Raw genomic sequence first — 57,671 nt, 5'->3', positions numbered from 1 at the left:
CTATTGCTTCCTCTGTACCTACAGCTTTTAAGATGAAATTTTTCTTTGGATGCGTCAATGCTTCCTCTTCACTAATTTCTCCATTTTCAACCAGTACATTCACATAAGAATGATCTTTTGTGATTTGTTGTGCACCATCTTCAAAGAAATAATACACACGACTATCTCCAACATGTGCAATGAAACAATGATGTCCTTCTATTAACACTGCAATAAACGTCGTGCCCATTCCTTTACAGTCTTCGTGTGATAAAGAATAGTCATAAATATTTTTATTCAATTGCTTTACTGTTTGTAATAACCATTCTTTCTTTGATGTTGTTGATACAAAATGATGTGCGTCTGCCTGTAAAAAAAAGGTCTCCATCTGTTTTATTGCCATATCACTTGCCACATCTCCAGCATTATGACCACCCATGCCGTCCGCCACAAGTGCTAGAGCAAGCCCGTCAGGACGTTTAAATAATGCAGCACGGTCTTCATTAATTGATCGTTTTAAACCAATATCACTTTCGACTGTGTATTCCAACACTGGTCACCTCGTTTCTTCAGATCTCTCTTGCGCACGTAATTGACCACACGCAGCCGCAATATCAGAACCCTGCTCTCGGCGGATCGTTACGTTTATCCCATTTTTCTTTAATGTTTTTTCAAACGCAAAAATTTGGCTACGAGACGTACGAACATAATCACGTTCTGGTACGTAGTTAACAGGAATTAAGTTAACGTGACATTTAATTCCTTTAATTAAAGCAGAAAGCTCTTCTGCAATTTCTACTGAATCATTTTCACCAGACATTAATCCATATTCAAAACTTACACGTCTGCCAGTCTTTTTAGTATAGTAACGAACGGCTTCCATTAACTCTTCTAATTTATAGGCACGCGCAATTGGCATAAGCTTTTGACGAGCCTCTTGATTTGGTGCATGTAAAGATACAGCAAAGTTAATTTGTAGTTGTTCATCAGCGAATTGATAAATTTTTGGAACGATACCTGATGTGGATACAGTAATGTGACGCGCTCCAATGTTTAATCCCTTTTCATGATTAATCACTTTTAAGAAGTTCATCATTGCATCATAATTATCGAAAGGTTCTCCAATACCCATAATAACAATATGTGATACTCGCTCACTTACTTCATCTAAAGTTTGCTGCACTTTTACAACTTGTTCTACAATTTCCCCAGCCAATAAATGTCGTTTCAAGCCACCTAAGGTTGAGGCACAAAATGTACATCCAATGCGGCAGCCCACCTGTGTTGTCACACAGACAGAGTTTCCATATTCATGGCGCATTAATACCGTTTCTATAGAGTAACCATCTTGCAATTGGAATAAAAACTTAATGGTACCGTCTTTAGACTCTTGCTTGATAATTGTTGATAAGGTAGATAAGGCAAAATTTGCAGCTAGCTTGTCCCGTAATCCCTTTGAAAGGTTTGACATTTCTTCAAACGTCTTAACACGTTTATTATATAACCAATCAAAAATCTGTGCTGCACGGAAAGGCTTTTCTCCGTTTTCCTTTAACCATTCTTCTAATTGATGTGGCTGGAATGAATAAATCGATTCCTTTAAATTTGGTTTTTCCTTTTTCACACGTCGAACTGGCTTTTCTTCTGCCTCTTCAACTAAATCGTTGATACGTTCATTAAATTCCTTTTGATCCAGCATTAGTTGGATTCTCCTTTTTTACGAAAGGCGGCAACGAAGAAACCGTCACTGCCAAAGTCTTGTGGAAAGACTTGAAGCATGCCATTAGCTTGCTTTTCCGCTAATTTTGTTGGTAAAGATTCTAGTTGTATCGCTTCCATTTCTGGATGCGTTGCTAAAAAGGCTTTTACTGTGCCTTCATTTTCTTGTTTATCGACGGTACAAGTACTATACACAAGCTTACCCTCTATCTTCAATACTTTTGTCGCTGCATCTAATAATGCTAGTTGGATTGTTTGAAGATTTTCTAAATCTTCTTCTCGCTTCGTATATTTAATATCTGGCTTACGTCGCATAACTCCTAGTCCACTACATGGTGCATCCACTAAAACGGCATCATAAGACTCTGCTTGTAAAAATTCAGGTGCTTTACGACCGTCAATTGGGGCTGTTTCAATAATATCTAGCCCTAGACGTTCTGTATTATGGTCGATTAAATCTAATTTATGTGGATGAAGATCTGTTGCTAAAATAGAACCTTCATTTTTCATGATTTCAGCTAAATGCGTTGTTTTACCACCTGGTGCTGCACACATATCCAAGACACGCATACCAGGAGATGGGTTTAGAACATTGGCTGGTATCATTGAACTCTCGTCTTGAATAGTAATATGCCCCTCTTTAAATGCATGAGTACGAGCGGGTTGACCATTTGTTAAGTGTAGACATTCTGGGATGACCTCACTTTGCTTCGCTGTTAAACCTTCCGCTTCGAGTTCCGCTATCGCTTGCTCAACAGTTACCTTCGTTGTGTTGACACGAACAGTTTGCATAGGTGGTACATTATTTTCATGTAACATTCCTGTAGCTACTTCTAGACCGTAATTATCAACAAAACGTTGTACTAGCCAAATCGGATGACTTGTTTCAATAGCAAGACGCTCTATTGGATTTTCAATATCAGTTATAGCAGGTACACCTTGACGCAAGACAGATCTTAAAATACCATTGACCGTCGAAGCAATACCACGATGCCCTCGGCGCTTCGCAATTTCTACTGCCTCATTAACGGCTGCATGCGCTGGGATACGCGTTAAATACTGCATTTGATACAAAGATATACGCAATAACCAACGAACCCAATGATCTATAGAGCCACGGATAAAAGGCTCTAAATAATAATCAAGGGTCATTTTATGTTGCAATGTGCCATAGGTTAATTCTGTTAATAAAGCACGGTCCTTCGCCTCTATTTTATGTCGTTTAATGGTTTCATTGAGAAGTAAATTGCTATAGGCTTGATTTTTATCAACTGCTAACAGAATAGACAATGCGGCGTCTCGCACATTTCCATCCCAAATTACTACACTTTTTTTACTCATTTAAATTGGTCCCCAATCTGTAATTTAGAACCTGTACCACGTAAATATTCCTCAGCTGTCATGCGCTTTTTACCTGCAGGTTGTACATCAAATAATGCTAAGGTTGTCCCATTGCCTGCCGCTACTTCAAAATGATCTTTTGCAATCGCTACTACAGTACCAGGAATCGTATCATGCTTGCTATTGCCAATAATTGCCCACCATACTTTAAAATTCCCATCCTCAAAAGTTGTATATGCTACAGGCCACGGATGAAGTCCGCGTACTTGATTGTAAAGAGTTGTGGCATCCTTTGTCCAATCAATACGTTCCTGTTCTCTCGAAATATTGCTCGCAAAAGTAACTTGCGTTTCATCTTGAACTGTACGGCTATTTGTTCCATTAATAATAGATGGAAGTGTGTCCTTTAATAAATCACGACCAACTATACTTAGCTTATCAAAAAATCCACCTGTATGATCATCTTGTTCAATTGGAATAGCTCTTTGAGAAATAATATCACCTGCATCAAGTTTTTCTGCCATATACATAATTGTGACGCCAGTTTCCTTTTCACCATCCATAATAGCTTGGTGAATAGGGGCGCCTCCACGATATTTTGGTAATAACGAGGCATGGACATTAATACAGCCGAGTGCAGGAGCATCCAATAGTTCTTTCGGTAATATTTGTCCAAATGCAGCGGTAATGACTATATCTGGTTGTAACGCAAGAATCTGTTGTAGCTCATTTGATCCACGTAGCTTTTCTGGTTGGATAATAGGTAATCCTAGCTCTAATGCTGCTGCCTTGACAGGTGGTGGTGTCAATACACGTTTACGGCCTACTGGTCGATCAGGTTGTGTCACTACTGCTTTAATATCGTACCCTTCTTCATGTAGCATACGCAAAATGGGTGCAGAGAAGTCAGGTGTCCCCATAAAAATAATCGAAGTCATTTTATTCCTCCTCGTTTGCATACATTTCTTCAAGTTCTTCTGCAGTTATAACACGTTTAATTTTTGAATCAAATAGCACGCCATCTAAATGATCAATTTCATGTAAAATTGCTCTAGCATCAAAGCCCCCTGCTTCTAATTCATAAACACGTCCTTCACGGTCACATGCTTCAATTTTTACATAGCTAGGGCGTTCTACCTCACCATATAATCCTGGGAAACTCAAACAACCTTCAATATCTATTTCCGCCCCATCCGTTTCAATAACAGTTGGATTAACCATTTCTAAAATATCGCGTTCTTCACCTAGTTCTACAATCGCTACTCGTAACCCTATATCAATTTGTGGGGCTGCAATGCCAACACCATCATATTCCACCATTGTGTCATATAAATCATCCAGTAATGTAATGAGTTCGTCGTTAATTTCTGTTACTTCAGCACATGGTGTTGAAAGTACTTGTGCTGGGTGTTCGATTACTTTTTTTATTGCCATTTTTATTTCCTCATTTCCGCTTTTAGCTTGAGCCATACCACTTTATTTATTTTTATGGTCTTATGCTCGTAAAACTGTGTTTATACTCTCTTATATAGTAGACGGATCTAAATCTACCGTCATTAATATTCCTTGTTTGATCCAATCTGCTCGATACATAGCGAGCAGACGCTGTAATACTGGAATAAGATTTGGTTCAATTTTATATTTTATCAAACATTGATAACGATATCTATTTTGGAGTCGAGCAATACTTGCCGTCGTTGGGCCAATAATAGCTACTTGATTCGATAAATTTCCACGGAGCCAATCTGCCATACGTCCTGCATATTCAGCAGCCATCATAACATCCTCATGAGAAATCTGAACAAGCGCCACATAGTAATATGGAGGGTAACTGGAACGACGGCGTAAAAACATCTCTCGTTCATAAAATGGCTCATAATCCTGCGTTTTAGCTAATTCAATAGCATAATGCTCAGGTGTATAGGTCTGAATAATTACCTCTCCGGGTTTATCATGTCTTCCTGCCCTCCCACTTACCTGTGTTAAAAGCTGAAATGTACGTTCTGCTGCACGATAATCTGGTAAATGTAAGGAGGTGTCGGCGCTCAGTACACCTACAAGTGTAATATTTGGAAAGTCAAGCCCTTTTGCAATCATCTGCGTGCCCAATAAAATATCTGCTTGCCCTTCACCAAAAGCAGCTAATATTTCTTCATGTGCACCTTTATGCTTTGTCGTATCTACATCCATACGTAATACCCTTGCTTCTGGGAACAGCTTATATATTTCTTCCTCCACCTTTTGTGTACCAGTACCAAAATAACGAATATGATCACTTTGACATTGTGGACATATTTGAGGAACATGTTCCTCATAACCACAGTAATGACATTTCAATTTTTCAGTTGTACGATGATAGGTTAATGAAATATCACAGTTGGGACATTGTACAACGGTCCCACAATCCCGACAGAGCACAAAAGACGAGTAGCCACGTCGATTTAAAAACAACACCATTTGCTCTTTTTTCTCTAATCTAACACGGATTGCTTCTATAAGGGATTGCGAAAACATGGATCGATTTCCTTGTCGAAGCTCCTCACGCATATCTGAAATAAAAACGGTTGGTAATGACTGATGTAAGGCTCTCAGCTTTAATGAAAGTAAGGTATAAACACCCTTTTTGGCTCTTGCAAAAGATTCTAAACCTGGTGTAGCACTACCCAAAATAACAGGGCAATTATAATATTCACTACGCCAGATAGCTACATCTCTTGTATGGTAACGTGGTGAATCTTCTTGCTTATATGTTGACTCATGCTCTTCATCCAAAATAATAAGACCTATATTTGTAAAGGGGGCAAATATTGCTGAACGAGCACCAACGACTACTCTTACTTTCCCTTGCTGGATTTTACGCCATTCATCATACTTCTCGCCCACAGACAATCCGCTATGCATAACTGCAACCATCTCTCCAAAACGACTACGAAATCGCTCCGTCATTTGAGGTGTTAAAGAGATTTCAGGTACAAGCATAATAGCTTCTTTGCCTTCGTTCAACACTTTTTGTATCGCCTGCAAATAGACCTCTGTCTTACCACTCCCTGTTACACCATGCAATAAAAATGTTTGCGCTTGTTGCTTCTCCATAGCCACGGTAATGGCTTGTAAAGCAATTTGCTGCTCATCTGTTAATTGTAAGGCTTGCGTACGTGAAACTTCTTTCGTAAACGGGTCTCGGTATACTTCTTCTTGAATAAATTGCGCCGCACCTTTGTCAATAACGCTCTCTAAAACTGAAGAAGAGACTCCTGCTTCCTCACAAATTTGCTGAGGTGACAAAACTTCTCCTAAATGCTGCCTTATCCATTCTAGTAATAGACGTTGCTTCACAGCTCTAGCTGATTGCTCAATCGCTTTTTCAATAATGCTTGGCTTTTCTATAATTTTCACCATTCGTATTTCTTTTACATGACCCTGTTGTTTCACAACATGATCAATAGTCACCATATTTTGGGCAACTAATTGCTTTAATAAAGGCAGTAAACCTGCACGTTCAAATTCTTTAAAATTAGCCTTTTGTCGTTTACCAAAAATCACTTGTACTTCACTCGGGATATTTGGATCTTCATGTAGCTTTACAATTTTTTCATATTTTGCACGTAATGCTGAAGGTAACATTACTTGTAAAGCATCTATTTCATAGCAAATCGTTTGATTCTTCAACCACTTTGCCATTTGTAGCATTTCATCAGTTAGTACCGGCTCCATATCTAAAATTTGAGCAATTGATTTTAATTTATTGAGGGGCACGTCTGTTTCAGTTTTTATGCCCACGACAAAGCCTAAAACATTTCTAGGACCAAATGGCACTTTTACACGACAGCCCATTTCTATTACATTTACCCATTCAGGTGGTACTTGATAATCGAAGGGACGATCCACATGGTAGGTCGAGACATCTACAATGACTTCCGCTATTAAAAAGCTCATTGCTCCTCACCCTTTAGTATTTGAGCCCATAACGTTCGGGCAAAGTGCTGTGGATTAGTTGTAGCAATAATCTGCCCATTTATTTGAGCTTCCTCACTGAAGTCAATCCAACGCTCCGATTGAATGCTTAGCAGAGGTTCGCCAAGCACTTCTTGTCCAAATGTGACAGCCTTGATACCCTCTACTGAAATAAGTGGTGTTTTCTCTATTGTCGGTACATTAGCTGCATGTATGAAGAGAACCTCTGGGTCCTGATTTTTATAGTTTTCCAGCTGTTGCATCAAATCATTCAAACTACTATCTTCTATTTGAATCACATGTGCTCCTAAGGTCCTGGCTTCATTAGCCAAAGCCTGTCCAATGACACCATTCGCTGGTGGTTTAATCATATGCTTTTCATCGAACGGTACATACAAAGCACCAGCTGTCACTACTACCGTTTTATTAGTAAGTGGTTTTGGTGTAGCCGTCGCTGAAAAAAAATCCTGTACAATAGTTGTTATTTTTTCAGGTTCCTCTAAGCGCCCCTTCCCAACATAGCCACATGCTAAAAATCCTTCTGAAGGCTCGATAAATTGGTAGCCATCTGCTGCTAACCTATCTAAGTTACGCTTTACTGCTGGATGGTCATACATATGTACATTCATAGCTGGAGCTATCCACACAGGCGCAGTAGTAGCAAGTAAGGTTGTTGATACCATATCATCTGCAATTCCATTGGCCAATTTCCCAATTATATTGGCAGTTGCCGGCGCAACTAAAATCAAATCAGCCCAATCCGCTAAATCAATATGGGCAATCACATTTGAATCTTTTTCATCAAATGTGTCAAAATAAACATCATTTTTGGACATCACTTGAAAGCTTAATGGATTCACAAACTGTCTAGCTGAGGCAGTCATTATCACTTTTACGTTCGCCCCTGCTTGTGATAGCTTGCTAACTAGAGCAACAGCTTTATATACGGCAATCCCGCCTGAAACACAAAGTAAAATATTTTTATTCATGCTAGGTGTCTTCCCTTCAAATGATAAGCTCCCAAAGGAGGATTCCCTGGGAGCTCTCGGCATTCTGTATAATCAAATCAACTGCTGACTAACTTGAAGTTAAATTTCGTCTTCGTACACAGTTGACTCATCCTGTGATACTTTCGTAAGTACACCTGCCGCTACTTCTTCAAGTGCTTTTCCTACGTATTTATGAGATACGTACTTGTGTAAACGTTCTGTATTTTGCTCTTCCTGCATTTGACGAGCACGTTTTGAAGCAAGGCTCACTAGTGAATATTTTGAATCGATTTCTTTTTTTAAAGCATCTACTGATGGGTATAACATTGTTTATTCTCCTCTCAACATTGACAAATATCTTTTTTCAACACGTTCTCTACGGCAATGCTCTGCTTTAATAATCGCATTAATACGATCACAGGCATTTGTCACTTCATCATTCTCTACAACATAATCGTATAAGCTCATCATTTCAAGCTCTTCACTTGCTGTAGCAATACGTTTTGCTATGATGTCCTCTGTTTCCGTCCCACGTCCAACTAAACGATCTTTTAATTCAGTTAAACTTGGAGGGGCTAAGAAAATAAATAAGGCATCTGGTGCTTTTTTACGAATCTGCGCTGCACCCTGCACTTCTATTTCTAAAAACACATCGCGACCTGCATCCAGTGTTTCATTCACGTAGGCTAATGGTGTACCATAGTAGTTTCCTACAAATTCAGCATGCTCTAATAAGCCACCCTGTTCAATTAACGTTTCAAAGTCTTCACGTTTCTTGAAAAAATAGTCTACACCATCGATTTCACCTTCGCGAGGATTTCGTGTCGTCATCGAGATGGAATACTCATAATTCGTATTCGGCTGAGAAAATAATTCTTTTCGCACTGTCCCTTTACCTACACCAGATGGGCCAGACAGAACAATTAATAATCCACGTTCTTTTATCATTTATTCTCTATATCTCCCTTAATTTATAACAGACACGTGCAAGTTATTCGATATTTTGAACTTGCTCACGCATCTTTTCTAAAATTGTTTTCGCCTGAACAACAGCAACCGCTGCTTCTGTAGATTGATTTTTCGAGCCAATCGTATTGATTTCACGATGAATCTCCTGCATTAAAAAGTCTAATTTTCGTCCAACTGAAATCGTTTCATGTAACGTTTCTTCCAATTGATTAAAATGACTATCCAATCTGTCTAATTCCTCAGAAATGTCAACGCGTTCTGCAAAAATCGCTACTTCTGCTAGTAAACGGTCATCTAACAAAGTTCCATCTGCAACCTCTGCAATCCGTTCTACTAATCGTGTACGATATTTTTCAACAGCAAGAGATGAACATGAACGTATTTGGTTCACTTGTTCTTTTAACTGTTCCTTATATTGTACAACAACTTCCTGCAATTCTTGCCCCTCACGCTCACGCATAAGTACGAGCTGCTTTATCGCTTGTGAAATCGCATGTTCAACAGCACTAAGTAAATCCTCAGGTGTTAATTGTGGTTTTTGCTGTACGAGTGCTTGCTCTAACGATAAAAGCTCCTGCATCGTCCATTTTTCCTCTAGTGGTACTTTACTTGCTAATTGCTCTTTTGCCTTACGATACGCTTCAATTAATGACCAATTAATCTCTATAGATTGCTCTACATTTTCTAAGTCCTTCACATATACCATCACATCAATTTTGCCGCGTGACAAAGCTTGAGAAATAAATTTCTTTGCAAAAATTTCAGCTTCAAGCCATTCTTTCGGAAATTTAGCGTTAATTTCTAAAAAGCGATGGTTGACCGAGCGCATTTCTACGGTTAATTGAAAGTCTCTAGTTGTTGTGACACCTCTGCCAAAACCAGTCATACTACGCACCAAGGTTCGTCACACCTTTCTTTGCATACTGGGAATATTATAACATAAGCTCTATCGAATATGACGAATCTCCAAAAAAAATTGGATCGAATAAGAGCTAATTCTACCACAATTGAAGCTATATTTTAATATTCGCCTAAAAAATGCTATGATAAACATACAATTAGTGCTCTGCTGAAGCTTGGAAATAGCGAAAGCAAGTGCAAAAAGAAAAAATACGAAAGTACCAAGATGCTTGCTATCATTGGAAAGAGGAATTCATATGGCATTTGACGGCTTATTTACTTATTCAATAACAGCCGACCTACAACAGCTTGTGACAGGTCGAATTACTAAAATACATCAACCTAACGCTCAAGAGGTTATTTTACATGTTCGTGCAAACGGGAAAAATCATAAATTGCTTTTTTCTATTCATTCTTCTTATGCACGAGTGCATCTTACGGAACAATCGATTGAAAATCCAGCAGAACCACCTATGTTTTGTATGCTGCTGCGCAAGCATTTAGAGGGTGGTTTTATTTCCTCCGTTAAACAGCTTGGATTTGACCGTATTATAATAGTAGAAATCGAAAGTAAAAATGAAATTGGCGACCCTATTGTTAGACAACTACATGCTGAAATTATGGGTAGACATAGTAATCTACTTTTAATTGATAAAGAGCAAAATAAAATTGTTGATAGTTTAAAGCACTTACCTCCATCTGTAAACAGTTTTCGTACCGTATTACCTGGCCAGCCTTACTTGGCTCCACCAACACAAAATAAATGGAATCCTCTATTAGTTACAGAGGAAGAGCTAGCAACATTTTTTGTGGAAACTAAAAATGCCAAAGATGTTGTGACACAATTTACTGGCTTTTCACCTCTTCATGCTGAGGAATTATTGTACCGCATGACATCAGCATCCAATCGAGTACAATGCTTTAAGGAATTTATAGCCAGCTTTGCTAATGGTGGAACGAGCCCTATGTATGTATTGGCTGATCATAAAACTTACTTCTCACCAATTGAATTAACTCACTTACATGGAGATATGACAGCATATCCGAATGTTCACGAGCTTCTTGATCGAGTATTCTTTGCACGTGCGGAGCGGGACCGTGTCAAGCAGCAAGCGGGTGATTTAGAAAGATGGCTACAAAATGAAATTGATAAACTGGCTTTAAAAACGAAAAAGCTAACAAAGGACTATGTGCGTGCCTCAAAGCTCGATCAATTTCAGTTATATGGTGAACTGTTAATGGCTAATATTTACTCCTTTGAAAAGGGTGTCAAGGAAGTAACGGTCATTAATTACTACAGTGAAAATAGCGAGGAGATTACGATCCCCGTCAGTGAGCGTAAAACACCTATAGAAAATGCTCAAGGCTATTATACAAAATATACTAAGGCCAAAAATGCATTAATCATGGTGCAACAACAACTTGAAAAAACAAAAGAAGAAATTGCTTACTTTGAAATGCTGGCACAACAAGTGCAGCAAGCATCACCAGGAGATATTGAAGAAATTCGTGAAGAACTAGCCGAACAGGGCTACTTAAAGCTACGTCATTCTAAGAAAAAGAAAAAGCCTGTGAAACCTGAACCCGAGCGCTATATTTCTTCCACAGGTATAGCCATCTCTGTCGGCAAGAACAACAAGCAAAATGATATGTTGACATTTAAAATTGCAAAACGCACAGATATATGGTTACACACGAAGGATATTCCAGGCTCTCATGTTGTCATTCATTCTAGTGAACCCGATGAAACAACTCTACGGGAAGCAGCCACATTAGCTGCTTATTTTTCAAAGGCAAGAGAGTCTTCTTCTGTTCCAGTCGATTACACTGACATTCGTCAGGTCAAAAAACCAAATGGGGCTAAACCCGGTTTTGTGATTTACTTCGAACAAAAAACTTTGTATATCGATCCAGATGAGGCACTCATATTACAATTAAAAAAGCAGTCGTAAAGATAGAGACCGAGATAAATTTTCTCGGTTTTTTCTTTTTTTCAATTTATAGCACGTAATCCGTACTATAAATCAATGAAAACAGCCACACCTTGATTGATTCTTACAGACAATCTTCCTTATTATAATAACAATAAAAAAACATATGAATCATCTGAACTGTTTCTTACAACAGTTATTGACTTCTACCTTTTAGCAAAGCAAAATCAAAATATAAAAGATTGAATAGCATTTCGGAAAGGGCGTATCAATATGTCTGTAGGCAAAAAATTAAGTTTCGGTTTCTTTACCATTATTCTCACGTTAATCATTTCATTAATGATTATGTTCATGCTATTTTCAAACATAGAAAAAAAGATTGAAAATGCATTAGAAGTTCACGTAGCCCTTGTGGAATTAGCAGATGATATTCAATTTGAAATGGCCATGCAAGGTCTGTTTATCCGCGCCATTATTATCGAAGACAATCCTGCGAATAAAGAAAGTTTTACAGAACATGCAAATTTACTCGATCAGCTAGTAGCTGAAATCAACGAAAAATCAAATTCCTCTGAAATGCATACATATGCAAACGAATTAAATACGTTTAATGATGCTTTTAATAAATCAGCTACTGAGGCACTCGCACTTTTTGAAGCAGGCGACCTAGAAGGAGCTTTACAAAAGGTTAATGGTGAAGTGCAGCAAGCTAATAAAGGCATCCAAGATATATCCAATAAAATTGCGAACTATCAAAAGGGACAACTCGAAACGGTTACACAAGAATCTAAACAAGCTGTGTTCAACTCTCAAATCATTTCAATTATTGCCATCATTATTGGTGTTGTCCTTGGCATTATTCTGATGGTTTATATACAGCGAACTATTTCTCGCCCTTTAAAATCGGTAGTCCATTCAGCAAACCAAATTGCAAACGGAGAATTATTCCATCAAGATGTCACTCACCATTCTAAAGATGAAATCGGTCAACTTTCAACGGCCTTTAATTCAATGAAAGGCAATCTGAAAAATTTATTAACCCATATTCAAGACAATGCTGAGCATTTAACAGCATCAGTAGAAGAACTTTCTGCTTCTACCGAGGAAATTACTTCCTCAGCTGATGAAATAACGGTGCGTATTAATGAAACAGCCAATGTTGCTAAAGCAGCCACAGTTGCTGCCAATGAAAGTGCTCATGCAATGGATGAAACAGCCGTAGGTGTTCAACGTATAGCAGAAGCAACGCAACAACTTCATCACAGTGCTGTAACAACGAATGAATTAGCTACAAACGGGAACAGTACCGTAGAGAATGCTCAACAACAAATGAATGTAATCAATGATTCAACACAAATAATAAATAATCTTGTTCAAAAATTAAGTAAACAATCAGAAGAGATTAGCCAAATCACTACAGTTATTACAGCCATTACCGATCAAACTAATTTATTAGCACTCAACGCTGCCATTGAAGCAGCCCGTGCTGGGGAGCATGGAAAAGGATTCGCGGTTGTCGCTGATGAGGTTCGTAAGTTAGCTGAGGAATCTAAACAATCGGCTAATCAAATTGTTGCCTTAACGCAGGAGATTCAAGAAGATACGCAAAATGTAGAGAAAGCTGTTTTAGATGGCCTCCATTCGGTTACAGATGGAGTCAAAATTATTGGACATGCAGGACAAGCATTTGAGGCAATCGTGAAAGCCATCAATGTAATGACAGATCAAATAGAAGATATATCAGCAACTTCTGAGGAAATTTCAGCTAGCGCAGAACAGGTAGCTGCTTCTGTCGCAGAAATTGCTCACGGCGCTTCAACTAGCTCAGATAGTACACAAATAGTGGCCGCTGCTAGCAAAGAACAAACAATCACGATGCAACAAATCAATCAAGTTGCCGCACATCTAAGTGAAAAGTCCTTAGATTTACAGCATCAAATTAATCAGTTTAAACTTTAATGAAGCAAATGGTGCATTCTTTATATTGGAATGCACTATTTTTTATTCATTATGTTATGTAAATCTTCTGAAGGACAAAGCACAATACCTCAAACAGGAGATTTGGCAAAGAACTTGAACGTTAAAAAAATCAGATTTTTAGTAATTATTTGCATAATCAATCCTCGCCAGTAAGACAAATGACAGCCTCAAAAAAACACTACAAATAAAATGGATTAAATTAGCAAAGGGCGTACAGAATTCAAGGTATTTATATACTTCATCTTTAATGAATAAAACTTAACCTGATTGCATATATACATAGCTAACCTCATTCCAAGGAAATTATTTCAATAGAATATATTTAACTTAATCAATCTTTCATTAAATCCATTTTTTTCTTAGTATGGGTACATTTTTTCATAGATTAACTCTATTATTTCTTTTCACACTTCATAATTGGATAATCCTAGAAAATTACAAAATAAGTTTCTTATATATCATTAATAGATAGAAATATTCATATTTCGAGATCATAAATTACAAGAAATTACCTACAAATGAATGTAATTCACTTAGTTTTGCTTAGATTTTCTACAAATCTATACAATATCCTCAAAGTATTACATCTATGACTTTTGTATCATTTTTCAAATATTGATATTATTATCGAAAAAATAGGAATTTTCTATATAGTAAATCATTTTTTTATTTTTATTCTATTTTTGATATTCAGAATAGGTAAATATCAAATTTTTATTACATAAGCACTCTATTTCATTAGCGTGGTAAATCGGAAAAATTTATTATTCTCTTAACTGTCAGATAATACTATATAAATTTGAATCTTTTTTATTTTGTGCACAATGATTTTTTTGGTATATTAAATAGGAGCTTCACAAAAGGCTTAAAAATTGTATAAGGGGGATTCACATGAATAAAAACAAAAAGTTTTTATTACTAACAGTTCTTGCAGTATTTTCTTTAGTACTTGCTGCATGTGGCTTCGGTGGAGATTCGTCTGAAAAATCAAAAGACGATGGAAAAGATTCTGGTTCATCAGAAACAGCTTCTTCAGGCGGCGAATTAAATGTAGTAGTAGCTTCTGAACCACCATCACTTCATCCTGCATTAGCAACAGATACAACTTCTGGAGTTATTCTTACAAATACTTTTGAAGGATTAACAACGCTTGATGCAGACGCTCGTCCAGTTGCAGCTGCGGCTGAAAGCTGGGAAGTTAGCGAAGATCTAAAAACATACACGTTCAAATTACGTGATGCGAAATGGTCAAACGGAGATCCAGTAGTTGCTGGTGACTTCGAATATGCTTGGAAATGGGCATTAAACCCAGACAATCTTTCTGAATATGCTTCAATCCTTTACTCTATTAAAGGTGCTGCAGCATACAACAATGGTGAAGGTTCTGCTGATGACGTAGGCGTTAAAGCTGAAGATGACAAAACATTAGTAGTAACTTTAGAAAACCCAACACCTTACTTCTTAGAATTAACAGCATTCAAAACATACGCACCATTAAACCAAAAAGTAGTTGAAGGTAATGATGAGTGGTACACAGATGCTGGTGAAAACTTTGTAACAAACGGTCCATTCACATTAGGTGAGTGGAGACACAACGATACAATCGTATTAAAGAAAAACCCAGAATACTGGGATGCTGATAAAGTGGCTTTAGATACTGTTAATATCGGTATGGTTGAATCTGAAGCAACAGCAGTAACAATGTTCAAAGGTGGCGAAATTGATTACCTTGGAGCACCTTTCCAATCTGTAGCACTTGATGCTATCGATGGATTTAAAGCTGACAAATCTTTAAATATCAATGACCAAGCTTCTGTATACTGGTACAAGCTAAATACAAAAGATAAAATCACTGGAAACGCTAACATCCGTAAAGCGTTAGCATTAGCAGTTGATCGACAAGGATTAATTGATAATGTTACTAAAGGTGAACAAAAACCTGCATTAGGTATGGTTCCTACTGCGGTTCATGGCTTTGAGGAAGACCGTGGTTACTACAAAGATAATGATATCGAAGGTGCAAAAGCTGCACTTGAAGCTGGTATGAAAGAACTTGGTATTACAAACCCAGCAGATGTAAAAATTAACCTTTCTTACAACACAAGTGAAGCACACGCTGCTATCGCACAATTCGTTCAAGAGAACTGGACTAAAAACCTTGGTATCACTGTAGGTCTTGATAACTCTGAATGGCAAGTTTATTTAGAAAAGCTTAACCAATTAGACTACCAAGTTGGCCGTATGGGCTGGGTTGGTGACTACAATGATGCTTATACTTTCTTAGAAATGTATGACACTGCTGCAAACGGTAACAATGATACAGGTTGGGAAAATGCAGAATACAAAAAATTATTAGATCAATCTAATACTGAAGCAGATCCAGCGAAACGTCTTGAGCTTTTAAAACAAGCTGAAGCAATTGCTGTTTCTGAGTTCCCAGTTGTTCCAATTTACTACTACACGAACCTTTCTGTAGTACAAGATTATGTGAAAGACATGAAGGCAGACATCCTTGGTAACATCTCTCTTAAAGAGGTTAAAGTAGAGAAATAATCAACAACATTTCGCTTATTTAGCTCTACAGCGAAGAGCTGCCTCGTAGCCCCTACGGCGCGAGTCAGCTCTTTTTAAAATACGAAGGCATATATTTGTCAGACAATTGACAAATAGAAGGAGGAGTTTTATGTGATTAAATATATTTTGAAAAGGCTGATGTATATACTTCTCGCGCTTTTCGTCATCGTAACTGTTACGTTTTTCTTAATGCGTCTCGCTCCTGGTAGTCCTTTTGCGAGTGAACGTAATTTCCCACCTCAAATCGAGGAGAAGTTAAACGAAACGTATGGATTAAATAACCCTTGGTATATACAATATAAAGATTATTTAATCGATACGGCCACTTTCAATTTCGGTGAGTCAATGAAATATAAAGCGCGTTCTACAAATGATATGATTTCTGAAAGTTTCCCTGTTTCTTTAACATTAGGGATTGAGGCTATGCTATTAGCAATTGGATTCGGTGTTTTAATTGGCGTAGTTTCCGCGCTATATCATAATAAGTTCCCGGATTATTTGGCAACGTCCTTTGCGGTGCTCGGTATATCAGTACCTTCATTTATCTTAGCAGGTTTAATGCAGTATTTCTTAGCCTTTAAGCTAGGTTGGTTCCCAATCAGTGGGTGGAAAGGCTTTGTTTATAGTATATTGCCAGCCCTTGCAATCGCTTTCTCACACATGGGCTTTATTGCAAAGTTAACTCGTTCAAGTATGCTAGAACAAAACAATAGTGAATATGTAAAAATGGCTCGTGCGAAAGGTATTGGTAAATGGACAATCGTATTCCGCCATACATTACGAAATGCCCTATTACCAGTTGTAACGTACATTGGTCCTTTAACAGCTGGGGTTGTTACAGGTAGTTTCATTGTAGAGCAAATTTTCGCTATTCCTGGACTTGGTAAACACTTCGTTCAAAGTATTACAAACCGTGACTATACGGTAATTATGGGTACGACAGTGTTCTATTCCATCATCCTTTTATTTGCGGTATTAATCGTTGATATTCTATATAGCGTAATTGATCCGCGTATCAAGCTGAAAGGAGCGAAAAAATAATGACACAGCAACAAATTGAAAAAGATAAGTTTAAAATTGTTGGTGGCAATCATGAAGCAACGGAAAAATTAGCTGATAAATCAGTCTCCTTTTGGAAAGAAGTATTTCTCCGTTTCTCTCATAATAAATTGGCCATTATCGGTATAATTATTTTAATCGTTGTCATTTTAATGGCAATTTTTGTACCAATTTTATCTCAATATAAAGCAAGTGATCAGCTTGGTGTATACAATGCACCACCATCTGCACAATTTTGGTTTGGAACAGATGATCTAGGTCGTGACATTTTCGTTCGTATTTGGGAAGGAGCTCGTATTTCCCTATTTATCGGAATTGCTGCGGCGGTTATTGACTTAATTATCGGTGTTATTTGGGGAAGTATTTCAGGTTTATCAGGCGGTCGCGTTGATAATATTATGATGCGTATTGCTGACGTTTTAACAGCTGTACCCTACCTTTTAGTAGTAATCGTACTTTTAGTTGTTATGCAACCAGGTTTATTCCCTATGATTATTGCCTTATCTATCACTGGATGGATTAATATGGCACGTATCGTTCGTGGTGAAGTATTATCTATTAAAAATCAAGAATACGTTCTTGCTGCCCGTACATTAGGTGCAAGTACAGGACATTTAATTATTAAACACTTAGTTCCGAATGCTCTTGGTGCCATTTTAGTAACGATGACTTTAACAATCCCATCGGCTATCTTCACTGAGTCATTCTTAAGTTATCTTGGTCTTGGGGTTCCTGCTCCAACTGCTTCATGGGGTACAATGGCTTCTGACGGTAATAAGGCTATAGCTAATGCACCATGGCGCTTGATTTTCCCAGCAGTATTTATCTCACTAACAATCTTTGCGTTTAACGCAGTTGGTGACGGCTTACGTGATGCTCTAGATCCAAAACTACGTAAATAAGGAGGTGGCCGAAATGAGTAAAACAATTCTTGAAGTAAAAGATTTAAAAATTAACTTTAAAACTTATGCTGGGCTTGTTCATGCTGTACGTGGTGTTAACTTTGATTTAAAGGAAGGTGAAACACTAGCTATAGTTGGTGAATCAGGTTCGGGTAAGAGTGTTACGAGTAATGCATTAATGAAACTAATTCCGCAGCCACCTGGTATTTATGAGTCAGGACAAATTTTATTTAATGGCCGTGATTTAGTTCCGTTAACTGATAAAGAAATGTCTAAAGTACGCGGAAATGAAATTGCGATGATTTTCCAAGATCCAATGACAAGTTTGAATCCAACTATGAAGGTCGGACGTCAAATAACTGAAGTAATTTTGCAACATAGAAAAGTTTCTAAATTAGATGCAAAAAACCGTGCCATCGAGCTTTTAACACAGGTAGGTATCCCCTTCCCTGAGAAACGCTATAATCAATATCCACATGAGTTTTCAGGTGGTATGCGTCAACGTGTGGTTATTGCGATCGCCCTGGCGGCTGATCCTAAGCTATTGATTGCCGATGAGCCAACAACAGCTCTAGATGTTACCATTCAAGCACAAATTTTAGAGCTAATGAAGGAAATTCAAAAGAACTCGAAAACATCTATCATTTTCATTACACACGATTTAGGTGTTGTGGCGAACATTGCAGATCGTGTAGCCGTAATGTACGCTGGACAAATCGTGGAGTATGGTACTGTTAATGATATTTTCTATAATCCAAAGCACCCATACACATGGGGTCTACTAGGTTCTATGCCTGATCTAGATAATGATACGGATGAGTTATTGCGCACGATCCCTGGTTCACCACCAGACCTTACGAACCCACCTAAAGGGGATGCATTTGCAGCACGTAACGAGTTCGCAATGGCCATTGATTATGAACAAGAACCACCAATGTTCCAAGTGAGTGAAACGCATTTTGCAAAAACGTGGTTATTGCATCCTGATGCACCAAAGATTCCTCTTCCTGAAGCAGTTGCTAAACGTATTGAAGGGTATTTAGCAAAGGAGGCACAAGAAAATGACTAAAACTGGTGCTAAAAAAATTCTTGAAATTAAAAACTTAAAGCAGCATTTTGGATCACCAAGTAATCCAATCAAAGCCGTAGATGGTATTAGCTTCGATGTTTATGAAGGTGAAACACTTGGTCTTGTAGGCGAATCAGGTTGCGGAAAGTCAACAACGGGTCGTTCAATCATTCGTTTATATGATATTACAGGTGGCGAGATTATTTTCGATGGGGAAAATGTTCATGGAAAAAAATCTAAAAATGAGTTAAAGAATTTTAACCGCCAAATGCAAATGATTTTCCAAGATCCTTACGCTTCTTTAAATCCTCGTATGACAGCTGGTGAAATCATTGGTGAAGCCTTTGATATCCATGGCCTTTACAAGGAGAAAAATGAACGTCGTGCAAAAATTCAAGAGCTACTTGAAGCTGTTGGTTTAAACAAAGAGCACGCGAATCGTTACGCACATGAATTCTCTGGTGGTCAACGCCAACGTATTGGGATTGCACGTGCGCTAAGCTTAGATCCTAAATTTATCATTGCCGATGAGCCAATTTCTGCGCTTGACGTATCGATCCAGGCTCAGGTTGTTAACTTACTAAAACAACTTCAAAAAGAACGTGGCTTAACATATCTTTTCATTGCCCATGACCTTTCGATGGTAAAATACATCAGTGACCGTATTGCTGTTATGTACCGCGGTAAAATCATGGAAATAGGTAAAGCAGATGATATTTACAATCATCCTGTTCACCCGTATACAAAATCTTTATTATCAGCAATCCCACTTCCCGACCCAATGTCAGAGAAACGTCGTCAACGTATTCCGTACAAGCATACTGAAGTTGACGAAACTGCATCGTATCATGAAGTAGGCGACCAACACTATGTATATGGCACTGCTGATTTAGTTAAAACTTGGGTTAATAATCGATAAAACTAACTGTATATCCATCCATTGGTGATTTCCAATGGATGGATTTTTAATTGGGATATTAATGCCTTTTCCCCTTTTAACTTATTTTAAGCCAGATACACTTCTTTTTTTGAAAAAAACAGCCTTTCTTCTATCAAGAAAGACTGCTTCTTCGATACCAATTATTTTATTGGAGCATCTGCTGTTAATTCAATATCTTGCAGTTCTGTAGAATTTCCATATTCCACATTATAGTTTTTCACGCGTTTATTAACAGGTATAACTTCTGTACGGAAGAAAGTCGGCACTACCATTGCTTTTTCGCTCATATATTCTTGCCATGCTCTAAATGCTTTTGTACGTGTATCTTGATCCATAGCCTCTTCTGAGTCAATGGCGTCTAATAATTTTGTTAATTCAGGAGATACATAACGGCTAAAGTTAAATTCAGCACCTTCACCATATAATCCTTTTGGAGATGGATTTGTTCCAGTTCCCCATGCAGCTTGATACATATCGATTTCAGGATCATCTGCTTGAACTTTATCATAGAATGCGTTGAACTCGATAAGACGACCAGTAGTTAATTGTACGTCTAATCCTACTTCTTTCCAGTTTTGACGGAAATATTCAACAATTGCTTCATCTGTTTCTGAACCAGCCATTGAAGCTAAGCGAATAGAGAATTTCTTCCCATCTTTATCTTCACGAATGCCATCACCGTCAACATCTTTAAAGCCAGCTTTATCTAATAATTCTTTGGCTTTTTCAGGATCATAATTATAGCCTTCTAATGTTGCATCGTAGAATGATGTAAATACTGGTGGGATTAAAGAATTTCCACGCTCACGTAAGCCTTGATAGAATTTTTCTGCAACACCTTCAACATCCATTGCAAACGCAACAGCCTGACGTAATTCAATACTATTCATTTTTGATTTTTCATCAAATACGTTTACTTTATTTGTTGTATCATATTTTCCTAATTTAAACCCGATATAAGAATATGATAATTCTGGTCGACCTAATAACGCTAAGTTTTGTAGATCCTTAATACTATCGTACTGATTAGTTGGATATGATGTTGCAAGATCATATTTCCCTGTTCTTAGTGCTTCACCAATTGAAGTTGGTGGAACAACCTCAAGTACTACTTTATCAACTTTCGGTTTACCTTTAAAATAATGTTCGTTTGCTACAAACTGTACAGACTCACCATTTACGACTTTATCAATTTTAAATGCACCAAGTGTTACTGGATTTTTACGCACTGCATCTGATGCAAGTAAGTCTTTCACTGGAATAGATTCTAATTGATGTTTAGGTTCTGCATACGCCCATAAACCGTCACCAATGGAGTAAATAGCTGGTGACACTTTTTTAAGTTGGATTTTAATACTCTTGTCATCAACTTTTGTAATACCAGAAATTGTATCTGCTTTACCACTATGGTATTCTTCTGCACCTACAATGTTTTTAAAATCATCATCATAACGAACACCTGTATAATCTGGATGACCAATTAGCTCATATGGGAAAATTAGATCATCAGCTGTTAAAGGTGTACCATCTGACCATTTATAATCACCTTGAATTGTAACAGTTGCTGTTTTTGCATCAGCATCAACGTCTAATTTTGCAATACCTTTGTCTGTAACAAGGAAGTTCCCATCTTGTTCAAAAAGCACATTTGAAGCAAATGCTAAAATTTCTGAATCATAAGCATCCTCATATAGCTCCCAGTTAAAAATACCTTGGAATGGAGAGCTTGTTACAAGTCCTACGCGTAATGTACCACCTTGGATTGCGTCTCCTTCATTTGTTACCTCCATTGGTAATAATGAATCTTTCGTTTCTTCTGATTCGCCTGCTTTTTCTGTTTCACCTGATTTTTCTGTGTTATCAGTTTCCGTGCCTTTTTCAGACCCATTGCCTCCACCACTGCAGGCTGCTAAAACTAGCATGAATGCAAATAGAATGGACAAAAATAACCAATTCTTCTTCATGTGTAAATCCTCCCCTTTATCCTAATCGTTGTTTTGCGTCAGCTGCACGTCTTAACGCTTGACCGACATAATTTATACCAAGCATCAAAACTAGAATTAATAATGATGCGGGCAACCAAATCCACCATTTTGAAGATAATACTATCGGGTTTGTTGCATAGCTTACTAGCGTCCCTAAGCTAGGTGTAGATGGCGGTAAACCAAAGCCTAAGAATGATAGACCCGTTTCAATGCCCACATTTCCTGCAAAGTTTAACGTTAATTCTACTATTAGCAACGAACTTAAATTTGGTAGTATCCCTTTAAACATAATGGCAAAATCACTAGTCCCCATTGTTTTCGAGGCACTAACATAATCTCTACGCCCTTCAGATAAAGCTTTACTTCTGACGAGACGTGCAGTCCCTATCCATTGAAAGGCACTTAAAATCAAAATCAACTCAAAAACACCATATTTCGGAATAATTGTAACTAACACAATGATAATCATTAATGTCGGTAAGGTCATAAGGAAATCAATGATACGCATAAATAAATTATCGATAAAGCCGCCATAATAGCCCATTATAATGCCAAGGGCGATCCCTAAGGCATTCGCAATAAGGGTAATAGCAACTGCAATTAATATAGAATTTTTCGCACCGATAATTAGCTGTCCATACATATCACGACCAGCCTCATCAGCCCCAAGGATATATCCATTAACACCAGGCTCTGTAAAACGCTCTAATAATTTAATCCGTAATATTTCATCCTGATTCATAAAGGCGGACATAATCAATATTACAATTATAAGCAATGTTATTCCAATAAATGAAAATAACGCTAATTTATCTTTTCTGAATTCACGGATCACGACTTGAATTCCTGTTGGTGGCATACTTTCAACTTTCACTACATCATTTTTTTGCTCCATTTTATTCACCTCTCCTTATGCGTTCAATGTAACTGTTAGTCTATGCGGATACGTGGATCAACAATGCTCATAATGATATCTGACAATAGACTACCTAATAACGCTAAGAAGCCATAAAGCATAACAAGAGCTGTAATAACACTATAATCGCGACTTGTTACGGAATGGATGAATAATTGACCCATGCCCGGGAAGCCAAAAATTGTCTCTATGAAAATCGAGCCGCCTAATAAACCTGTAATTGTAAAGCCAAGGAAGGCCGCAATTGGTAATAAAGAGTTACGGAAAATATGTCTTCTATAGATTTTTTTCATCGGTACGCCTTTACTACGAGCTGTCTTAACATAATCCTGTGTTTTGGCATCAATAATCTCTGAACGTAAGTATTGAATAATCGTCGTTGTCGCTAAAATGGCATACGTCATTGCAGGTAGTATTAAATGATACAAGCGATTCCAATAATACTCGAGCGTTCCAGGCTCTACACCTACATCGACTGTTCCACTCGTCGGAAACCACATTAAACGATAGCCAAAAATATATAAGAAAATTAAGCCCAATACAAAGGTTGGTATTGCATAGCTTATAAAGCTATACAGAGTAATCGACTTATCATACAAAGTATCCTGCTTACGTCCTGCTATCATTCCTAATGGGATAGCTATTAAATAAACAAGGATGGTACTAAGTAGGGCAAGCCAAAATGTGTTTAATGCACGCTCGCCAATCAATGAGGACACTGCAAGTTTATATGTATAGCTTTGTCCAAAATCACCCTGAAAGGCATTGATCACCCAATGATAATATTGTACATACCATGGATCATAATAACCCGCTTGAATTCTAAGTTCTTCTATACGTGCAGGATCTGTTTCTGGTGTAATTAACCCTGTAAAAGGATCACCTGGCATTTGTTTTGCTAAAATAAAAATAATTAAGCTTAAGACAAACATTTGAGGAATCATTAAAATTACTCTTCTAGCTATTGTTTTCCACATTTCACATTCCTCCTGACATTGCAACCATATGTGTGTCTGAAATGGATTTCAGTGGATAGACTTTTCCATGCTCATCATAATATTTATGTTGCTCTTGTTGATAATTTCCTTCTACTTGTTGTCGAACTAATTTACGTTCATTCCTAGTCTCTGGTTCGATATTTGGAATGGCTGATAAAAGTCGGTTCGTGTATATATGCTGCGGATTTTTATAAATATCATGTCTTGTGCCAGTTTCCACAAAGCGTCCTTTATACATAATAGAAATGTGATCGCACATATGTTTAACAACGCCTAAATCATGGGAAATGAATAAGTACGTTAGACCATACTCATTTTGAATATCTTTCATAAAATTCAACACTTGTGCCTGTACAGATAAATCAAGCGCTGAAACAGGTTCATCCGCAATAATCATTTTAGGGTTACAAGCAACCGCTCGCGCAATGCCCAGGCGTTGCTTTTGACCACCTGAAAATTCATGGGGATACTTTAGTAAAACATCTTCTGACATCCCAACAATAGCAAGCAACTCTTTAATGCGCTTGCGTTCCTCTTGGTCACTAAGCTTCATAAAATTACGAATAGGCTCGGCTAGTATATCGAGAACGCGTTTTCTAGGGTTCATACTGGAATGAGAGTCTTGGAAAATCATTTGAATGTCTCTGTTATAAGCAGAATCCCTTTTTCTCTGCTGATTTGTCACATTTTCACCCTCATAAAAAATTTGACCTGAGGTGATTTTTTCTAAGCCAATGATCGCTTTTCCTGTTGTTGATTTACCTGATCCTGATTCTCCGACTAACCCATATGTCTTGCCCTTTTCGAACTCCATTGTTACGCCATCCACTGCATATACTCGATCAACAACGGTATTAAAAAATCCACCACGTATTGGATAGTGAACACTTAAATCTTTAATTTGCATAAAGCTCATACAGTCCCGCCCCCTTCTTCACCTTCAAAATGAAAGTGTTTCCAGCAGGTACATCTCACAAAATGTCCTGGTGCAATTTCATGTAATTGTGGTTTTGCTTCGTGTGAAGATGTATCAATCCACGGAATACGTCCTGAAAAACGACAACCTTCTCGAGGTAAATTAATTAAGGATGGTACCATCCCTTGAATAACCTCGAGTCTTTCATTTTCGCTATGTGTTTGTGGAATTGAATTTAATAGTGAACGAGTGTAAGGGTGCCTTGGATTATTGAATAACTCCTGAACGGGCGCCTCTTCTACGACTTCACCTGCGTACATAACTACAACTCGGTCAGCCATCTCTGCTACAACACCTAAATCATGTGTAATGAGAATAATGCCTGTCTCAGTCTCAGTCTGTAATGCTTTTAACAGGTCCAGAATTTGGGCCTGTATTGTAACATCTAAAGCTGTTGTTGGTTCATCAGCAATTAAAATAGCAGGCTTACATGATAAGGCGATTGCAATCATGACACGCTGACGCATCCCCCCCGATAGCTGATGAGGAAATTGTCTAGCTACACGTTCTGGGTTTGCAATCCCAACTTGATTTAGTAATTCTAATACTCTTTCACTTCGCTGTTGTTTTGAAAGCTTTGTATGATAGATTAACCCCTCTTCAATTTGTTCGCTAATTCTCATTAAAGGGTTAAGTGCTGAAAGTGGGTCCTGAAAAATAAATCCTATATCATTACCACGTAAGTTATTAAATTGTTGGTCATTCAATTTAGCTAGATTTTGATTATTATAAAAAATATCACCAGTAACCTTTGTATTTACTTCGTTGTGCAAGCCTACAATTGTAGTCGCTAACGTACTTTTACCACAACCGGATTCTCCAACTATTGCTAATACCTCATTTTTTTGAAGCGAAAGTGAGACATCATCTACAGCAGCGTGGTATGTATCTTTTATGCGAAAACTTGTAGTCAAATTTGTTATTGTTAGTAATTCTTTTGCTGTATTCAAACAATCTCTCCTCTATAATTCAATATTCTGAAAATACAAACGGTACTTTATATCAGAATTATATATAGTTTTTCTCTCTTCTCCTCTCCTTTTTATCTTGGCAAGCGTGATTTTAATAATTTTTTTGCCTTCCACTTGTCATCCACTGATAGAATTATCTGAAAATTAAACCGTGCTATTATTTTAGCTAGAAAACATGTATAAACGCAAGTCCCTTTTTCAAATTTTTTCAATCCGGCATATAAATTTCCACCATACATCTCCCTTTTAAAAATAGTTTTTTTATATTTTGGTTGTAAGAAATATTTTACTTCTTCTTTACAAAGTTACAATTTCCACAAATAAAAATTATTTTAATATAACAAAAATAATCATGTCATATATTTATATTCACAAATAAAATGCTATTAATCTTAAAGAAACAAGTAATTCATAGCAAAAAATTAAAAGTTAACTTTTAGGGTAAAGTTATATTTCACACATTTTTACTTTCAATGAATAATTTCGGGCGTTGAAGTGCTAATATTTCAAATTACTTTGAGAAAACAATTTAAAGCTTTTAATTTTTGGCTATCTACCATACTTCTTAATTATTCCGAATTGACGAATTTTTATATAATATTCAATATAAAAATACTATTTAGAATATTTTTAAAGGAAATTACATGTTTTTATGTTAAAATTTCCAATGACAAAGTTTTATTATATTATTTTTTAATTTCAGCATATGGAAAGGTTGTCTGTGATGGCAAAAATTAATGATGAATGGTTTACAGTAGAAGAAATCAATAATGAAACGTATGCTATAAGTGAATATGGTCATTGGGAAAAAGTACATTCTTTTTTATTAATTGGGGAAAAACGCGCTGTTCTCATTGATACAGGTCTTGGGATCGATAATATTCAAAGGATTAGTAAACAATTAACATCTCTCCCCATTACTGTGATTACAACACATGTCCATTGGGATCATATTGGTAGTCATGGGGCGTTTCATGATATTTATGTTCATAAAGAGGAAGTTGATTGGCTAATCCATGGTATCCCTAAATTATCTATCGAACAGATTAGAACGGATGTTGGCCGTAATATTACGTTACCCACACCCAAAACGTTTAATCCATCGCACTACAAGCCTTTTCAGGGACAGCCTTCAGGTGTATTAGAAGATGGAGATGTTATAAATATAGGGAACCGAAAATTATCTATTCTCCACACGCCAGGGCACTCTCCTGGCCATATTGCGCTTTTGGACTATAAATATGGTTATTTGTTTACAGGGGACTTACTATATGATCAAGCTCCTATTTATGCATTCTTTCCAACTACTAGCCCTGAGGATTTAGTCCAATCTTTAGAGAAGATAGCTAACTTACCTTCTCTTACTAAAATTTTTGGTTCACATCATACATTAGGTCTTGACCCTTCTATCTTATTAGAGGTAAAAAAGGCAGTTATTACACTTCGAGAGAATAATCTAGTACATTTTGGGACAGGTATACATCGTTTTAATGGTTTTAGTATTCAATTTTAAATACCCTCTCCCTATTTAAATAGGAAGAAAAAAGCTGTTCTACAGGTCAAATAACCTATAGAACAGCTTTTCATTATAGCTCTCCTGCCTTTAATTTTGCATGCCACTCTTTTAAGAATGGAATATCATCTTCTTTAATCGCACCTGATTCATTTGCTGCTTCAATCAGATAATCGAAGTTAGTTAATGAGACATATTGGATGCCTGCTTCATCAAATGCTTGTTCAGCTCGTGGGAGATTATATGTGTAGACACAAACAACTCCTAGTACTTCACAACCTGCTGCACGTAATGCTTCAACTGCCGTGATCGAAGAACCACCTGTTGAGACGATATCCTCTACTACAACTACTTTTTGACCCGCTGCGTATTTTCCTTCAATTTGATTGCCACGGCCATGTTCTTTCGCTTTAGAGCGTACATAAACCATTGGTAATTCTAAAATATCACTTACCCATGCTGCATGTGGAATACCTGCTGTTGCTGTACCTGCTACTATTTCCGTCGCACCAAAATTTTCTTTAATTACAGCTGCTAAGCCATTTGCAAGTTGTTTACGAATAATAGGGTCCGAGATTGTTAAACGTGTATCACAGTATATAGGTGATTTAATACCAGATGCCCATGTAAATAATTCAGTTGGATTTAATTCTACAGCACCCACCTTTAGCATAGCGTGTGCAATTTCATTTTGTAATGTCATTATTTATGCCTCCCATAATTCACTTACGATTTTATATGCCGCTACTGGATCCTGTGCACCTGTTACAGCACGTCCAACAACAATGAGTGAAGAACCATCACGCTTTGCCCCATCCGGTGTGGCAATACGTTTTTGATCGTGTGCAGCGCCACCTGCTAAACGAATCCCAGGTGTTACACGAAGAAAATCATCACCACACACTTCAGCTATTGCCTTCGCCTCGTGTACTGAACAAACGACACCTTGTAAGCCAGCTTGTTTTGTGAGACGTGCATAATGTAGAACAGACTCCTGTAAGGATAAAGTAATTCTTTGCTCTGCCTGCATTTGCTCCTCTGTTGTGGAAGTTAATTGTGTTACGGCAATTAATGCTGGACGTTCCTTGCCAGCAGATGTTCCGGCTTCTAGACCTTCTAGGGCAGCCTCCATCATTGGACGACCACCTGCCGCATGGACATTCACTAAATTTACTCCTAGTTTTGCTAAGCCCTTCATAGCAGAGCCTACTGTATTCGGGATATCATGCAGTTTTAAATCAAGAAAAATATCATGACCTAATTCTTTTACTTTGCGAACAATATCAGGTCCTTCTTGCATATATATTTCCATACCAATTTTCACGAAAAGAGGCTCATGGAAGTGCTTTAAGAAATCGAATACTTCTTTTTCTCCTGGAAAATCTAATGCTAGTATAGGTTTAGTATTCATTAACGATGGCTCCTTCCAATAATATCTGTTATATGTTCTACTCCAAGTGCGTCAAGTTTTGCTGGTAATTCATCAATAATATTTGGGCAAACGAAGTGGTCTACAAAATTTGCTGTGCCTACTGCTACAGCCGAAGCACCTGCGGACATAAAATCAATGACATCCTGTGCTTCTGTCACACCTCCCATGCCAATAATCGGAATATTGACAGCCTTGTATACTTCATAAACCATTCGGATGGCTACGGGCTTTACAGCAGGGCCCGATAGGCCACCTGTGCCATTCGCGATGACTGGTTTCCCTGTCCGCTCATCTAAACGCATACCTACTAATGTGTTAATCATTGTTATACCATCTGCGCCACCCGCTTCCACAGCCAAAGCAATGTCTACGATATTCGTTACATTCGGTGATAGCTTCACATAAACAGGAACAGTGGATACAGCTTTAACCGCTTTAACAAGCTCTCGCGCTGTGGTAGGGTCAGTCCCAAATTGAATGCCACCACACTTAACATTTGGACAAGAAATATTCAGCTCTAGAGCTTGGACATTAGGTGCTGCCGAAATACGTCTTGCTACTTCTACATAATCCTCAGTCTCCGTTCCGGCCACATTGGCAATGATTGGCACATCATAGCCCTCTAAAAATTTTAATTCCTCATTCATCACTTTTTCAATGCCTGGATTTTGTAGGCCAATTGCATTTAACATCCCTGCTGCTGTTTCAGCTACACGCGGCGTTGGATTACCTGCACGAGTTTCAACTGTTGTTGCTTTAATCATGATTGCCCCTAGCTTAGATAGATCGTAAAGCTGTGCATATTCACGTCCAAAGCCAAAGCAGCCGGAAGCTGGCATAATAGGGTTTTTTAATTCTAAACCTGGTAATTGAATGTTTAAACGACTCATAATGCCACCGTACCTTTCGGGAAAACTGGACCATCAGAGCATACTTTGACATAATCTTTTGCTACTTGATCGGTTGTTTTGCAGACACATGCAAAACAAGCACCAATACCGCAGCCCATACGCTCTTCAAATGATAAAAATCCTTCTTTTTCTGGATAGAAGCCTTCAAGCGCTTTTAACATTGGTAGAGGACCACAAGAATAAAAGATATCGAATTCAGGTGCTCGGGACTCTAACACATTTGTCACAAAGCCTTTTGTCCCTTTAGAACCGTCAACCGTTACATAGTGCGTTTCTCCAAGGGCACTGAATTCTTCCTCGTAGAAGCATACATCTTCCGTTTGAAAGCCGAGCACATGTATTGTTTTAACACCACGTGCGTTTAATTGCTTGGAAAGCTCGTGTAGTGGAGGCACTCCGATTCCTCCACCAACTAGCAGGGCTGTTCCTCCCTCTTTTACTGCGTCTACTGGGAAACCATTGCCAATTGGACCAAGGACGTTGACCTGTTGACCTTCACGATTTGTCGCTAACACTTTGGTACCACGACCCTCAGCACGGTAGATCATTGTAAATTCATTGTTGTCTTTATCTATATTTGCAATACTAATCGGTCGACGTAAAAGCGGCTCCAATGAATCCGACACCTTTACATGGACAAACTGGCCAGGAGTCATATCCTGAACCAGTTGACCATGAAGTGTCAGTTCGAAAATGTTTGTCGCAATTTGCTTTTGAGAGACGACCGTCATTTTCTCTTGACGTATCATATTAGTGTACTACCTCCGCTTTTGGCATTTCCTCTGCTGTAAATGTCATAGATTCGATGACACGTACCATTGCTTCTGCTGTATCTAATGATGTGAGACAAGGTACGCCATTTTCTACAGACTCACGACGGATTCGGAAACCATCTCGAGCTGGTTGCTTACCTTTTGTTAATGTATTAACAACAAGCTGAGCTTCACCATTTTGGATCAGATCGATCAGTGTTTGTCCTTTCGCACCAATCTTGCCAACGACATCTGTGCGCACTCCAGCTTCTTCAAATGCTTTTGCTGTTCCTTCAGTCGCTACAATGCGATAGCCTACTGTTGAGAAACGTTTCGCTAATGCGATTGCTTCTTCTTTATCCTTATCAGATACTGTAAACAATACTGTTCCTTCTGTGCGAATTTCCATTCCAGCTGCAACTAAACCTTTATAAAGTGCTTTTTCTAAAGTTGCATCTTTGCCCATTACTTCCCCAGTAGATTTCATTTCAGGGCCTAATGTTATATCTACACGGCGTAATTTGGCAAATGAGAACACCGGAACTTTCACAAATACACCTTTTTGTTCAGGCGCTAACCCTGTTGGATAGCCCTGCTCGACAATTGATTTCCCTAAAATAGCTTTCGTTGCAATATTAGCCATAGGGATATTTGTAATTTTACTTAAGAATGGTACTGTACGTGATGAACGTGGATTCACCTCGATGACAAATACCTCACCTTGGGAAATTACATATTGAATGTTCATTAAGCCAACGATTCCAAGACCTTTTGCAAGACGTGTTGTATAGTCTACTAATGTATCCTTTTGATGCTGTGTTAATTTCTGTGGGGGGTAAACTGATATAGAGTCACCAGAGTGTACCCCTGCGCGCTCAATATGTTCCATAATACCTGGGATTAATACATTTTCTCCATCACAGATAGCATCTACTTCAATTTCCTGACCTGTTAGATAACGGTCCACTAAAACCGGATGATCTGGAGATGCTTCCACTGCGTTCTCCATGTAGTGCTTTAACTCTTCTTGATTGTAAACAATTTCCATCGCGCGTCCACCTAGCACATAGGAAGGACGAACAAGTACTGGGAAGCCTAGACGCTCACCAATGGCAAGTGCTTCCACTGTAGAAACCGCTGTTTCACCCTGTGGCTGTGGAATATCTAAGTCTCGTAAAGCTTGTTCGAATTTATCGCGGTTTTCTGCACGGTCGATATCCTCTAGAGAAGTTCCTAAGATTTTCACACCATTTGCAGCTAACTTATCAGCAAGATTAATCGCTGTTTGACCACCGAATTGAACAACAACTCCGATTGGCTGTTCTAAGTCGATAATATGCATAACATCCTCGATTGTTAATGGCTCGAAGTATAATTTATCAGAAATTGAGAAGTCCGTAGACACTGTTTCTGGATTTGAGTTAATAATGATTGCTTCATAGCCTGCCTCTTGAATGGCCCATACTGAATGGACAGTAGCATAGTCGAATTCTACCCCTTGCCCGATGCGAATCGGTCCTGAACCTAGTACTACTACAGACGGTTTTTCTGACTTAATCGATTCGTTTTCTTCCTCGTATGTGCCGTAGAAGTAAGGTGTTTCAGATTCAAACTCTGCTGCACATGTATCAACCATTTTATAGACAGGAATAATTCCATGCTCTTTACGATATGCGTAGATTGCTTCTTCTGTCGTGTTCCAAAGCTCAGCAATTTTCTTATCGGCAAAGCCTAAGCGTTTTGCCGTACGTAGCACTTCTTGATCATCTTTATGGTCAACTAGTGTTTGTTCCATATCTACAATGTTTTTAAATTTATTTAAGAAGAATAAGTCAATGGCTGACCATTCATGGATTTGTTCAATTGTCACACCACGGCGTAATGCTTCCCCGATGAAGAATAAACGCTCATCCCCAGCCTTGCGGATACGTTTTTCGATCCAAGAATCAGAGTTGTCTTCAGGATGCTTTAGCTCTAAGTGAACTTGACCTGTTTCAAGTGAACGAACCGCTTTTAACATCGCTTCCTCGAATGTACGGCCTAGCGCCATCACTTCACCAGTAGCCTTCATTTGCGTGCCAAGATTACGCTTAGCTGATTCGAATTTATCGAATGGCCAGCGTGGGATTTTAGCGACAATATAGTCTAGAGCAGGCTCAAAGCAAGCATATGTTGATCCTGTTACAGGGTTTTTAATTTCATCTAATGTTAAACCAACTGCAATTTTTGCTGCTAGCTTGGCAATTGGATAGCCTGTTGCTTTAGAGGCTAAAGCAGAAGAACGTGATACACGTGGATTTACTTCAATTACATAGTAGTTGAAGCTATATGGATCTAGTGCTAACTGTACGTTACAGCCACCTTCGATTTTTAACGCTCGGATAATATCTAATGAAATATTACGTAGCATTTGATTTTCACGATCTGATAGTGTTTGAGTCGGTGCTACTACAATCGAATCACCTGTGTGAATTCCTACTGGGTCAACATTTTCCATATTACATACCACAATGGCATTATCGACTGCATCGCGCATTACTTCATATTCGATCTCTTTATAGCCTGCAATTGATTTTTCTAGTAAGCATTGTGTTACGGGTGAATATTTAAGGCCTGATGTTACGATTTCCTCTAAATCCTGATCATTGTAGCAAATACCGCCTCCTGTACCACCTAGCGTAAAGGCTGGACGAACAATAACAGGGTAACCAATTTTGACTACAAACTTTTTCGCTTCGTCTAAGGAATGGATAATATCAGACTCAGGTACTGGAGCACCCAATTCGTACATTAAGTTACGGAATAAATCTCGGTCCTCTGCTTTATGAATAGCATCTAATTTTGTTCCAAGAATTTCTATACCAAGCTCATCTAAGATGCCTGATTGATCTAATTCAATCGCCATATTCAGACCAGTTTGACCACCAAGCGTTGGCAAAATAGCATCTGGGCGTTCTTTACGTAAAATGCGAGAGACAAAATCAAGAGAAATCGGTTCGATATAAACTTTATCCGCAATTTCTGTATCAGTCATAATTGTGGCAGGGTTTGAGTTGATTAAGATAACACGGTAGCCCTCTTCTTTTAATGACAAACAAGCTTGTGTTCCTGCGTAGTCAAATTCTGCTGCTTGTCCGATGACGATAGGGCCTGAGCCGATTACTAAAATTGTTTCAATATCTGTACGTTTAGGCATGTTGTTTCCCCTTCCCTGCTTCTACTTCCATCATTTCGATAAATTCATCAAATAAGTGGTTTGAATCTTCTGGTCCTGGTGATGCTTCTGGGTGGTATTGTACTGTGAAAATTGGATATTTTTTATGACGTACACCCTCACATGTACCGTCATTTAAGGCGATATGCGTTAATTCTAAATCAGTATCTTGTAATGATTCGATATCGATAGCGTAGCCGTGATTTTGAGATGTTAAATCTGTACGACCTGTGCGTAAATCTTTTACTGGATGATTGCCACCACGGTGTCCAAATGGTAGTTTAAAGGCTTTCGCTCCACTCGCTAACGAAAAGATTTGATGACCTAAGCAAATACCGAACATTGGCACTTTTCCGATTAAGTTACGTACTGTTTCGATACCTTCTTGGACATCTTCTGGATTTCCTGGTCCGTTTGATAGCATGATGCCATCTGGATGCCAAGCTAAAATTTCTTCAGCTGACGTATTGTAAGGAACGACTAGTACATCACAATCACGTTTATTTAATTCACGAAGAATGCCGTGTTTCATGCCGTAGTCAATTAAGACCACTCGTTTACCTCGTCCAGGTGATGGATAGGCAGCTTTTGGCGATACTTCACGTACATGGTGTGTTATAGCTGGTGTCGTTTGCAATTGCGCGATAACCTCACTCACATTTACTTCTTCATCGGCTGCTGTCAAAATCGCCTTTACTGATCCTTTACTACGAATAATACGTGTTAATTTACGCGTATCAATTCCCTCAATACCAGGAATATCTTTCGATGTTAAATAGTCATCTAATGTTAAATCGCAACGGAAGTTAGAAGGCGTTTTAGCTAGTTCGCGTACCACAAATCCACGTATAGCTGGCGTGATGGACTCAAAATCATCTCGGTTAATGCCGTAGTTTCCTACCATTGGATACGTCAATGTAACAATTTGACCGTAGAATGAAGGGTCTGAAATTGTTTCTTGATACCCTGTCATACCTGTCGTAAATACAACCTCACCCTGTGAAGCACGATCACTCCCAAATGCTGTACCTGTAAATACTGTGCCATCCTCTAAAACTAGTAAACGTTTTTTCATTACTCTGCCTCCTGATATACGATATTTCCTTCAAAAATGGTTAGTACCGGCCAACCTTTTGCAACCCAACCGTTAAATGGTGTATTACGTCCTTTTGATACAAAGCCTTCCGCATCAATTGTTTGTTCTTTTTGAATATCTATTAAAATCATATCCGCTGAAGCACCAACTGCTAATGTGCCATATGGTAGATCAAAAATTTCAGCTGCTTTCACGGACATCCAGTCGATTAATTGTTTTAAAGTCCATTTTCCTATTTCAACAAATTGTGTATAGAGTAGTGGAAAGGCTGTTTCGAAACCTACAATGCCAAATGGTGCGCCCACCATACCACAGCATTTTTCTTCCACTGTATGTGGCGCATGATCTGTCGCGATACAATCGATAGTCCCATCAAGTAGTGCGGCATGTAGCGAATCTTTGTCATCAGCCCCACGCAACGGTGGATTCATTTTCCAGTTCGCATCATCAGATGGAATATCCATTTCTTCAAGTAATAAATGATGCGGACAAACCTCAGCTGTTACACGAATTCCGGCTGCCTTTGCATCTCTTACCGCACGAACAGATTCTTTTGTTGATACGTGACAAACATGGTAGCGTGCACCTGCAGCCTCAGCAAGCAGTACATCTCGTGCAATTTGAACGGATTCGCAAATGGAAGGAATCCCTGGAAGATCAAGCTCCTTATTCCGCTTTCCTTCATGCATAACCCCATCATAAATTAATGAATTGTCCTCGCAATGCGCTACAACTACCATATCGTGCTGGGCAGCATCCTTCATTTGCTCATACATGGTTGAAGCAAGCTGAATTCCTACGCCATCATCTGAGAACGCTACAGCTCCATGCGCCTTTAACTCCTCCACATTTGTTCGAACTTCCCCAGAAATATCCTTTGTTAGCGAACCGTATGGGAGTACTCGAATAACAGCACTTTCTTTGATCAGCCCATTAATAAGCTGCATGTTTTCCACTGAATCTGGTACCGGCTTTGTATTTGGCATGGCGCAAATTGTCGTAAAGCCACCTTTTGCTGCTGAGGCAGACCCTGTTGCGATTGTTTCTTTATGTTCAAAGCCTGGCTCTCGTAAATGTGTATGCACATCGACAAAGCCTGGCGCTACAATAAAGCCTTTACCCTCAATAACCTCCGCACCTACTACCGTTACATCTTGGCCAATTGCTGTAATTATTCCTTCTGCCATGGCGATATTGACTGTTTGCAGCTCACCTTGTTCATTTAACATTTGCACATTTTGAAGTACTTTCGTCATGTTATTCTCTCCCCCTTAAAATGGTTTCCACAATGGCCATCCGTGTGTAGACTCCATTTCGTACCTGCTCGAAAATTCGAGAACGTCCACACTCTACAAGCTCAGTAGCAATTTCTACATCACGATTCACTGGTGCTGGATGCATAATAATAGCTGATTCTTTCATTTGCTTTTCTCGTTCAATTGTTAAGCCGTATTCTTGATGGTAGCCTTCTTTCGAAAAGCTTTTATTTACTTTATGACGTTCATGTTGCACACGTAATAGCATAATGACATCGCTATTCTCGATTAAATCATCCCAAGAATGATGAGCTTCAAATCCTCCTGACCATTCTTCTGGACAAAGGAAGTGAACATTTGCCCCTAAACGTTGTAATGCATGGGCATTTGATTTTGCTACTCGACTATGTGAGATATCCCCAACAATCGTAATATTCAGCCCTTCAAAATAACCAAACTCTTTTTTTATCGTATATAGATCCAATAATGATTGGGATGGATGCTGCCCTGCGCCGTCTCCTGCATTGATGATAGCTACATTAATACCATTTAGTAGCTCATTATAATATTCATCTTCTGATGCTCGAATAATGACTGCATCTAAACCAATCATTTCTAAAGTTTTGACCGTATCGTACAATGTTTCCCCTTTAGTCACACTCGAAAATCCAGCGTCGAAAGGGATGATATGACAGCCAATTTTATGCTCAGCCATTTCGAAGCTTGATTTTGTCCGTGTACTTGGTTCGAAAAATAAGTTGGCAACGTTGTATATCCGAGATAACGATGATGTTTCACCATTTTCAAACGCTTGCGCAAGATCTAGGATGTGGTTAATCTCTTCTGTTGTTAAATGTTCCATCGATAATAAGTTCTTCATCATGTGACCCCCCATAAGGTTGTATGTCATGAACGTCTATGTATGACGTTCTTTTCATAAAGTAAAAGCCCCGTTGATGTCATCAACGAGGCATAAGGAGGCGTGACAAACTACAGCAGGAAATCATCCTTACTTTAGTCTATCCACAACTTCCCTTTTTTTGCCTCTCTGGACAATTCATTAAAAGGTACTACTATGAATTTTTATTTTGATTGTATGGTACAGGTTTTTCGGCTTCTTTCTTACCTGGTAATATGGCATTCAATAGCACCCCGATGATAGCGGCTAGTGCCATTCCTTCAATACTTAATGATTCTGAAATGACGAACTTCGCTCCGCCAATCCCGATGACTAAAATCACTGAAGCAATTACTAGATTACGACTATTCCCGAAATCAATATGATTATCTACTAGCATACGTAAACCACTAGCTGCAATAATACCGAAGAGCAAGATGGACACCCCACCTAGTACTGCGGTTGGAATAGTTGCAATCACTGCCATTGCTTTCCCGAAGAATGATAGTAAGATGGCTACTATTGCAGCACCTGCGATAACGTACACACTATAAACACGAGTAATTGCTAGAACTCCAATATTTTCACCGTAAGTTGTTTTAGGTGGACCACCGATTAGCGCACTTACGAATGTGCCAAGTCCATCACCTAGTAGGGAGCGGTGTAAACCAGGTTCCTTAATGTAATCACGGTTAACTACTTTCCCTAATACAAGCTGATGACCAATATGTTCAGAAATCGTTACAATCACGATTGGTACCATGACAAGTAGAATTTTTGTTGTGATTTCAAATTCATAATGCACACCGGGTAGCAAGAAGTCTGGCATAGCAAAGAATTTTGCGTTGGCAATCGGTGTATAATCTACAATGTCGACAATCATGGAGTAAACATAGCCAACGATTAAGCCCATCAAAATTGGCATTGTACTTAAAATTCCTTTAAAGAAAATCGTGAAGATAATCGCTGTAAACACTGTGACTAAAGCTGCTGAGAAGTGTAAAAAGCTATACTCCCCATTGACATTCATCGCCATATTCACAGCCGTACCCGATAGGCCTAATCCAATAACCATGATTACTGGTCCAACTACAATCGGTGGTAAAATTTTCATGATCCACTTATAACCACTTTTCCAAATGATTAAGGATACGATTCCGTAGGTGATTCCGACAGCCATTGCGCCAATCATGGCATTTCCTGGGTTTACACTGGAGCCATCCTCGTTCAAACCGCCTGCCGCCAATAATATGGGAGCAATAAAGGCAAAGGAGGAGCCTAAGTAAGCCGGTACCTGAAATTTTGTAATTAATAGGAAGAATATTGTTGCAATCCCACTTGTTAAAAGGGCAATTGCAGGGCTAAGACCTACTAACTGTGGCACTAAGATTGTTGAACCAAACATCGCAAACATATGCTGGAAGCTTAATGTCACTAGCTGAAGTGGGGTTGGTTTATCCTTAATATCTAATACTGCATTTGACATTTTGTTTCCTCACTTTATTGTTCGTCTTCTTTATAAATAATAACGCAATCTTCTCCATCCACATCTTGTAAATTGACAATGATGCGCTCAGAGCCAGAAGTCGGAACATTTTTCCCTACATAATCTGCTCTGATTGGTAGCTCTCGATGACCTCTATCAACTAGAACAGCTAGTTGAATTTGTCCAGGTCTTCCTAAATCCATGACAGCGTCTAGTGCTGCGCGAACTGTTCGTCCTGTATAAAGAACATCATCGACTAAAATAATTTTTTGATTTTTCACTTCATGCTCAATGTCAACTTGCTCAACATGTGCTTGTTCATTTTCATGCTTCATTGTTAAATCATCGCGGTAAAGTGTAATATCAAGCTCGCCAGTACGAATCGGTTTACCTTCGATCTTTTCAATTCGTTGTGCCAAGCGTTTGGCTAGAAAGGCACCTCGTGTTTTAATGCCAACTAAAATACATTCATCAATTCCTTTGTTACGTTCAATAATTTCATGAGCAATACGTGTTAATGCTCGTGCCATTGAAGGACCATCTAACAATTCATTTTGAGCCAAATTCGTTTCCTCCTCTCTACCATCTAATGTGGTCATATGTCCATAAAAAAACCTCTCGAGGCGAATAGCCTGAGAGGGTTGTATACGTGTTAAAAAAGCATGTTGAAAAATTTGCAGCACAAATTTTTTTGCAACACTATCACATGACCCTTCTCAGCCTCTCGGGACTGCTATTAAAGGTGAATATTTAGTTAGGTTGTTCATTCACTGTCGTTAGTATAGACTTTCTTTGCGTATACGTCAATGCTTATTTCGTAATTCATTTAATAATTGCTCATAATCAGCAGGAAGTGGTGTTTCAAACTCTAAGTATTCACCTGAAGAAGGATGATTGAAGCCTAGCGTTGCTGCATGAAGAACTTGTCCACCAAAATCAATTGTCTTTTTCGGTCCATACTTTGGATCTCCAACAAGCGGGAAGCCGATATAATTCATATGCACACGAATTTGATGTGTTCGTCCTGTTTCTAGACGACACTCTACAAGCGTATAATCACCAAAGCGCTCTACCACATGGAAATGAGTTACTGCATGTTTACCATTATCAACAATAGCCTGCTTCTGACGGTCCTTCTGATCACGACCGATTGGCGCATCAATAGTCCCTTTATCATGTGCAATATGCCCATGTACAAGAGCAATATATTTACGAGTAACAGTTTTATTGACTAGCTGATCCACTAATGATTCATGAGCTACATCGTTTTTGGCAACCATTAATAAGCCGGATGTATCTTTATCAATACGGTGGACTATACCTGGACGCATAATCCCATTGATCCCCGATAAATCTTTACATTGATACATTAACCCATTTACTAGCGTGCCTGTCAAATGCCCTGGTGCTGGATGAACGACCATACCCTTTGGTTTGTTCACAACAAGAACATCAGCATCCTCATAAACAATATCAAGTGCTAGATTTTCTGCGATTACATCAAGCGGTTCAGCTTCTGGTACATCAATAGCAATAACGTCCCCCGCTTTTACCTTATATTTTGGTTTCACAGCATCGCCATTTACTTTGATATTTCCGTCACTAACCCAGTTCCCAATCTGCGTGCGCGACCATTCAGATTGTAAGCTTGAAAGTGCTTTATCAATGCGCTCTCCTTGCTGTTGTTCTTCGATTGTATATGTTACTTGCGTCATTGTTTCACCTGTTTCTTCTCTTTTTTATCTTCCATAATTAAGCCAATCATAAGTATAACAACAGCAATCGTCAATGCAGCATCTGCCACATTAAAAATTGGGAAATCATACTTAATAATTGGAATTAAAACATCTACAAAATCGACCACTTCTCCTCTAAATATACGATCAATAAAGTTCCCTATTGCTCCACCAAGTAATAGCATTAAGCCCACTTGAAAAATTGGCTTCCCTTTTGCCTCTCTATGATAAAAATAGACAATGGCACAGATAACGGCAACTGTTACGATACTAAACAACCACATTTGCCCTTCTAGCATCCCCCATGCTGCACCTCTGTTACGATGAGACAAAATGCCAAACCATGGGTCTAATACAGCAATACGTTCACCATACTCCATATTTTTCACAATCAACCACTTTGTCCATTGGTCCAATAAGACGACAAAGGCAGCCAATCCATAATATTTATACACAAACATTCCTCCGTTCGCTCAACATCTAACCTATTCTACCATATCAGCACCATTGACAATAACTAATATCACATCAAAATATGGCGGATTCCAAATCTCTTGAAAATACAAAAAAGCTATCTCTATCACTTTTTGAGCAATAGAAATAGCCAAACTTCTTGTTTTATACTGTTTCAGATTCTTTTGAATGGACGCGCTTCATAAAATCATTGACATCAGCAGGTACCTTTCGATCTAATAGTGACACAATAATCACTGATAAGAAACCGACAGGAACCGTCACAATCCCTGGAATTTTAAACTGTAAGAAACTCGGTAAAGTTCCTGGTAAAAAAATCATCCACATGGACACAGCAAGTCCAATAAGTAATCCCGCAATGGCTCCTTTTTCTGTCATGCCTCTCCACCAAATACCTAAAATGAATATTGGCGTAAATGTACTTGCTGCGACTGTAAAGGCGAGCGCCACTAAATGACCGATAGATGCATCCTTAACAAGAAGCCCCAGGGCCCCATATAAAATACCCAATAGGACGATAGCAAATTTCCCAGCAATGACGCGCTGTTTTTGCGTAATGTCCTTTTTCATAATGTTAGCATACAAATCATGAGCAAGTGCCCCAGAGCTTGTAATAAAGAGCCCTGAAAGATTGGAGAATATAGCTGCAAATGCCCCCGCTATAACTAAGCCAAGCAACCATTTACCACCTAGAGCTAGCGCTGTAGTCGGTATCACCATGTTGTTTCCGCCCAGTACAAGATCACGCATAACCTCTTCACTCGCTGTTCCCGAGATGAAAATTGAACGACCAACAACACCCAAATAAACCGCTAATAAAAAGAATGTACTAGCAATCCCAATAGCCATCAGCGCGGATTTTCGAGCTGCTTTAGCACTTGGATTCGTATAAAAACGCAATAAAATATGAGGAAGTCCAATCGTTCCTAAAGCTAAACCAATCGTCATGCTAATCGTTTGCCAAAATGTTGGGAAATAAAAGCCTGTCCCTGTCCATGCGGCACCATCAAAATTAACATCATTCCCATCTAAAGCATATGGGGATGTGCCCGTAATAGGACCGCTAAAGGAATTAATAGCTGCAAGAATTTTATCGTAATGCAAGCCACTGTATACCGCTGCTACTAGCATCACAATAAATGCACCAAGACGAATCCACAGCTCCAAAGCTTGGTTAATGGTTGTTCCTTTCATACCACCAATACCTACATAAAAAATCATGACAATACATGTAAAGATAATACCAAATTCATAGGAAGTGCCGAAAAACATACTTAAAATTTGAGCAGCACCTAATAGTTGCGGAGCTGCATAAAAGCCTGAAATTGCTAATACTACCGCAACCGCTACTAGTCGTGCTCGTTTACTATGAAAACGATAGCCCAAAAAATCCGCTACCGTAAATGCACCAAATCGTCTCAAAGGGCCTGCTACAAATATAGCTAATAAGGTTAAACCAATTGAGAAACAAAAAGCATAATAAGCCCCGTCATATCCTAGTTGAAATGTTAAACCCGCAATACCGAGGAATGTGGCTGCACTTAAATAATCCCCACCGATTGCAGAACCATTTGTAAACCAGCCAAAGCTTCTTCCTCCTACAAAGAAATCCGATGCAGTTGCATTTCTTTTTGTTAAATACGTAATGTATACAATCGTTCCCATTAATGCAATGGTCATTAACATCTTTGGTTCTAAAAGAGCTCCCATCATTCAACTCATCCCCCTTGTTTCAACTACTTATTGGCTAAATCATATTTTTTCAGGCGTTTTTCGTACATGGCAGTATGCACATAAGCGATAATAAATGCCATCGCCATCATGACAACAGTTGTCACAAACCAGGTTACCGTCATGCCACCCCACATTTTCTTAAAGGCAAATGCTGGTGCAAACCAATTCATAACAGGGATACTAAAAATTAATATAAAATAAAATATCGATAAGCCTAAACCCGTTGTAAATTCATCTTTCATAATTTTATTTGTCTCCGCATCTAGAGGTGGAAGATCCTTTACATCAATGGTGCCTGCCTCCACGTATTCATAATCATGACTCCCTACTTCTGCCATAGCCAACTCCCCCTTTATTTGTATCAGTAAATAATTATCTGAAATTTCAAATTATTATTCACTACAATTATTTTATTCTATTTCAACTTCAATATAGATATAAAATATTGCTGTATTAGTACAAAAAAATGCTATTTTAAGTTAAAATATTTCTATCATTTTTATTCTTGGGGGTTGGTAGCATTTTAAAGGTGGTATGGTTTATGGAAAGCTCATTGGATAAGCAACAAATGAGAGATTGGTTAGAAGAAGTTTTACCAAACGCTTTAATGGAGTGTAAAGAGCCAAAACCAGAAGATGACACCCTTATTGTCTATGAAGTCAATCGGTTATTTGATTGGGTGAAGATTAAGCGACTAAAAAGAAATTATCCTAATAGTATAATTGTCCCAATTGTTACAGAACACCTCACCTACTCGACTGGTATAGCAATTGAATTAGTTTTACCTGCACTTCTCATCAAACCATTACAAAAATCAAAATTTTTACGAATTGTAAAAAAGTTACACACTTCCTATCAGGAGAAAAAGGGTAGCACACTTACCATGCTCGAACTGACACAACAAATTTCCCAACATCAAACTTCTCCTTTCAGAGAAGCTTTTTTAAAACGTCTGATACGCGGTGAGATCGATAATGAACAGGAAATCATACAATCTGCATCCTTTTTATCGACTAACTGTATTCCTAATATGGTGTTCTTAATACAAGGCTATATTGATGTAAATGAACAGAGAGCTCATCCACAAGATGCGTGTAGCATTATCACAACTGTTATTCAGCAGAAATTTGCCGATAAAGCGCCGTTGTCCTTTTTACATTTTGAACGCTATTTACTTCTTCTTTTGCGAATTCCAAAAGACTATAACTCATTCAAGCATTGGTCAGAGGGCAAAGCATCTTTATTAGAGGTCATCGAGACACTAAAAAAGGACCATTGTATCCACCTTTTCATGGGGGTTGGGGGAGTATTTCAGGATGCTATGCAAGTGAAGGAATCCTATACTCAGGCACGAAAAGCTCGAAGAAAACCGCCTATTGATAACATTCATATACGGTATTACGAAGATTTAACGAAGCACCCACAGCTTCAAAAAGCCATTCAATTTATAGAGGAGCATTTTGACGAACAGCTTTCTATAAGTGAAGTTGCGAAATATATAAGCTTTAGCCCAACACATTTTAGCAGGCTATTTAAAAGAGAAACGGGTCGCAATTTTGTTGACTATGTTGCCTTTACACGTATTATCAAAACTTTACCCTTTTTACGAAAGTTTGATTATACGGTTGATAAAATCTCCTCTACCTGTGGGTTCAATACACCGAATTATTACAGTCTAACCTTTAAAAAATATGTTGGAATATCGCCAACAGACTACCGCAATACGAAAGAAATTTTGTTTAAATAGGATGTAGTTTTTCGAGAATCTGCAAAAACCACATGAAAAAAGCAAGCCCCTTAAAGGAGACTTGCTTATAAGCTACATAGAAAGCAGATTCTTATTATTCACTGATTCCACTTACGCGTAATATTTTTCTACTACTTCTGCACAGCGCGCACAAACTGTCGGATGTGCCTCATTCGCACCAACTGTTTCCGTAATAGACCAGCAACGTTCACACTTCTCACCTGTAGCCTTTTCAACAACAATGGATACATGTTCAAGTACCAAAGCATCTGCTGGTGCTTCTTCAATTGTAGCTACCTCAAAAGCAGAAACGATAGATAGTTGTGCAAAATCAATGTTTGCATCGTTCAATAATGATACTATATCTTCTTTTGCATATACTGTTACTTTTGCTTCAAGAGACTTACCAATCGTTTTAGCATTACGAGCTTCTTCCAATGCTTTTAAAATATCATCACGTACATCAATGATTTTTTCCCATTTTGCACGAAGATTTTCAAAATTAGCTTGTACATTTTCCATTGGGAAGTCCGTTAATTGAACAGAAGCTTCCTCTACAATACCTTGAGCATGTAAGTATGACCACATTTCATCTGTAGTATGAGGGATGATTGGTGTCATAATTTTAACTAAAGTCATTAATGTATCATAAATAACTGTTTGCATTGCTCGTCGATCTTTGTTGTCAGAACCTTCGATGTAAACTACATCTTTTGCAATATCTAAATAGAATGAAGATAACTCTACTGCTACAAAATTATTCACAACATGATAAACAGCAGCAAAATCATAACGATTATATGCAGCACGTACAGTTTTTAGGACATCCTGTAAACGCATATACACATATTGATCCATTTCACGAAGCTCTGCGTAGGCTACACGATCTTTTGTTGGATCGAAATCAGCAATATTGCCGTGTAGGAAACGGAAAGTGTTACGAATTTTACGATATACTTCTGATACTTGCTTCAACATATCCATAGAAATTCGCACGTCAGCAGTATAGTCTACAGAAGCAACCCATAGACGAAGAATATCTGCTCCATATTGATCCATTACCTTTTGTGGAATGATGACATTCCCTAATGATTTACTCATTTTACGACCTTCACCATCAAGAACGAAACCATGCGTTAAAAGTCCTTTATATGGTGCTAAGCCATTAATAGCTACTGATGTAATAAGTGAAGAGTTAAACCATCCACGGTGTTGGTCAGAGCCTTCTAAATATAGATCAGCAGGGTATTTCATGCCACGTTCTACAAGTACACCTTGGTGTGAAGAACCTGAGTCGAACCATACGTCCATAATATCATTTTCTTTTGTAAATTCACCGTTCGGGCTACCCGGATGTGTAAAGCCTTCTGGTAACAACTCTTTTGCTGTTTTTTGGAACCAAATATTTGAGCCATGTTCACGGAATAGTGCTGAGATATGGCTAATTGTTTCAGGTGTAATAATTGGTTCACCATTTTCAGCGTAGAAAATTGGAATTGGTACACCCCAAGCACGCTGACGAGAAATTACCCAATCTCCACGGTCACGAATCATATTGTAAAGACGTGTTTCTCCCCAAGCTGGTGTAAATGCAGTTGCTTTAACAGCCTCTAATAGCTCTCCACGGAACGCTTCAACAGACGCAAACCATTGTGGTGTGGCACGATAAATAACTGGTTTTTTTGTACGCCAATCATGTGGATATGAGTGTGAAATGAAACCAAGACTTTCTAATGCATCTACTTCTTTTAGCTTTTCTGTCACTAGTTTATTGGCATCATTATAAAAGACGCCCTCAAACCCAGGTGCTTCATCCGTATAGCAGCCACTGTTATCAAGTGGGCTAAGAATGTCTAAGCCATATTGCTTACTAATATGATAATCGTCTTCCCCGTGTCCTGGAGCTGTGTGAACACAGCCAGTACCTGCGTCAGCAGTAACATGTTCCCCTACCATTACAAGTGAATCACGATCATAGAAAGGATGCTGAGCGACAATACGATCTAATGCTTCACCCTTCACTTCTTGAACAACTTCATATGCTTCCCATTCAAGAGCAGTTGCCACAGTTTCTAATAAATCTTTTGCAATGATGAATTTTTTATTTGCTACTGCAACGACAACATAAACGAACTCAGGATTTAAAGAAATCCCTAAGTTTGCTGGTAATGTCCAAGGAGTTGTTGTCCAAATAACAAATTTAGCATCTGCTGGTACAACACCTTTTGCATCTTTAATAGCAAAGCTTACATAAATGGAAGGCGATTTAATATCTTTATATTCAATTTCTGCTTCAGCAAGAGCAGATTCAGAAGACGGTGACCAATATACTGGTTTTAAACCTTTATAAATATATCCTTTTTCCGCCATCTTTCCGAATACTTCAATTTGACGAGCTTCAAACTCAGGTTTCAATGTAATATAAGGATTTTCCCAATTACCACGGATCCCTAAACGACGGAATTGATTTCGTTGATTGTCAATTTGCTCATATGCATATTCTTCACAAAGTTGACGGAAAGCTGCTACTGACATTTCTTTACGTTTGACACCTTTATTTGTCAAAGCTTGTTCGATAGGTAGACCATGCGTATCCCAGCCAGGAATATAATTAACATGGTAACCAGTCATTGAACGATGACGTGTAATCATATCCTTTAATACTTTATTCAATGCATGTCCAATATGAATATCACCATTTGCATACGGAGGGCCATCATGAAGTACATATTCTGGACGACCTTCTGTACGCTCCATCTGTAATTTGTTAATATCCATCTCATTCCATTTATCTTGCATTTTTGGTTCATTTGCTGGTAAATTCCCACGCATTGGGAAATCCGTTTTTGGCATTAATAAAGTATCTTTGTATTCCACCATAAAAAAATCCTCCTTTATTTTACATCAAGCATATCGACACTCTTCTCATACGACAGTTATGGGCTAACTTTTCTGAAACAATTCGCGGACAAATAAAAAAAGCCCTCATCCACTAAGGGACGAGAAGCTTCTACTCGCGGTACCACCCTACTTGTAGCACAATCCAATAGGTTGCACTACCTCTTTCAAGCACATTAACGTCGTGCATCACGAAATAACTTACTTTTTTCAGTTATTTAGCTCAGAAGTGATGTTCATTGTTAGTTGCTTGTTTGGGCTTCCACTATCCCCAAATCGCTTCACCACGCCTAACAAATACTGTCTTCGTCTCTGCTTCTATGCATATGTCTGTACAAAATAATTACTATTACAAAGTATATGAAATTCAAACAATCGCGTCAAGTTTCATTTAAATTTGATCCTCTCCATGAATAGGAGAGTTACATATCTTCTGCTTCTTGCGCTTCATCTACAGAAGCTTGAATTTCTGTTAAATCGATATCATACTGAAGCAAATGATCCCAATCGTCTGCATTTAATAAATCAAGCTGGGCTTCAACAAGCATTTTGAAACGATTACGGAACACCTTAGATTGTTTTTTCAGTTCATCAATTTCAATTGTAACCTTACGTGCTTTCGTTAAAGCATCATTAACGATTCGATCAGCATTTTTCTCTGCTTCTTTGACAATAAGCTTTGCCTCTTTTTGAGAATTTCTACGTACTTCATCTGCAGCTTCTTGTGCAACCACAATAGACTTTTGTAAAGTTTCTTCTAAAGAGCTAAAATGCCTCGCTTGCTCTAAGGCCATTTCTAGTTGCTTATCAACCTCTTTTTTTTCGCGCAGCAAAATTTCATAGTCTTTAATGATTTGATCTAAAAATTCATTTACTTCATCTTCAGCATATCCTCTGAAAGCTTTTGTAAACTCCTTATTATGTATATCAATAGGTGATAATGGCATACTATCCTTCTCTCCTTTTCGTGTACATTCGTAATTCCTATTATACAATTCTTCCGACAACTTAGCAGTATAAAATAATGAAATTTACTTTTCTTTTAGCTTTTTTGAGCCAATCGACCGACTTGTAGACGGATTTTATCTTTTTTTGTACGGCCTTCTGTCATAATTATTTTCAAACGACCGCTCCCTCTTATCGATAAAATATCCCCTTCTTGTAATTCAAAAGCAACGGCATCACGCTCTGTCCAATTGACACGCACTTTTTTACCAGTAATTAAAGCTTGTGCTTTTTGACGAGACACTTTCAAAACGGTTGCCATAATAACATCTAATCGCATGGATGTAACCGTGTGAGATTCCTCCAACCATTCATCTTCATTGATAAGGAGCGGCGCCTGTTCTTTAAGGGATTCAACATGTACCTTTACTTTACCAATGCCTGTTAAATGTAAACGTACATATTCTGCCACTTCTCGTGCAACGACAAATTGGATTTGATGCTCACTCACGCGAATATCACCAAATTTACTACGATTTAACCCTAATGATAACAAGGCTCCTAAAACATCAGGATGGCGTAATTGTACAAATTTAACGGGATACTGAAGTGTAAAAGCTGTCAGTTGAAAGTCTTTATCTGTAGGCTCATAGTAGGCTGGATAAATGAGCATACGTTGTCTCTCCGCCTCATTAAATAACCCCGCACATAATGTATTCATTGAGTCATCCTGTCCAATAATAGATGTCACTATAAAGCGCTGTCTTGGATCAAGAAAATCAGTCAGCTTAGGTGCATAGCGATCCTCTACCTCCCGCTGCCAGCTTATTACCTGTTCAATAAAAGGTTGCTCATCTTTCCGAAAATGCTGAATCAAGTGCTCCATCTCGTTGTCTCCTCTTTCATCGTTCCTATTTGCCTCATGGATTGGATAAACATAGTATTCCCAATCATTGGTACTTTGACATCATGGCATTAAAATTTTTTCGAGTTCACTCGAATAGCCACTTTAAAATTCGCGACGTCTGCTTTTCTTCTATTTTCAATATAAATAAAAAACCCCCACTAAAACGTGAGGATTTTATATTTATACGAACATAAGAAATAATTTCTGAATGACTATCACAAGTCCTCTTTCAATAAAATTCAGCATAAAGATTGCCACAATTGGTGAAATATCAATCATACCAAGCGGTGGGATAAACTTTCGGAATATCCCCAAATAAGGCTCACACACTTTTTCAAGCATTCGTCCAATGGCTGAATTTTGAGCGGCAGGCACCCAAGACATTAAGATATATGCAATTAGCATAAATGAATAAATCCTAAATGCTAATGATACATAACCAAGTATTATAAAAAAAGTCATATAAACTACAATCCTCGCTATTAATTATCGTCTAAAATAAAGTTCGTAATTTCACCAGTCACTTCTACGCTGTCTGGAGTGCAAAGGAAAATATCTTTCCCAATACGTTGTATATCCCCTGCAAGGGCATAAACTGTGCCACTTAAAAAATCAATAATGCGTTTACCTTGCTCTCGCTCAATACGTTGTAAATTAACGATAGCTGCACGTTTATTTTTTAAATGTTCCGCGATATCTTGTGCTTCTGCATAGACTCTAGGCTCTATTAAGACAACTTTTGCTCCTTTGGAACTCATTGCAGCTTGTAAGCTGACAATATTATTCGGAGTAGCTGTACTTTGCGGCACAATTTCATGGATCGATGCCTTACGTTCTTTAATTGTTTTTTTAGGCTTTACTGAATGAATCGGTTGCTGTTGTTGTACAGGTTGTTGCTGCTGAATAGGAGCTTGCGTGATTTCTTCTTCTAGTTCTTCTTCGAGGTAAAAGAAGTTTTTAATTTTATTTTTCATGCTCATCCTGTTCCCCTCTTTCATTTCCAACAAGAGCCGTTCCGACTCGAACAAAAGTAGCCCCTTCCTCTACCGCAATTTCAAAGTCATTAGACATGCCCATTGATAACTCGGTACAAGGTGCGTGTGCGAATCCTTGCTCGGCTATTTGCTGTTGACATTGTTTTAATTGCTTAAATACAGTACGAATAAGTGCTTCGTCTTCTGTGTTTGGTGCCATTGTCATTAAACCGACAACTTCGACTTTTGTAAAACTTTTCAATGATTCTACAAAAGGTAAAACTTCTTCCATGCTTAAACCATGTTTTGATTCTTCCCCTGAAACATTTACTTGTATAAAACATTTTACAGGCTTTACTGCTCTTTTTTCAATTTCTTCTGCCAAACTCAAACGATCTAATGAATGTAAATAATCAATGCTGTTAATCACTTGTTTTACTTTACGTGTTTGTAGTGACCCGATATAATGCCAATTGACATGAGCTTGAATCGCAGATAGTTTACGATTTAAACCTTCAGGTCGGTTTTCTCCTAAATGAGTCAATCCAGCTTCAATTGCTTCTTGGGTTCTTTCTACAGAAACCTCTTTCGTCACAGCTATTATTTGGACATTATTGGCTTCACGATTGACTCTTGTTTCTGCTGCTGCTATTAAATCATTTAGTTTGTTTAAATTTGCTAAAATTTTTGTCACTGTTTTTCCCAACTTTACAACAATAGTTTCTCTTATTGTAACAAGCAATGCTTGATTTATCAATGAATAGCCTGACCTATGTCAGCCTTTTAGGAAAGTGCCTTTACCAAAATAACATCCTTGCCAACGACAAGCACATCTTTCATATACACTTTTCTTACAGATTCTTCTCCTTTAAAAAAACCAAGATATTTTCGGGGCTCGGCAATTAAAAATGCTGTTACATAGCCCGTTTCTTTTGATACCTCAGCATCTACCACAAATCCTATAAATCGTCCATTTCCTGCTTCAATTACTTCTTTTTGTTGTAATAATGAGAACCGCAATGAAAAACCTCCTCTATCCATTACTCTTTCATCTAAATTATTTTTCTCTATCATCAAACTTTGCTGTCTCTTTATATTTATGTATCAATCGTTCATTGAATGAAGATAAAATGCGCACCGAATAATTCGATGCGCATTTTTTTATTTGTAATCTTTTTGCATTGTTTCAATTGCATTTTTTTCAAGACGTGAAATTTGTGCTTGTGAAATGCCTAATTCCTTAGCAATTTCAGTTTGTGTTTCACCATAATAAAAACGTTTTGCCACGATCATTTGCTGACGTTCATCTAGTTTTTGCAAGCTTTCCTTAACCGACACATAGGCAACCCATTGATCTTCTGATACATCATCATCACGTAATTGGTCCATCATATAGACAGCGTCCCCTCCATCTGAATATATGGGCTCTTGTAATGACATTGGGTCTTGAATTGCATCTAAAGCAAATAAAACATCTTCTTTTTTCATCTCGATCATGTCAGCAATTTCTTCAATCGTTGGTTCGCGCAAATTTTCGGTTATCCACTGTTCTTTTGCTTGCATTGCCTTATACGCAATATCTCTTAAAGAACGAGATACTCGTAATGCATGATGATCACGCAGATGGCGACGAATTTCACCAATGATCATTGGGACAGCATATGTTGAAAATCTCACATTATGCTTTAAATCAAAATGATCAATGGCTTTCATGAGGCCAATACAGCCTACTTGAAATAAATCATCTGCCTGTTCACCTCTATAGGCAAATCTACCAACAATACTTAGCACTAACCTTAAATTGCACATGACAAGCTCTTCTCTGATTTCAGTTTCACCAGCTTGTAAACGAATGAAGAGTTCCTTCATTTCCTCGTGCTTTAAAATTGGCAAAGTCGATGTATCTAAGCCGCAAAGATCTACTTTTGTTCGCATATTCGATTCCTCCGGATGTTATTCTCTGACTAAACCGTGACATCAGTTTGTCCGAGAGAAACAAGAATATGCACAAAAGCTATGACCAATTTTAGGTAGGTTAATTTTCCCTTTCTAAGAAATTGGCTGATTTAAATTTTCACGTAAATCCTGAATAATTTTCTTTTCTAAGCGGGAAATATATGATTGTGATATCCCTAAATGATCTGCCACTTCTTTTTGCGTCATTTCTACTTTCCCATTGAGACCAAAACGGCATTCCATAATATATCGTTCACGTGCACCTAATAAATTAATGGCATGGAACATATGCTGACGTTCAATTTTTTTCTCTACATTATCAAGAATAATGTGCTCTTCTGTACCTAAAATATCTGATAGTAATAATTCATTTCCATCTGCATCAGAGTTTAATGGTTCGTCTAATGACACTTCACCCTTCATACGACTAGTTTTTCGTAAGTGCATTAAAATTTCATTTTCAATGCATCGTGATGCGTATGTTGCAAGCTTAATATTTTTATCTGTATTGAACGTTTCAATCGCCTTTATTAACCCGATAGAACCAATGCTGATTAAATCTTCGATTGGCGTCCCCGTATTGTCAAAACGTCTAGCAATATAAACAACAAGACGTAAATTACGTTCAATTAGTGTGTCTCTAGCACGTAAATCACCTTTCATAAAGGATGCAATGACTGTAACTTCTTCTTCTCGACTTAGTGGCACTGGCAATGAATCATTTCCCCCTATATAGTACGTTTCACGACTACGAAACTTACTCCAAAATTTTTTCAAGCTAGCAAGTAGCCTAAGAAGCAATAGTTCTCCCCCTCTATGAGTTATTTGAAAGCGCTGAAAAATGTAAAATTGCTGCTGTGCTATGTGGAAAATTTTTAGCCTTTTTTGTTAAAACGATATATTCATTCGATTTCACCTGCGAAGGCTCCCCCTTTATAAGCCATTCATCAAAGCGAAAACCTAATACAACAGTTTGTTGCTGTACAGTATTGATATGAATAAATCGTATATAACGCTGATAATCTTCTGAAAACATAGATACATTGTACGGATCTGTTTCTTGCCATTCTATTAATGATTTGCGGAAATCCGCAGGTAAATGTGGACTTAAAGCTGTATATGAGACGAAATGAACGGGCTTACCTGAAAGCGGCTCAATTGCTTGGTTACCTGTATCCACAAATGCTGAAAGTGGTATTATTGCACCAAAAATTTTTAAAGTTGTGTCAAATACAAATTGTCCACTTAAACGCTCTAGCTTCACAAATCCCCATTGCTTATAGAATGCAACGAGATTTAAAACTGCGAGTACAAAACAAATCATTATAAAATGGGTGGCAGAAAGATTTTTTAAAAAAGGTTGTAGTGCTGTTAACAATCCGCCGATAACGATCGTTGCTGTTAAAACGATCGGTCCTTGCTTCTGGAAGCTCCGAATCCTAAAGCGAAAAGCTATACCTATGAGTAATATAAAACTAAGAATCGTTGTCCACAGCATTTGACCGCCAATTACAGCTACTAAACTACTACAAAACGAACTCATTAATAATCTTGAATTCTTGACTAGAACCCCTGTTACTCTTGCTGTAAACGTGAGTATCGCTAGATTAAAAAGTGTATTAATGAGCACCAGCCATTCTCCATACATAACAGCCGCCTCCTACTTACAAAGTTAGCATGTTACTCCCACAAATATTGTCAAACAATCGCATCATTTCCTTAAAATGTTTTGACAAAATACATGGTTTCCTTACACAAATGAACATCTCGACAACAAATTTAAAAAGCTCGTATTTTACATATGTAAAATACGAGCTTTTTAGAAGTTGTTTGATTTCAATTAACCACGATTTTTGCGATTACGTAAAAATGCTGGGACTTCAAGCATGTCATCCTGTGCATACTGTTGCTGATTTTGACGTGGCTGTTCTTGTTGAACATGCATTTCTTGTCGTTGTTCACGAATTGGTGCTTGTTGTTGTGGAGCAGATTGTCTATTTATATTGAGTGATGGTTTTACTGTATGACGTTGTTGTTGTAAAGCTTCTTCCGTAAAACCTGTTGCGATAACTGTCACAATGATTTCATCTTTTAGGTTTTCATTAATGACAGAACCGAAAATCATATTTACTTCTTCATCAGATGCAGAAGCTACAATATCTGCTGCTTCTTGTACTTCAAATAAGCTAAGATTAGAGCCACCTGTAATATTCATAAGAACGCCTTTAGCACCATCGATAGACGATTCTAGTAAAGGACTCGAAATGGCTTTCTTTGCTGCTTCTGAAGCACGGTTTTCACCAGTAGCAATACCGATACCCATTAATGCTGAGCCTTTGTTTGACATAATTGTTTTCACGTCTGCAAAGTCTAAGTTAATAAGACCAGGTGTTGCGATTAAATCAGAAATACCTTGGACACCTTGACGAAGTACGTTATCTGCTTCTCTGAAAGCTTCTAGCATTGGTGTTGATTTATCGACAATTTGTAATAACTTGTCGTTCGGGATAACAATTAGCGTATCCACGGCTTCTTTCATACCACCAATTCCGCCGATAGCCTGTGTTTGACGTTTACGTCCTTCAAACGTAAATGGACGTGTCACAACACCTACTGTTAGTGCTCCTAACTCACGAGCAATTTGTGCAATTACTGGCGCTGCACCAGTACCAGTGCCTCCACCCATACCGGCAGTGACGAATACCATGTCTGCGCCACGTAGAACCTCTTCTAATTGCTCACGGCTCTCTTCAGCCGCTTTTTTTCCTACTTCTGGATTAGCACCTGCCCCTAATCCACGCGTCAGTTTAGCACCAATTTGAAGCCTAACCTCTGCCTTTGATAAATTCAATGCTTGTGAATCTGTGTTAACTGCGATAAAGTCAACACCTTGTACACCATGTTCTATCATTCGATTGACAGCGTTGTTACCGCCGCCACCAACACCTATGACCTTTATTACTGCAAGTTCATCTACATTTGTATCAAATTCTAACATCTCTTTTTCCTCCCACGGTAACTCGACTCTGTATCAATCATTACGCATTCTAGTTAATCAAAAAACTTATCAAATAATTTTTTTGCTCTCCCGATTACGCTTTCTTTTGGTTCTGAAGGTGCAGAATACTCTTGCTTTTTAGGCATAGCTGCTTGAGCTCCTACAGCTGCATATTCAACAGGTTGCGTATTCGTACTTTTACCGTAAAAATCATCTTCTAAATAGGCGTAACGAATAAGTCCAACCGCTGTTGCAAATGAAGGCTCTCTAACGCCAATATAATCGGGTGTATAAATTCTTACACGCGTTTGTAGAATTTGACGTGCTAACTGGGCGATACCTTCAAGTTTAGCAACACCACCAGTTAAAACAACGCCGCCAGGTAAATCTCTAACACCTAGACGTGCTAACTCGTCAATCACTAATTCTAGTAATTCTTCTAGGCGAGCGCCAATAATTTCTGAGATATAGCGTTGGCTATATTGATCAGTAGAATCTGTTCCTACAATTGGTACTTCAAAGATTTCATCGTCAGATGCATCATCATAAAAGGCATGTCCAAATTGGTGTTTGATATTTTCAGCTTGTTCTGTTGGTGTCTTTAAAACGATGGAAATATCTTTCGTTATATGATCACCACCAACTGGTAGGACGCCTGTATGCGTTAACAATCCCTCTTCAAATACCGCGATCGTAGTAGAGCCGCCTCCTATGTCTACAAAGGCAGTTCCTTGGTTTTTTTCATCTTCAGTTAATGCAAAGTAGCCTGATGCTAATGGTTGCAAATATATTTCTCGTATACTTAAACCTGCACGCTCAACACAGCGAAGAACATTGTGTAAAAGCGTTTTGGATGTCGTTATCATTGTTGCATCCATTTCTAGACGGATGCCAATCATACCACGAGGATCTTTAATTTCATCAAGGTTGTCCACAATAAACTGTCTTGGAATGATGTTAACTAATTCACGTTCAGGAGGTATTGACATGACTTGTGCAGATTCTACCACTCTGTCTAAATCATCATCTGTAATTTCTCTGTTTTCACTATTTACAGCGACAACACCTTTAACTAGCTGTAACATCGTTTGGTTAGCAGGAACGCCTAGAACGACTTCTTGAATTTGATACCCTGTCATTCGTTCGGCTTGTTCTACTGCTTTTCGAATAGATTGAACTGTTGCATCGATGTCAACAATTGCTCCTTTTCGAACCCCATTCGATTTTACATTTCCGACGCCAATTACATGTAATTGTCCGTCACTCATTTCACCTATTAATACCTTGATAGAGGAGGATCCAATATCAAGTGAAATGTATAAATCTTGCTGATTCAATTCGCTGCACCTCCTTGAAAAATGCTCTTATTTTCATTCTATTGTAAATTTGGCATAATGTCTAAGCAAATCGAGTATTTTGGTCAATTTTTCTCTTAATCTATGGAAGTTTTTTCTTTCTTGTGACGTTTCTCATCCAAGCGAGTTAGTAATATACGCCTAATTATTGCAATATTTTGGAATAAACGTACTCCGAAAGCGAAAATAGCTGCTAAATACAAATCTATCCCTAAATTCACACCTATAAACGCTAACCCTGCTGCGAGAACTATATTAAAAAAGAATCCTGATACAAAAACTTTATCGTCGTACACTTGCTGTAATTGAGCACGGATACCACCAAATAATGTATCTAAAGCTGCTAAAACTGCTATTGACAGATAATTTTCATACATAGAGGGGATTTGTATATTTGTTAACAAGCCAAGGGCAAGTCCAAATATCAAACCTAAAAATGGTAGCCACATAAATTAATCTCCTTTTTTTACCTCTGCTAAGTAATCATTTGTCAATGGCTGATCAAATGCTGGAATTTGTAATTGATCTATTGGCTCTTCAATTACTAAATTATAATTATCTAAATAAAATGAATCTATAAACGTCGAGGCTTGAAGCGAATTATACATTTTTTGAGCTGCTTTATAGTCGCTTGTCCCAACATATATATCAAATTTAGGTGACAACAATGGTACACTATTCACCGTTGTCTTCCCATTAATGTCCCGAATGGCCGTTGTTTGAACAACACGATTGCCATCTATTGAAACACTGGTTGCATCGTTTTTAAACAGCGTATTTAATAATTGAGTTAATAAATCGGGCGATATTTCTTTAATTTCATAGCCCATCTCTATTAATTCAGGTGCTGGTTCAATCCGAAGTATGACACCAGGCCCTATCACTTCTGTTAGTCCAGCCTGTTGCTTTAAACGATTTAATGTTTCATGTAAAGCTGCTTGCTGATTTACTTTTTCAGATTGCTCATAGCGATCCACTACTTCATGAAGTGAGCGAATTTCTGCCAGTAATGCGGAATGCCTTTGCTTTTCTTGTGCTAATTCCTCTCTTATTGCCCAAATATCTCGTGTATCTCGCTCTGCTGGTTTTTGTATGGTATTGTATTGTACCGCTATCATCAAACCGATAATAAATAGCACGATCGTTATTCGGGTGTACATATTTCTTCGCAAAATAGCCCCTCCTAGACGTATCGTATGCCCCTCAGTAGTCAATGTAAAACTTCCCTAGAGGCTGA

Annotated in this window: 52 protein-coding genes and 1 other annotated feature (1 of these 53 only partly in view); of the genes, 9 read left to right on the top strand and 43 right to left on the bottom strand. The window is 38.1% G+C overall.

Annotated elements, in window-relative coordinates; all coding sequences use genetic code 11:
- The 10 genes from AC1Q6O_RS03410 to AC1Q6O_RS03365 all read right to left on the bottom strand — a co-directional run.
- Positions 1-529: the 5' portion of a Stp1/IreP family PP2C-type Ser/Thr phosphatase gene (locus AC1Q6O_RS03410; protein ID WP_008173768.1), read on the bottom strand. It extends 221 nt beyond the left edge of the window; only the first 529 of its 750 coding nucleotides appear in the window; it begins with the start codon at positions 527-529; its stop codon lies off the left edge, out of view.
- A 6-nt stretch (positions 530-535) separates the two neighbouring features.
- Positions 536-1,678 carry a dual-specificity RNA methyltransferase RlmN gene (rlmN, locus tag AC1Q6O_RS03405; RefSeq protein ID WP_008173770.1) on the bottom strand — a complete coding sequence of 381 codons (1,143 nt, stop codon included), beginning with the start codon at positions 1,676-1,678 and terminating at the stop codon, positions 536-538.
- Positions 1,678-3,039 carry a 16S rRNA (cytosine(967)-C(5))-methyltransferase RsmB gene (gene rsmB / locus AC1Q6O_RS03400; RefSeq protein ID WP_008173773.1) on the bottom strand — a complete coding sequence of 454 codons (1,362 nt, stop codon included), beginning with the start codon at positions 3,037-3,039 and terminating at the stop codon, positions 1,678-1,680. Before rsmB ends, rlmN begins: the two co-directional genes overlap by 1 nt.
- Positions 3,036-3,977, bottom strand: a complete 942-nt coding sequence (gene fmt / locus AC1Q6O_RS03395; RefSeq protein WP_089985301.1) for a methionyl-tRNA formyltransferase — start codon at positions 3,975-3,977, stop codon at positions 3,036-3,038. The genes rsmB and fmt overlap by 4 nt, the downstream gene beginning before the upstream one ends.
- Position 3,978: 1 nt before the next feature.
- Positions 3,979-4,473, bottom strand: coding sequence for a peptide deformylase (gene def / locus AC1Q6O_RS03390; RefSeq protein WP_043989715.1), 495 nt, complete (start codon positions 4,471-4,473; stop codon positions 3,979-3,981).
- 90 nt (positions 4,474-4,563) lie between these two features.
- Positions 4,564-6,975, bottom strand: a complete 2,412-nt coding sequence (gene priA / locus AC1Q6O_RS03385; protein WP_492400914.1) for a primosomal protein N' — start codon at positions 6,973-6,975, stop codon at positions 4,564-4,566.
- The gene (gene coaBC / locus AC1Q6O_RS03380) at positions 6,972-7,982 is read right to left on the bottom strand and encodes a bifunctional phosphopantothenoylcysteine decarboxylase/phosphopantothenate--cysteine ligase CoaBC (RefSeq protein ID WP_043989657.1); all 1,011 of its coding nucleotides are present in this window, start codon (positions 7,980-7,982) and stop codon (positions 6,972-6,974) included. The genes priA and coaBC overlap by 4 nt, the downstream gene beginning before the upstream one ends.
- A gap of 99 nt (positions 7,983-8,081) precedes the next feature.
- Entirely contained in the window at positions 8,082-8,309 is a 228-nt protein-coding gene (rpoZ, locus tag AC1Q6O_RS03375; RefSeq protein ID WP_008173785.1) for a DNA-directed RNA polymerase subunit omega, read from the bottom strand.
- Between the two features lie 3 nt (positions 8,310-8,312).
- On the bottom strand, positions 8,313-8,930 hold the full coding sequence (gene gmk / locus AC1Q6O_RS03370) for a guanylate kinase (protein ID WP_008173787.1): 618 nt from the start codon (positions 8,928-8,930) through the stop codon (positions 8,313-8,315).
- A gap of 43 nt (positions 8,931-8,973) precedes the next feature.
- Complete coding sequence (locus tag AC1Q6O_RS03365; RefSeq protein ID WP_008173789.1) at positions 8,974-9,837, bottom strand: YicC/YloC family endoribonuclease; 864 nt, start codon at positions 9,835-9,837, stop codon at positions 8,974-8,976.
- Between the two features lie 271 nt (positions 9,838-10,108).
- On the opposite strand from AC1Q6O_RS03365, the gene AC1Q6O_RS03360 reads away from it, so the two are divergent.
- From AC1Q6O_RS03360 to AC1Q6O_RS03330, 7 genes are all read left to right on the top strand, one after another.
- The gene (locus tag AC1Q6O_RS03360) at positions 10,109-11,803 is read left to right on the top strand and encodes an Rqc2 family fibronectin-binding protein (protein ID WP_492400913.1); all 1,695 of its coding nucleotides are present in this window, start codon (positions 10,109-10,111) and stop codon (positions 11,801-11,803) included.
- Positions 11,804-12,055: 252 nt separating this feature from the next.
- Entirely contained in the window at positions 12,056-13,741 is a 1,686-nt protein-coding gene (locus AC1Q6O_RS03355; protein WP_089985298.1) for a methyl-accepting chemotaxis protein, read from the top strand.
- A 912-nt stretch (positions 13,742-14,653) separates the two neighbouring features.
- Positions 14,654-16,315 (top strand): peptide ABC transporter substrate-binding protein, encoded by a 1,662-nt coding sequence (locus AC1Q6O_RS03350; protein WP_008173795.1) that lies wholly within the window; start codon positions 14,654-14,656, stop codon positions 16,313-16,315.
- Between the two features lie 132 nt (positions 16,316-16,447).
- Positions 16,448-17,377 carry an ABC transporter permease gene (locus tag AC1Q6O_RS03345; protein ID WP_043989660.1) on the top strand — a complete coding sequence of 310 codons (930 nt, stop codon included), beginning with the start codon at positions 16,448-16,450 and terminating at the stop codon, positions 17,375-17,377.
- On the top strand, positions 17,377-18,297 hold the full coding sequence (locus tag AC1Q6O_RS03340; RefSeq protein WP_008173799.1) for an ABC transporter permease: 921 nt from the start codon (positions 17,377-17,379) through the stop codon (positions 18,295-18,297). The genes AC1Q6O_RS03345 and AC1Q6O_RS03340 overlap by 1 nt, the downstream gene beginning before the upstream one ends.
- A gap of 13 nt (positions 18,298-18,310) precedes the next feature.
- Entirely contained in the window at positions 18,311-19,366 is a 1,056-nt protein-coding gene (locus tag AC1Q6O_RS03335) for an ABC transporter ATP-binding protein (RefSeq protein ID WP_089985297.1), read from the top strand.
- Positions 19,359-20,285 carry an ABC transporter ATP-binding protein gene (locus AC1Q6O_RS03330; RefSeq protein WP_089985295.1) on the top strand — a complete coding sequence of 309 codons (927 nt, stop codon included), beginning with the start codon at positions 19,359-19,361 and terminating at the stop codon, positions 20,283-20,285. Before AC1Q6O_RS03335 ends, AC1Q6O_RS03330 begins: the two co-directional genes overlap by 8 nt.
- A 161-nt stretch (positions 20,286-20,446) precedes the next feature.
- On the opposite strand, the gene AC1Q6O_RS03325 is transcribed toward AC1Q6O_RS03330, so the two are convergent.
- The 5 genes from AC1Q6O_RS03325 to AC1Q6O_RS03305 are packed head-to-tail and all read right to left on the bottom strand — an operon-like array spanning position 20,447 to position 26,131.
- Positions 20,447-22,270: an oligopeptide ABC transporter substrate-binding protein gene (locus tag AC1Q6O_RS03325; RefSeq protein WP_090001917.1), complete on the bottom strand. Its 1,824-nt coding sequence runs from the start codon at positions 22,268-22,270 to the stop codon at positions 20,447-20,449.
- 16 nt (positions 22,271-22,286) lie between these two features.
- Entirely contained in the window at positions 22,287-23,186 is a 900-nt protein-coding gene (locus AC1Q6O_RS03320; protein WP_275443943.1) for an ABC transporter permease, read from the bottom strand.
- Between the two features lie 35 nt (positions 23,187-23,221).
- Complete coding sequence (gene opp4B / locus AC1Q6O_RS03315; protein WP_008173810.1) at positions 23,222-24,184, bottom strand: oligopeptide ABC transporter permease; 963 nt, start codon at positions 24,182-24,184, stop codon at positions 23,222-23,224.
- A 1-nt stretch (position 24,185) separates the two neighbouring features.
- Complete coding sequence (locus AC1Q6O_RS03310) at positions 24,186-25,121, bottom strand: ATP-binding cassette domain-containing protein (protein ID WP_008173813.1); 936 nt, start codon at positions 25,119-25,121, stop codon at positions 24,186-24,188.
- Positions 25,118-26,131: an ABC transporter ATP-binding protein gene (locus AC1Q6O_RS03305; RefSeq protein ID WP_036226357.1), complete on the bottom strand. Its 1,014-nt coding sequence runs from the start codon at positions 26,129-26,131 to the stop codon at positions 25,118-25,120. Before AC1Q6O_RS03305 ends, AC1Q6O_RS03310 begins: the two co-directional genes overlap by 4 nt.
- Before the next feature lie 745 nt (positions 26,132-26,876).
- On the opposite strand from AC1Q6O_RS03305, the gene AC1Q6O_RS03300 reads away from it, so the two are divergent.
- A complete protein-coding gene (locus AC1Q6O_RS03300; RefSeq protein WP_492400912.1) occupies positions 26,877-27,665 on the top strand; it encodes an MBL fold metallo-hydrolase in 789 nt (262 codons plus the stop codon).
- 73 nt (positions 27,666-27,738) lie between these two features.
- On the opposite strand, the gene pyrE is transcribed toward AC1Q6O_RS03300, so the two are convergent.
- The 14 genes from pyrE to AC1Q6O_RS03230 all read right to left on the bottom strand — a co-directional run bounded on the left by pyrE (position 27,739) and on the right by AC1Q6O_RS03230 (position 42,992).
- Entirely contained in the window at positions 27,739-28,368 is a 630-nt protein-coding gene (gene pyrE / locus AC1Q6O_RS03295) for an orotate phosphoribosyltransferase (protein ID WP_008173819.1), read from the bottom strand.
- A gap of 3 nt (positions 28,369-28,371) precedes the next feature.
- Positions 28,372-29,076, bottom strand: coding sequence for an orotidine-5'-phosphate decarboxylase (gene pyrF / locus AC1Q6O_RS03290; RefSeq protein WP_239354253.1), 705 nt, complete (start codon positions 29,074-29,076; stop codon positions 28,372-28,374).
- Entirely contained in the window at positions 29,076-29,987 is a 912-nt protein-coding gene (locus AC1Q6O_RS03285; protein WP_008173823.1) for a dihydroorotate dehydrogenase, read from the bottom strand. The genes pyrF and AC1Q6O_RS03285 overlap by 1 nt, the downstream gene beginning before the upstream one ends.
- Complete coding sequence (locus AC1Q6O_RS03280; RefSeq protein WP_008173824.1) at positions 29,984-30,757, bottom strand: dihydroorotate dehydrogenase electron transfer subunit; 774 nt, start codon at positions 30,755-30,757, stop codon at positions 29,984-29,986. The genes AC1Q6O_RS03285 and AC1Q6O_RS03280 overlap by 4 nt, the downstream gene beginning before the upstream one ends.
- A 1-nt stretch (position 30,758) precedes the next feature.
- Positions 30,759-33,956, bottom strand: a complete 3,198-nt coding sequence (gene carB, locus AC1Q6O_RS03275) for a carbamoyl-phosphate synthase large subunit (RefSeq protein ID WP_008173826.1) — start codon at positions 33,954-33,956, stop codon at positions 30,759-30,761.
- On the bottom strand, positions 33,949-35,049 hold the full coding sequence (locus AC1Q6O_RS03270) for a carbamoyl phosphate synthase small subunit (RefSeq protein ID WP_008173828.1): 1,101 nt from the start codon (positions 35,047-35,049) through the stop codon (positions 33,949-33,951). Before AC1Q6O_RS03270 ends, carB begins: the two co-directional genes overlap by 8 nt.
- Positions 35,049-36,326: a dihydroorotase gene (pyrC, locus tag AC1Q6O_RS03265; protein WP_239354252.1), complete on the bottom strand. Its 1,278-nt coding sequence runs from the start codon at positions 36,324-36,326 to the stop codon at positions 35,049-35,051. The genes AC1Q6O_RS03270 and pyrC overlap by 1 nt, the downstream gene beginning before the upstream one ends.
- A 1-nt stretch (position 36,327) precedes the next feature.
- The gene (locus tag AC1Q6O_RS03260) at positions 36,328-37,206 is read right to left on the bottom strand and encodes an aspartate carbamoyltransferase catalytic subunit (RefSeq protein WP_107921521.1); all 879 of its coding nucleotides are present in this window, start codon (positions 37,204-37,206) and stop codon (positions 36,328-36,330) included.
- A 193-nt stretch (positions 37,207-37,399) separates the two neighbouring features.
- A complete protein-coding gene (locus tag AC1Q6O_RS03255) occupies positions 37,400-38,710 on the bottom strand; it encodes a uracil-xanthine permease family protein (RefSeq protein WP_089985285.1) in 1,311 nt (436 codons plus the stop codon).
- Between the two features lie 14 nt (positions 38,711-38,724).
- Complete coding sequence (gene pyrR / locus AC1Q6O_RS03250; protein ID WP_025113865.1) at positions 38,725-39,273, bottom strand: bifunctional pyr operon transcriptional regulator/uracil phosphoribosyltransferase PyrR; 549 nt, start codon at positions 39,271-39,273, stop codon at positions 38,725-38,727.
- A gap of 240 nt (positions 39,274-39,513) precedes the next feature.
- A complete protein-coding gene (locus AC1Q6O_RS03245) occupies positions 39,514-40,425 on the bottom strand; it encodes an RluA family pseudouridine synthase (RefSeq protein WP_008173836.1) in 912 nt (303 codons plus the stop codon).
- Complete coding sequence (gene lspA, locus AC1Q6O_RS03240) at positions 40,422-40,901, bottom strand: signal peptidase II (RefSeq protein WP_025113863.1); 480 nt, start codon at positions 40,899-40,901, stop codon at positions 40,422-40,424. The genes AC1Q6O_RS03245 and lspA overlap by 4 nt, the downstream gene beginning before the upstream one ends.
- A 163-nt stretch (positions 40,902-41,064) precedes the next feature.
- On the bottom strand, positions 41,065-42,633 hold the full coding sequence (locus AC1Q6O_RS03235; RefSeq protein ID WP_008173842.1) for a sodium/solute symporter: 1,569 nt from the start codon (positions 42,631-42,633) through the stop codon (positions 41,065-41,067).
- 23 nt (positions 42,634-42,656) lie between these two features.
- Positions 42,657-42,992: a hypothetical protein gene (locus tag AC1Q6O_RS03230; RefSeq protein WP_008173844.1), complete on the bottom strand. Its 336-nt coding sequence runs from the start codon at positions 42,990-42,992 to the stop codon at positions 42,657-42,659.
- Positions 42,993-43,195: 203 nt separating this feature from the next.
- On the opposite strand from AC1Q6O_RS03230, the gene AC1Q6O_RS03225 reads away from it, so the two are divergent.
- Positions 43,196-44,401, top strand: coding sequence for an AraC family transcriptional regulator (locus tag AC1Q6O_RS03225; RefSeq protein WP_043989666.1), 1,206 nt, complete (start codon positions 43,196-43,198; stop codon positions 44,399-44,401).
- A gap of 111 nt (positions 44,402-44,512) precedes the next feature.
- Here AC1Q6O_RS03225 and ileS read toward each other — a convergent pair whose 3' ends face one another.
- The 14 genes from ileS to AC1Q6O_RS03155 form a co-directional block, all read right to left on the bottom strand.
- Complete coding sequence (ileS, locus tag AC1Q6O_RS03220; RefSeq protein ID WP_275443942.1) at positions 44,513-47,281, bottom strand: isoleucine--tRNA ligase; 2,769 nt, start codon at positions 47,279-47,281, stop codon at positions 44,513-44,515.
- A 112-nt stretch (positions 47,282-47,393) separates the two neighbouring features.
- Positions 47,394-47,621, bottom strand: a binding site (T-box leader).
- A gap of 100 nt (positions 47,622-47,721) precedes the next feature.
- Complete coding sequence (locus AC1Q6O_RS03215; RefSeq protein WP_036226342.1) at positions 47,722-48,246, bottom strand: DivIVA domain-containing protein; 525 nt, start codon at positions 48,244-48,246, stop codon at positions 47,722-47,724.
- Between the two features lie 95 nt (positions 48,247-48,341).
- Positions 48,342-49,130, bottom strand: coding sequence for a YlmH family RNA-binding protein (locus AC1Q6O_RS03210; protein WP_239354247.1), 789 nt, complete (start codon positions 49,128-49,130; stop codon positions 48,342-48,344).
- A 201-nt stretch (positions 49,131-49,331) separates the two neighbouring features.
- Complete coding sequence (locus AC1Q6O_RS03205) at positions 49,332-49,613, bottom strand: YggT family protein (RefSeq protein WP_008173852.1); 282 nt, start codon at positions 49,611-49,613, stop codon at positions 49,332-49,334.
- 20 nt (positions 49,614-49,633) lie between these two features.
- A complete protein-coding gene (locus AC1Q6O_RS03200) occupies positions 49,634-50,131 on the bottom strand; it encodes a cell division protein SepF (RefSeq protein WP_239354245.1) in 498 nt (165 codons plus the stop codon).
- Positions 50,115-50,819, bottom strand: a complete 705-nt coding sequence (locus AC1Q6O_RS03195; protein ID WP_043989717.1) for a YggS family pyridoxal phosphate-dependent enzyme — start codon at positions 50,817-50,819, stop codon at positions 50,115-50,117. The genes AC1Q6O_RS03200 and AC1Q6O_RS03195 overlap by 17 nt, the downstream gene beginning before the upstream one ends.
- Positions 50,820-50,908: 89 nt before the next feature.
- A complete protein-coding gene (locus AC1Q6O_RS03190; RefSeq protein ID WP_025113853.1) occupies positions 50,909-51,145 on the bottom strand; it encodes a PRC-barrel domain-containing protein in 237 nt (78 codons plus the stop codon).
- Between the two features lie 141 nt (positions 51,146-51,286).
- Positions 51,287-52,060, bottom strand: a complete 774-nt coding sequence (gene sigG, locus AC1Q6O_RS03185) for an RNA polymerase sporulation sigma factor SigG (protein ID WP_025113852.1) — start codon at positions 52,058-52,060, stop codon at positions 51,287-51,289.
- Between the two features lie 114 nt (positions 52,061-52,174).
- A complete protein-coding gene (sigE, locus tag AC1Q6O_RS03180) occupies positions 52,175-52,882 on the bottom strand; it encodes an RNA polymerase sporulation sigma factor SigE (protein ID WP_025113851.1) in 708 nt (235 codons plus the stop codon).
- 13 nt (positions 52,883-52,895) lie between these two features.
- Positions 52,896-53,729 carry a sigma-E processing peptidase SpoIIGA gene (locus AC1Q6O_RS03175; RefSeq protein ID WP_239354243.1) on the bottom strand — a complete coding sequence of 278 codons (834 nt, stop codon included), beginning with the start codon at positions 53,727-53,729 and terminating at the stop codon, positions 52,896-52,898.
- 192 nt (positions 53,730-53,921) lie between these two features.
- Positions 53,922-55,079 carry a cell division protein FtsZ gene (ftsZ, locus tag AC1Q6O_RS03170; RefSeq protein WP_008173868.1) on the bottom strand — a complete coding sequence of 386 codons (1,158 nt, stop codon included), beginning with the start codon at positions 55,077-55,079 and terminating at the stop codon, positions 53,922-53,924.
- Positions 55,080-55,132: 53 nt separating this feature from the next.
- Positions 55,133-56,416 (bottom strand): cell division protein FtsA, encoded by a 1,284-nt coding sequence (ftsA, locus tag AC1Q6O_RS03165; RefSeq protein WP_008173870.1) that lies wholly within the window; start codon positions 56,414-56,416, stop codon positions 55,133-55,135.
- 95 nt (positions 56,417-56,511) lie between these two features.
- Positions 56,512-56,883 carry a small basic family protein gene (locus tag AC1Q6O_RS03160; protein ID WP_008173872.1) on the bottom strand — a complete coding sequence of 124 codons (372 nt, stop codon included), beginning with the start codon at positions 56,881-56,883 and terminating at the stop codon, positions 56,512-56,514.
- Positions 56,884-56,886: 3 nt separating this feature from the next.
- Positions 56,887-57,606: a DUF881 domain-containing protein gene (locus AC1Q6O_RS03155; protein WP_090001944.1), complete on the bottom strand. Its 720-nt coding sequence runs from the start codon at positions 57,604-57,606 to the stop codon at positions 56,887-56,889.
- Positions 57,607-57,671: the final 65 nt, after the last annotated feature.

Source organism: Lysinibacillus sp. GW823-FHT06C08, assembly GCF_058795135.1.
Note: the sequence above shows the minus strand (reverse complement) of the source record. Positions and strands in the feature narration are given on the sequence as shown.

Coding starts and splice junctions, on each gene's coding strand:
- AC1Q6O_RS03200 (WP_239354245.1), bottom strand. CDS start 50,131: ATGAGCATGAAAAATAAAATTAAAAACTTCTTTTACCTCGAAGAAGAA.
- AC1Q6O_RS03215 (WP_036226342.1), bottom strand. CDS start 48,246: ATGCCATTATCACCTATTGATATACATAATAAGGAGTTTACAAAAGCT.
- AC1Q6O_RS03280 (WP_008173824.1), bottom strand. CDS start 30,757: ATGATACGTCAAGAGAAAATGACGGTCGTCTCTCAAAAGCAAATTGCG.
- priA (WP_492400914.1), bottom strand. CDS start 6,975: ATGAGCTTTTTAATAGCGGAAGTCATTGTAGATGTCTCGACCTACCAT.
- sigG (WP_025113852.1), bottom strand. CDS start 52,060: ATGCGAACAAAAGTAGATCTTTGCGGCTTAGATACATCGACTTTGCCA.
- AC1Q6O_RS03300 (WP_492400912.1), top strand. CDS start 26,877: ATGGCAAAAATTAATGATGAATGGTTTACAGTAGAAGAAATCAATAAT.
- AC1Q6O_RS03325 (WP_090001917.1), bottom strand. CDS start 22,270: ATGAAGAAGAATTGGTTATTTTTGTCCATTCTATTTGCATTCATGCTA.
- AC1Q6O_RS03330 (WP_089985295.1), top strand. CDS start 19,359: ATGACTAAAACTGGTGCTAAAAAAATTCTTGAAATTAAAAACTTAAAG.
- AC1Q6O_RS03350 (WP_008173795.1), top strand. CDS start 14,654: ATGAATAAAAACAAAAAGTTTTTATTACTAACAGTTCTTGCAGTATTT.
- AC1Q6O_RS03245 (WP_008173836.1), bottom strand. CDS start 40,425: ATGACGCAAGTAACATATACAATCGAAGAACAACAGCAAGGAGAGCGC.
- ileS (WP_275443942.1), bottom strand. CDS start 47,281: ATGGTGGAATACAAAGATACTTTATTAATGCCAAAAACGGATTTCCCA.
- rsmB (WP_008173773.1), bottom strand. CDS start 3,039: ATGAGTAAAAAAAGTGTAGTAATTTGGGATGGAAATGTGCGAGACGCC.
- opp4B (WP_008173810.1), bottom strand. CDS start 24,184: ATGTGGAAAACAATAGCTAGAAGAGTAATTTTAATGATTCCTCAAATG.
- AC1Q6O_RS03340 (WP_008173799.1), top strand. CDS start 17,377: ATGACACAGCAACAAATTGAAAAAGATAAGTTTAAAATTGTTGGTGGC.
- AC1Q6O_RS03175 (WP_239354243.1), bottom strand. CDS start 53,729: ATGTATGGAGAATGGCTGGTGCTCATTAATACACTTTTTAATCTAGCG.
- rpoZ (WP_008173785.1), bottom strand. CDS start 8,309: ATGTTATACCCATCAGTAGATGCTTTAAAAAAAGAAATCGATTCAAAA.
- coaBC (WP_043989657.1), bottom strand. CDS start 7,982: ATGAATAAAAATATTTTACTTTGTGTTTCAGGCGGGATTGCCGTATAT.
- AC1Q6O_RS03365 (WP_008173789.1), bottom strand. CDS start 9,837: ATGACTGGTTTTGGCAGAGGTGTCACAACAACTAGAGACTTTCAATTA.
- AC1Q6O_RS03205 (WP_008173852.1), bottom strand. CDS start 49,613: ATGACTTTTTTTATAATACTTGGTTATGTATCATTAGCATTTAGGATT.
- AC1Q6O_RS03260 (WP_107921521.1), bottom strand. CDS start 37,206: ATGAAGAACTTATTATCGATGGAACATTTAACAACAGAAGAGATTAAC.
- AC1Q6O_RS03360 (WP_492400913.1), top strand. CDS start 10,109: ATGGCATTTGACGGCTTATTTACTTATTCAATAACAGCCGACCTACAA.
- AC1Q6O_RS03310 (WP_008173813.1), bottom strand. CDS start 25,121: ATGAGCTTTATGCAAATTAAAGATTTAAGTGTTCACTATCCAATACGT.
- AC1Q6O_RS03230 (WP_008173844.1), bottom strand. CDS start 42,992: ATGGCAGAAGTAGGGAGTCATGATTATGAATACGTGGAGGCAGGCACC.
- AC1Q6O_RS03255 (WP_089985285.1), bottom strand. CDS start 38,710: ATGTCAAATGCAGTATTAGATATTAAGGATAAACCAACCCCACTTCAG.
- pyrC (WP_239354252.1), bottom strand. CDS start 36,326: ATGACGAAAGTACTTCAAAATGTGCAAATGTTAAATGAACAAGGTGAG.
- AC1Q6O_RS03320 (WP_275443943.1), bottom strand. CDS start 23,186: ATGGAGCAAAAAAATGATGTAGTGAAAGTTGAAAGTATGCCACCAACA.
- def (WP_043989715.1), bottom strand. CDS start 4,473: ATGGCAATAAAAAAAGTAATCGAACACCCAGCACAAGTACTTTCAACA.
- AC1Q6O_RS03160 (WP_008173872.1), bottom strand. CDS start 56,883: ATGTGGCTACCATTTTTAGGTTTGATATTTGGACTTGCCCTTGGCTTG.
- AC1Q6O_RS03210 (WP_239354247.1), bottom strand. CDS start 49,130: ATGGAGCACTTGATTCAGCATTTTCGGAAAGATGAGCAACCTTTTATT.
- AC1Q6O_RS03270 (WP_008173828.1), bottom strand. CDS start 35,049: ATGAAAAAACGTTTACTAGTTTTAGAGGATGGCACAGTATTTACAGGT.
- fmt (WP_089985301.1), bottom strand. CDS start 3,977: ATGACTTCGATTATTTTTATGGGGACACCTGACTTCTCTGCACCCATT.
- AC1Q6O_RS03235 (WP_008173842.1), bottom strand. CDS start 42,633: ATGATGGGAGCTCTTTTAGAACCAAAGATGTTAATGACCATTGCATTA.
- AC1Q6O_RS03355 (WP_089985298.1), top strand. CDS start 12,056: ATGTCTGTAGGCAAAAAATTAAGTTTCGGTTTCTTTACCATTATTCTC.
- pyrE (WP_008173819.1), bottom strand. CDS start 28,368: ATGACATTACAAAATGAAATTGCACACGCTATGCTAAAGGTGGGTGCT.
- AC1Q6O_RS03335 (WP_089985297.1), top strand. CDS start 18,311: ATGAGTAAAACAATTCTTGAAGTAAAAGATTTAAAAATTAACTTTAAA.
- AC1Q6O_RS03225 (WP_043989666.1), top strand. CDS start 43,196: ATGGAAAGCTCATTGGATAAGCAACAAATGAGAGATTGGTTAGAAGAA.
- pyrF (WP_239354253.1), bottom strand. CDS start 29,076: ATGAATACTAAACCTATACTAGCATTAGATTTTCCAGGAGAAAAAGAA.
- AC1Q6O_RS03285 (WP_008173823.1), bottom strand. CDS start 29,987: ATGAGTCGTTTAAACATTCAATTACCAGGTTTAGAATTAAAAAACCCT.
- rlmN (WP_008173770.1), bottom strand. CDS start 1,678: ATGCTGGATCAAAAGGAATTTAATGAACGTATCAACGATTTAGTTGAA.
- ftsZ (WP_008173868.1), bottom strand. CDS start 55,079: ATGTTAGAATTTGATACAAATGTAGATGAACTTGCAGTAATAAAGGTC.
- carB (WP_008173826.1), bottom strand. CDS start 33,956: ATGCCTAAACGTACAGATATTGAAACAATTTTAGTAATCGGCTCAGGC.
- gmk (WP_008173787.1), bottom strand. CDS start 8,930: ATGATAAAAGAACGTGGATTATTAATTGTTCTGTCTGGCCCATCTGGT.